50 protein-coding genes and 1 pseudogene (1 of these 51 cut by a window edge) are annotated in these 56,200 nt (G+C 73.4%); 16 read left to right on the top strand and 35 right to left on the bottom strand.

From position 1 onward, the window contains the following. The 12 genes from hypF to ACZ7MY_RS38565 form a co-directional block, all read right to left on the bottom strand. Positions 1-218, bottom strand: the 5' portion of a protein-coding gene (gene hypF / locus ACZ7MY_RS38620; protein ID WP_499609839.1) for a carbamoyltransferase HypF. It extends 2,158 nt beyond the left edge of the window; only the first 218 of its 2,376 coding nucleotides appear in the window; it begins with the start codon at positions 216-218; the stop codon falls past the left edge of the window. Beyond that, positions 218-1,027: a hydrogenase nickel incorporation protein HypB gene (hypB, locus tag ACZ7MY_RS38615; protein WP_499609836.1), complete on the bottom strand. Its 810-nt coding sequence runs from the start codon at positions 1,025-1,027 to the stop codon at positions 218-220. Before hypB ends, hypF begins: the two co-directional genes overlap by 1 nt. 5 nt (positions 1,028-1,032) lie before the next feature. Beyond that, positions 1,033-1,431, bottom strand: a complete 399-nt coding sequence (locus ACZ7MY_RS38610) for a hydrogenase maturation nickel metallochaperone HypA/HybF (protein ID WP_499609834.1) — start codon at positions 1,429-1,431, stop codon at positions 1,033-1,035. Positions 1,432-1,586: 155 nt separating this feature from the next. Beyond that, positions 1,587-1,691: a DUF6893 family small protein gene (locus ACZ7MY_RS38605; protein ID WP_499609831.1), complete on the bottom strand. Its 105-nt coding sequence runs from the start codon at positions 1,689-1,691 to the stop codon at positions 1,587-1,589. Positions 1,692-1,743: 52 nt separating this feature from the next. Further along, positions 1,744-2,262, bottom strand: a complete 519-nt coding sequence (locus ACZ7MY_RS38600; protein WP_499609828.1) for a hydrogenase maturation protease — start codon at positions 2,260-2,262, stop codon at positions 1,744-1,746. Beyond that, entirely contained in the window at positions 2,259-3,623 is a 1,365-nt protein-coding gene (locus ACZ7MY_RS38595; protein ID WP_499609825.1) for a hypothetical protein, read from the bottom strand. Before ACZ7MY_RS38595 ends, ACZ7MY_RS38600 begins: the two co-directional genes overlap by 4 nt. Next, the gene (locus tag ACZ7MY_RS38590; protein ID WP_499609822.1) at positions 3,620-4,270 is read right to left on the bottom strand and encodes a DUF6084 family protein; all 651 of its coding nucleotides are present in this window, start codon (positions 4,268-4,270) and stop codon (positions 3,620-3,622) included. Before ACZ7MY_RS38590 ends, ACZ7MY_RS38595 begins: the two co-directional genes overlap by 4 nt. Further along, positions 4,267-4,917, bottom strand: a complete 651-nt coding sequence (locus ACZ7MY_RS38585) for a DUF5947 family protein (RefSeq protein WP_499609820.1) — start codon at positions 4,915-4,917, stop codon at positions 4,267-4,269. The genes ACZ7MY_RS38590 and ACZ7MY_RS38585 overlap by 4 nt, the downstream gene beginning before the upstream one ends. Next, positions 4,914-5,435, bottom strand: a complete 522-nt coding sequence (locus ACZ7MY_RS38580; protein ID WP_499609817.1) for a NifU-related iron-sulfur-binding protein — start codon at positions 5,433-5,435, stop codon at positions 4,914-4,916. The genes ACZ7MY_RS38585 and ACZ7MY_RS38580 overlap by 4 nt, the downstream gene beginning before the upstream one ends. After that, positions 5,432-7,216 carry a nickel-dependent hydrogenase large subunit gene (locus tag ACZ7MY_RS38575; RefSeq protein WP_499609814.1) on the bottom strand — a complete coding sequence of 595 codons (1,785 nt, stop codon included), beginning with the start codon at positions 7,214-7,216 and terminating at the stop codon, positions 5,432-5,434. Before ACZ7MY_RS38575 ends, ACZ7MY_RS38580 begins: the two co-directional genes overlap by 4 nt. A gap of 66 nt (positions 7,217-7,282) precedes the next feature. After that, on the bottom strand, positions 7,283-8,368 hold the full coding sequence (locus ACZ7MY_RS38570) for an NADH-quinone oxidoreductase subunit B family protein (RefSeq protein ID WP_499609812.1): 1,086 nt from the start codon (positions 8,366-8,368) through the stop codon (positions 7,283-7,285). Positions 8,369-8,947: 579 nt separating this feature from the next. Then, positions 8,948-10,660: a hydrogenase maturation protein gene (locus tag ACZ7MY_RS38565; protein ID WP_499609809.1), complete on the bottom strand. Its 1,713-nt coding sequence runs from the start codon at positions 10,658-10,660 to the stop codon at positions 8,948-8,950. A 261-nt stretch (positions 10,661-10,921) separates the two neighbouring features. Here ACZ7MY_RS38565 and ACZ7MY_RS38560 point away from each other — a divergent pair, with 261 nt between their 5' ends. Continuing rightward, positions 10,922-12,490, top strand: coding sequence for a cellulose binding domain-containing protein (locus tag ACZ7MY_RS38560; RefSeq protein WP_499609806.1), 1,569 nt, complete (start codon positions 10,922-10,924; stop codon positions 12,488-12,490). 298 nt (positions 12,491-12,788) lie between these two features. Beyond that, complete coding sequence (locus tag ACZ7MY_RS38555; RefSeq protein WP_499609804.1) at positions 12,789-13,226, top strand: subtilase-type protease inhibitor; 438 nt, start codon at positions 12,789-12,791, stop codon at positions 13,224-13,226. Between the two features lie 114 nt (positions 13,227-13,340). On the opposite strand, the gene ACZ7MY_RS38550 is transcribed toward ACZ7MY_RS38555, so the two are convergent. Then, on the bottom strand, positions 13,341-14,135 hold the full coding sequence (locus tag ACZ7MY_RS38550) for an SDR family NAD(P)-dependent oxidoreductase (RefSeq protein WP_499609801.1): 795 nt from the start codon (positions 14,133-14,135) through the stop codon (positions 13,341-13,343). Positions 14,136-14,441: 306 nt separating this feature from the next. Between ACZ7MY_RS38550 and ACZ7MY_RS38545 the strand changes: the two genes are divergently transcribed. From ACZ7MY_RS38545 to ACZ7MY_RS38530, 4 genes are all read left to right on the top strand, one after another. Further along, positions 14,442-15,638, top strand: coding sequence for an alginate lyase family protein (locus ACZ7MY_RS38545; protein ID WP_499609798.1), 1,197 nt, complete (start codon positions 14,442-14,444; stop codon positions 15,636-15,638). A 36-nt stretch (positions 15,639-15,674) separates the two neighbouring features. After that, the gene (locus ACZ7MY_RS38540; protein WP_499609795.1) at positions 15,675-16,454 is read left to right on the top strand and encodes a crotonase/enoyl-CoA hydratase family protein; all 780 of its coding nucleotides are present in this window, start codon (positions 15,675-15,677) and stop codon (positions 16,452-16,454) included. A 273-nt stretch (positions 16,455-16,727) separates the two neighbouring features. Continuing rightward, positions 16,728-18,371: a M4 family metallopeptidase gene (locus ACZ7MY_RS38535; protein ID WP_499609793.1), complete on the top strand. Its 1,644-nt coding sequence runs from the start codon at positions 16,728-16,730 to the stop codon at positions 18,369-18,371. Between the two features lie 76 nt (positions 18,372-18,447). Continuing rightward, a complete protein-coding gene (locus ACZ7MY_RS38530) occupies positions 18,448-18,807 on the top strand; it encodes a nuclear transport factor 2 family protein (RefSeq protein WP_499609790.1) in 360 nt (119 codons plus the stop codon). A gap of 27 nt (positions 18,808-18,834) precedes the next feature. On the opposite strand, the gene sigJ is transcribed toward ACZ7MY_RS38530, so the two are convergent. Continuing rightward, complete coding sequence (gene sigJ, locus ACZ7MY_RS38525; protein WP_499609788.1) at positions 18,835-19,791, bottom strand: RNA polymerase sigma factor SigJ; 957 nt, start codon at positions 19,789-19,791, stop codon at positions 18,835-18,837. Between the two features lie 171 nt (positions 19,792-19,962). Between sigJ and ACZ7MY_RS38520 the strand changes: the two genes are divergently transcribed. Then, positions 19,963-20,346, top strand: coding sequence for a hypothetical protein (locus ACZ7MY_RS38520; protein ID WP_499609785.1), 384 nt, complete (start codon positions 19,963-19,965; stop codon positions 20,344-20,346). A gap of 11 nt (positions 20,347-20,357) precedes the next feature. On the opposite strand, the gene ACZ7MY_RS38515 is transcribed toward ACZ7MY_RS38520, so the two are convergent. The 4 genes from ACZ7MY_RS38515 to ACZ7MY_RS38500 all read right to left on the bottom strand — a co-directional run bounded on the left by ACZ7MY_RS38515 (position 20,358) and on the right by ACZ7MY_RS38500 (position 23,281). Next, the gene (locus ACZ7MY_RS38515) at positions 20,358-20,813 is read right to left on the bottom strand and encodes a hypothetical protein (protein WP_499609783.1); all 456 of its coding nucleotides are present in this window, start codon (positions 20,811-20,813) and stop codon (positions 20,358-20,360) included. A gap of 179 nt (positions 20,814-20,992) precedes the next feature. Then, the gene (locus ACZ7MY_RS38510; protein WP_499609780.1) at positions 20,993-21,745 is read right to left on the bottom strand and encodes a PhzF family phenazine biosynthesis protein; all 753 of its coding nucleotides are present in this window, start codon (positions 21,743-21,745) and stop codon (positions 20,993-20,995) included. Next, positions 21,742-22,338: a DUF4328 domain-containing protein gene (locus tag ACZ7MY_RS38505; RefSeq protein ID WP_499609777.1), complete on the bottom strand. Its 597-nt coding sequence runs from the start codon at positions 22,336-22,338 to the stop codon at positions 21,742-21,744. Before ACZ7MY_RS38505 ends, ACZ7MY_RS38510 begins: the two co-directional genes overlap by 4 nt. Positions 22,339-22,438: 100 nt before the next feature. Continuing rightward, positions 22,439-23,281, bottom strand: coding sequence for a GntR family transcriptional regulator (locus tag ACZ7MY_RS38500; protein WP_499609774.1), 843 nt, complete (start codon positions 23,279-23,281; stop codon positions 22,439-22,441). 238 nt (positions 23,282-23,519) lie between these two features. Between ACZ7MY_RS38500 and ACZ7MY_RS38495 the strand changes: the two genes are divergently transcribed. Next, on the top strand, positions 23,520-24,959 hold the full coding sequence (locus tag ACZ7MY_RS38495) for a cellulose binding domain-containing protein (protein WP_499609771.1): 1,440 nt from the start codon (positions 23,520-23,522) through the stop codon (positions 24,957-24,959). 55 nt (positions 24,960-25,014) lie between these two features. Here the strand turns inward: ACZ7MY_RS38495 and ACZ7MY_RS38490 are convergent, their stop codons facing one another. The 10 genes from ACZ7MY_RS38490 to ACZ7MY_RS38445 all read right to left on the bottom strand — a co-directional run bounded on the left by ACZ7MY_RS38490 (position 25,015) and on the right by ACZ7MY_RS38445 (position 41,437). Beyond that, the gene (locus tag ACZ7MY_RS38490) at positions 25,015-26,958 is read right to left on the bottom strand and encodes a glycoside hydrolase family 5 protein (protein ID WP_499609769.1); all 1,944 of its coding nucleotides are present in this window, start codon (positions 26,956-26,958) and stop codon (positions 25,015-25,017) included. 2 nt (positions 26,959-26,960) lie between these two features. Then, a complete protein-coding gene (locus tag ACZ7MY_RS38485; protein ID WP_499609766.1) occupies positions 26,961-28,355 on the bottom strand; it encodes a phosphoinositide-specific phospholipase C-related protein in 1,395 nt (464 codons plus the stop codon). A 417-nt stretch (positions 28,356-28,772) separates the two neighbouring features. Further along, positions 28,773-29,054, bottom strand: a complete 282-nt coding sequence (locus ACZ7MY_RS38480) for a hypothetical protein (RefSeq protein WP_499609763.1) — start codon at positions 29,052-29,054, stop codon at positions 28,773-28,775. 199 nt (positions 29,055-29,253) lie between these two features. Further along, entirely contained in the window at positions 29,254-30,345 is a 1,092-nt protein-coding gene (sbnA, locus tag ACZ7MY_RS38475) for a 2,3-diaminopropionate biosynthesis protein SbnA (RefSeq protein ID WP_499609761.1), read from the bottom strand. 226 nt (positions 30,346-30,571) lie between these two features. Further along, a complete protein-coding gene (sbnB, locus tag ACZ7MY_RS38470; protein ID WP_499609758.1) occupies positions 30,572-31,642 on the bottom strand; it encodes a 2,3-diaminopropionate biosynthesis protein SbnB in 1,071 nt (356 codons plus the stop codon). Continuing rightward, positions 31,639-32,673: a TauD/TfdA family dioxygenase gene (locus ACZ7MY_RS38465; protein WP_499609756.1), complete on the bottom strand. Its 1,035-nt coding sequence runs from the start codon at positions 32,671-32,673 to the stop codon at positions 31,639-31,641. The genes sbnB and ACZ7MY_RS38465 overlap by 4 nt, the downstream gene beginning before the upstream one ends. Continuing rightward, the gene (locus ACZ7MY_RS38460) at positions 32,670-35,924 is read right to left on the bottom strand and encodes a non-ribosomal peptide synthetase (RefSeq protein WP_499609754.1); all 3,255 of its coding nucleotides are present in this window, start codon (positions 35,922-35,924) and stop codon (positions 32,670-32,672) included. Before ACZ7MY_RS38460 ends, ACZ7MY_RS38465 begins: the two co-directional genes overlap by 4 nt. Before the next feature lie 31 nt (positions 35,925-35,955). After that, positions 35,956-38,565, bottom strand: a complete 2,610-nt coding sequence (locus tag ACZ7MY_RS38455) for a Pls/PosA family non-ribosomal peptide synthetase (RefSeq protein WP_499609926.1) — start codon at positions 38,563-38,565, stop codon at positions 35,956-35,958. A 437-nt stretch (positions 38,566-39,002) separates the two neighbouring features. Further along, the gene (locus ACZ7MY_RS38450; RefSeq protein WP_499609752.1) at positions 39,003-39,809 is read right to left on the bottom strand and encodes a hypothetical protein; all 807 of its coding nucleotides are present in this window, start codon (positions 39,807-39,809) and stop codon (positions 39,003-39,005) included. Beyond that, on the bottom strand, positions 39,806-41,437 hold the full coding sequence (locus ACZ7MY_RS38445) for a serine/threonine-protein kinase (RefSeq protein ID WP_499609750.1): 1,632 nt from the start codon (positions 41,435-41,437) through the stop codon (positions 39,806-39,808). Before ACZ7MY_RS38445 ends, ACZ7MY_RS38450 begins: the two co-directional genes overlap by 4 nt. A gap of 186 nt (positions 41,438-41,623) precedes the next feature. Here ACZ7MY_RS38445 and ACZ7MY_RS38440 point away from each other — a divergent pair, with 186 nt between their 5' ends. Beyond that, complete coding sequence (locus ACZ7MY_RS38440) at positions 41,624-42,586, top strand: lytic polysaccharide monooxygenase (protein WP_499609749.1); 963 nt, start codon at positions 41,624-41,626, stop codon at positions 42,584-42,586. A 22-nt stretch (positions 42,587-42,608) separates the two neighbouring features. Beyond that, positions 42,609-43,271 carry an HAD family hydrolase gene (locus tag ACZ7MY_RS38435; RefSeq protein ID WP_499609747.1) on the top strand — a complete coding sequence of 221 codons (663 nt, stop codon included), beginning with the start codon at positions 42,609-42,611 and terminating at the stop codon, positions 43,269-43,271. A 58-nt stretch (positions 43,272-43,329) separates the two neighbouring features. Here ACZ7MY_RS38435 and ACZ7MY_RS38430 read toward each other — a convergent pair whose 3' ends face one another. Then, positions 43,330-43,752 (bottom strand): nuclear transport factor 2 family protein, encoded by a 423-nt coding sequence (locus ACZ7MY_RS38430; protein WP_499609744.1) that lies wholly within the window; start codon positions 43,750-43,752, stop codon positions 43,330-43,332. Positions 43,753-43,897: 145 nt separating this feature from the next. On the opposite strand from ACZ7MY_RS38430, the gene ACZ7MY_RS38425 reads away from it, so the two are divergent. Next, positions 43,898-44,467 carry a PadR family transcriptional regulator gene (locus tag ACZ7MY_RS38425; protein ID WP_499609742.1) on the top strand — a complete coding sequence of 190 codons (570 nt, stop codon included), beginning with the start codon at positions 43,898-43,900 and terminating at the stop codon, positions 44,465-44,467. 60 nt (positions 44,468-44,527) lie between these two features. Here the strand turns inward: ACZ7MY_RS38425 and ACZ7MY_RS38420 are convergent, their stop codons facing one another. Next, positions 44,528-45,463, bottom strand: a complete 936-nt coding sequence (locus tag ACZ7MY_RS38420; RefSeq protein ID WP_499609740.1) for a MerR family transcriptional regulator — start codon at positions 45,461-45,463, stop codon at positions 44,528-44,530. A 92-nt stretch (positions 45,464-45,555) separates the two neighbouring features. Then, entirely contained in the window at positions 45,556-46,518 is a 963-nt protein-coding gene (locus ACZ7MY_RS38415) for a LysR family transcriptional regulator (RefSeq protein ID WP_499609738.1), read from the bottom strand. A gap of 106 nt (positions 46,519-46,624) precedes the next feature. Here ACZ7MY_RS38415 and ACZ7MY_RS38410 point away from each other — a divergent pair, with 106 nt between their 5' ends. Both ACZ7MY_RS38410 and ACZ7MY_RS38405 read left to right on the top strand, forming a co-directional pair. Continuing rightward, entirely contained in the window at positions 46,625-47,320 is a 696-nt protein-coding gene (locus ACZ7MY_RS38410; protein ID WP_499609737.1) for a type 1 glutamine amidotransferase domain-containing protein, read from the top strand. 41 nt (positions 47,321-47,361) lie between these two features. Then, positions 47,362-47,883, top strand: coding sequence for an HD domain-containing protein (locus ACZ7MY_RS38405; protein ID WP_499609734.1), 522 nt, complete (start codon positions 47,362-47,364; stop codon positions 47,881-47,883). Positions 47,884-48,190: 307 nt separating this feature from the next. Here the strand turns inward: ACZ7MY_RS38405 and ACZ7MY_RS38400 are convergent, their stop codons facing one another. From ACZ7MY_RS38400 to ACZ7MY_RS38390, 3 genes are all read right to left on the bottom strand, one after another. Further along, entirely contained in the window at positions 48,191-50,386 is a 2,196-nt protein-coding gene (locus ACZ7MY_RS38400) for an FUSC family protein (protein WP_499609732.1), read from the bottom strand. 108 nt (positions 50,387-50,494) lie between these two features. Next, a complete protein-coding gene (locus ACZ7MY_RS38395; RefSeq protein ID WP_499609731.1) occupies positions 50,495-51,781 on the bottom strand; it encodes a PP2C family protein-serine/threonine phosphatase in 1,287 nt (428 codons plus the stop codon). An 88-nt stretch (positions 51,782-51,869) separates the two neighbouring features. Continuing rightward, complete coding sequence (locus tag ACZ7MY_RS38390) at positions 51,870-52,523, bottom strand: peptidoglycan-binding domain-containing protein (protein WP_499609728.1); 654 nt, start codon at positions 52,521-52,523, stop codon at positions 51,870-51,872. A gap of 276 nt (positions 52,524-52,799) precedes the next feature. Here ACZ7MY_RS38390 and ACZ7MY_RS38385 point away from each other — a divergent pair, with 276 nt between their 5' ends. The 3 genes from ACZ7MY_RS38385 to ACZ7MY_RS38375 all read left to right on the top strand — a co-directional run bounded on the left by ACZ7MY_RS38385 (position 52,800) and on the right by ACZ7MY_RS38375 (position 56,104). Further along, complete coding sequence (locus ACZ7MY_RS38385) at positions 52,800-53,771, top strand: aldo/keto reductase (protein WP_499609725.1); 972 nt, start codon at positions 52,800-52,802, stop codon at positions 53,769-53,771. A 135-nt stretch (positions 53,772-53,906) separates the two neighbouring features. Beyond that, positions 53,907-55,436 (top strand): MFS transporter, encoded by a 1,530-nt coding sequence (locus ACZ7MY_RS38380; protein ID WP_499609723.1) that lies wholly within the window; start codon positions 53,907-53,909, stop codon positions 55,434-55,436. 68 nt (positions 55,437-55,504) lie between these two features. Then, positions 55,505-56,104 (top strand): dihydrofolate reductase family protein, encoded by a 600-nt coding sequence (locus ACZ7MY_RS38375; protein WP_499609720.1) that lies wholly within the window; start codon positions 55,505-55,507, stop codon positions 56,102-56,104. Here the strand turns inward: ACZ7MY_RS38375 and ACZ7MY_RS38370 are convergent. Further along, a pseudogene (locus ACZ7MY_RS38370) lies at positions 56,101-56,200 on the bottom strand (IS481 family transposase); the annotation flags it as partial. The gene ACZ7MY_RS38375 and the pseudogene ACZ7MY_RS38370 overlap by 4 nt on opposite strands.

The following is a 56,200-nucleotide window of genomic DNA, read 5'->3' as shown; positions in this document are numbered from 1 at the left end:
TCGGGGCCGATCCGGTCGCAGAAGGCCGCGACCGCGCCGGGGGCGCCCTCGACCTCGGCGACCACCCCGTCCCCGGTGTTGCCGACGTGCCCCGCGAGTCCCAGTTCACGGGCGAGGCCGAACACGAACGGCCGGAAGCCGACCCCCTGCACGACCCCCCGGACCAGCACCCGGCGGCGCTGCGCGGTCCGGGCCGCGGGCCCCGGCTGACCCGGCATCAGTGCGTGTGGCCCACGGAGCGGGTGTGCCCGGCGGCGTCCTCGTGCGGGTGCGCGTTCTCACCCGCGGGCACCTGACCGTGGTCGTGGTCGTGGTCGTGCGCGTGACCGTGCTGGACAGCGGTGCGCGCCATCACCGGACGGTGCACCGCGGCCCCCGCGTGCACGGCCAGCGCCCGCTCCAGCAGCACCCCGGCGCCCTCGCCGTCCCGCGAGGACGTCCGGAGCACCTCCACACCCGGGTTGACCTGGGCCACGGCCGCCAGGAAGGCCGCTTCGTCGAAACCGGCCGCCTCGGCGATGTCGGACTTCGTCACGACCACCAGATGCGCCAGCCCGAAGGCCGTCGGGTACTTCAGCGGCTTGTCCTCGCCCTCGGTCACCGAGGCCAGCACCACCCGCAGCGACTCGCCGAGGTCGTACGAGGCGGGGCACACCAGGTTGCCGACGTTCTCCACGAACAGCAGGTGCGTGCCCTCCGGCAGCCAGCTGTCGACGTGGCGCCGCACCATCGCCGACTCCAGGTGGCACAGCCCGTCGGTCAGCACCTGCCGCACCGGGGCACCGGAGCGGGCCAGCCGGGTCGCGTCGTTCTCGGTGGCGAGGTCGGCGGTGAGCGCCGCCACCGGCACCCCGCGAAGCCGGGCCAGCCCCAGTTCCGACTCCAGCAGCGCCGTCTTGCCGCTGCCCGGGCTGGACAGCAGGTTCACCATGACGGTCCCGCGTGCGGCGAGTTCCTCCCGCAGCTCCTGTGCGCCGCGGTCGTTCCTGGCGAGCACGGACTGCCGCAGATCGGTCACTTTGCACATGGCTCTCAGCGCTCCTCGGGGAGTGTGGCGGCCGGCCGCCGCTGCCCGGCCCACCGCACCTCGGTGATCCGCAGTTCACGGCCGGACAGCAGCTCCGTCGCCGCGCCGTCGCAGCCGGGACAGGTCAGCCGCGGGGGCATGCCGGTGGCCCAGTCCCGCGCGCAGCGCGCGCAGCGGGCCCGGCCGGGGACGGTCTCGGTGGTGAGGGCCGCGCCCTCCAGTACGGTGCCGGTGCAGGCGAGGTCGAAGCTGAAGGCGAGGGCGTCCGCCACGACACCGGCGAGTTCGCCGACCTCCAGGTGGACGGACTCCGCGCAGGGCGCCGCGCCCGTGCCGTCCGCGAGCCGGGCGGCGGCCTCCTCGACCTGCTCCACCACCGCCACTGCGATGGACATCTCGTGCATCGGCCTCTTCTCCGGTGTGCGGGTACCGGCCGGGCCCCGGCTGCCGGCGGGCCGGCGGGCGGTGCCGGCGGCTCACGCGGCTCCATTGAAGGCCCGGCTCCCGGGACACCCGGCCCGCCACGCCGCCGGGCCGGCACCGGCCTACCCGTTCGGCCTCACATGGACCGGATGTGCAGGTACCGCTTCACGTCCGGCAGGACGCGGGACATGGCGAGGGCGGCCACGGCCGCGCCCACCGCGCTCAGGGCGATCTTCCACATGGCGGGGTGCTCCTTTCTGCTCGTCGCTGAGTTCCGCGGCGCGGCGGGCCGGTCAGGCCACCGCGTGCGGGTCGGCGGGCCGGTCGCTCTCTTCGCCGACGACGCGCAGCACCAGGCGCACGGCCTCGTCCACGGCCGCGGCCACCGGAGCGCTCAGGCCGATGCCCTCTTCCAGGCAGGCCGGCTCGCAGCCCACCACCAGGACCCGGGAGGGCCTGGGGGCACCCGTCCCCGCGCTGAGGGTGTCGAGGAGCGCCAGCACCGTGTCCGGGGTCATCCGGTGCCCGTCGACGAGGGCCGCGCCGGGCCCCTCGCCGCCGGGCGGCGGCGCCTCGATCAGGTGCAGCGTGCCGGGGCAGCCGCCGCGCGCGACGGCGTCGACGAGGACCACGCTGCGGTAGCCGTCGAGGAGCTGGTACGCCAGGTGCACGCCCCGGACGCCGGTGTCGGTGACGTGGACGCCTTCGGGCAGCGGGTGCCCCGACAGCCGGCGCACCACCTCGACGCCGAAGCCGTCGTCCCCCAGGAAGACGTTGCCGATGCCCGCGACCAGCACGCCTCCCGTGCTCACGCGTCCTCCAGGGGAGCGAGTTCGTCGGGCTGGAAGTACAGGAAGCGGCCCTGCTCCCGGCGGATCTCCGCGCCGGGGTCGCCGTCCACGGTGACCGCGAGGTGCACGCCGCCGTCCACGTCGTGCAGCACCGCCTCCACCTGGGCGCTGCGCCCCTGCAGGAACAGGTCCTGCGCGTCGGTGCGCCGTCGTCCCGGGCGCAGCACGACGCGGCTGCCGGCGGCCACCCAGGTGTCGCCGACCATGACGCGGTCCCGGCCCGGGTCGACGGAGGCGTCGGCGCCCGGGTCCCACCAGGGGGTCTCGGGGACCGCGGCGGGCGGGTCCTGCGGACCGGTGACCTCGCGCAGCGCGCGCACGGCGCCGTGCAGACGCTCCATCACCTCCGGCGGCATGGAGTCCGCCAGGTCGATCACCGCCGCGGCCCGTTCGTCCGTGCCGCGCGCCTGCCGCTTCTCCTCGTCGGTGAGGGCGGCGGTGCGCAGCGCCAGGATCTCGTCGATCTCGGTGGCGTCGTAGAGCGCGCCGGGGCTCTCCGGGGCGATCCGCGGATGGTCCTCCAGGATGATGGGGGAGGACAGCACCACGTTCGCCGCGGCGTCGTCGCCCGCCAGCACCGGCCAGGTGTTCTCGTTGCGGCACTCGGCGACGGCGGCCCTCGCCCACTCCGGGGGGTCCGTCATCGACACGAAGTAGCCGGCGGTCAGCCGCAGCATCAGATGGGCCGAGACCAGCGCGTGCGGCAGCGCCTCCTCCCGGTTCGAGGCCAGGGCGCTCCCGGTGTTCTCCGCGACGGCGGTCAGCCGCAGCACCCGGTAGGGGCCGGGCAGTTCCTCCGCCGACAGCCGCAGGACGCCCTCGAGGCGTGCCCGGCGGCGCACGACGCGCCCGGCGGGGAGACCGTCCTCGCCGGTGACGATCTCGCTGTCCTCGCTCGCGGGGAAGGTGAACGGCAGGACCAGGTCCTCGGCGGTCAGCGCCGTGACGTCCACGGACAGCTCGACGCGCTCCTCCACGCCCTCGTCCCACGGGACCAGCACCCGGTCCGGCAGCGGGAGTTCGTCGACGGGCTCGAACTCGCCGTCGAGCAGGACCCGTTCCACGGTGCGCCGTTGCGCGTGCAGGAAGCGCAGCTCCGCGTGGAGCGCGGCGTCCGCGCGCGGCTCCATGAGGATCTCGGTGCGCTGCAGCACGGCTTCGCCGGACGCGGCCGCCCACACCGGGGGCACCAGCACACCGAACTGCCAGCGCATGCGGTTCTTCGCCGAGGACGCCCGGTACGGGTAGAGCACGTAGCCCTCGAACAGGACGGCGTCGGCGGCCTGGCGGGCGGTCGCGAAGTGTTCCGTCGCGGCCGTCACCGGGCACCCCCCGCCGGGGCGGCGGCGCCGGCGAGCAGGGCCTCGACGGTCGCCTCCCACGAGGGCAGGGCGTGGGCGCTGCGGAAGGACCGCAGCGACTCCAGCGCCGTGCGCGGCAGCCGGATCCAGCCGCATTCGGGGAAGTGGGCGTCGATCGCCTCGCGCCACACCGTCACCGGCATGCGGCACACGGCCTCCTTGTCCCAGGGCACCGGCCGCACCTGGAAACCGCCGGGCCCGACGAAGGCGGTGCCGGAGAAGAGCAGCAGCAGCGGCGCCTCGCCGTCCTCCAGGGCCTCGAAGTACTTCGCGGAGGCGACGTCCATGTCGTAGGTGCACGGCACCGGCAGGTCCACCTCGGTCTCGCCGGTGAAGCCCGGCACCATCAGCGGCACCTGCGCGAACTGCAGGGGCTGCAGGGTGCTGCCCCAGCGCGCCCGCTCGCCGAAGAGGTCGCCGAGGCCCCGGGCCTCCGCGGCGTCGCCGTAGGCCCGCTGTGCCGGTTCGATGCGCAACTGGCAGCGCAGCGCCAGGGCGTGCACCCGCTCCCCGCCGGAGGCGGTGATCCGCAGCCGGAAGACCAGCGTCGGTCCGGCGGCGTACGGATCGGCCCGAACACCCGTGCAGCCGAAGTCCAGCTCGGTCACGTCGGCAACCCCTCCCGCGGCGCCGCGGTCGCGGCCCGCTGTCGTACGTCGTCGAAGAAGGCGGCCAGTTCGGCGCGGGCGCCGGAACCGCCGTCGAAGCCCTGCCAGTTCAGCCGTAGCCGGCCCACCAGTTCGTAGGCGCGGTCGACCGGCAGCAGGAAGCACTCGCCGCCGTCCTGCGCGCCGTCGTCCCGGCGGACGAGCAGGGCCTCCACGTCCGGCCGTAGGGAGGCGGCCAGCGGCGAGCCGCCGAACACGGCCTGCCAGGTGGCCGGTTCGACCTCGCTCTCGGTGGCGCCGGCCGGGCTCGGGTAGAGCACCACGGGCCGGCCGAGCGCCGAGTTGTGGAAGAAGAAGGCGACCGAGACGGGGATGCGCAGCTGCTGCCAGGTGGCCGCGTCGGGCACCGACCCGGGGTCGCTCAGCACCCGGTCGGGCACGGCGGCGAAACGGCCGCCGCCCGCGCCGGGCCGTTCGAGGAGCAGCGCGCACGGCACGCAGGCGCAGGCCAGTGCCCGCTGTCCGGCGTCGACCAGATGCCGGTGCGGGCCCGTCAGCTCCACCCCGCACAGTTCGCAGCGTTCGGGAGTGGGTTGCCGGGGCGCCACGAAACGGCGCAGTCCGGCCCCGGTGGTACGGGGGCTCACGGCGCCCCCGGCGGACGGTTGCCGATCTGCAGCAGCGCGGGCTCGCCCGCCGCCGGGCCGGACGCCGGCATCTCGACCACCGACACCTCCGGGGCGAAGCAGGACAGGGCCGCCTCGATGCGCTGCCGGGTGGCGTCCATGGTGCTGGGGCAGCCGCAGCCGCCGTCCTCGCGGGCGCTCAGCCGCAGCGTGCCGGTGTCGGGGTCGAAGTGCTCGACGCCCACCGTCGCCCCGGCGCGGGCGGCTTCAACTGCACGGCCGACCCGGGTGAGGGTGTCCTCGGGGTGCAGGTCGTGGAGGGTCAGCAGGCCCGCGACCATCTCGTCGGCCATGAGCACGGCGAGCGGATCCGTCGAGCCGTTCTCGAGGAGGGTGACCGCACGGGCCAGGCCGGCGCCGTAGAACTCCATGAGGGTGCGCACCAGTTCCTCGGCGGCGCGTGCCGTCTCGCCGTCGCCGGAGGCCGCGAACGCGTCGAGGATCTCCTCGACGCGACGCGCCGTCTGCTCGGCGCTCATCCGGCCATACCGCTCAGGCCGGTGGGGACGTGGAGCTTCTCCACCGTGCGTCCGCCGCCGACGTACATGTGGACGCCGCACGGCAGGCACGGGTCGAAGCTGCGCACGGCCCGCATGATGTCGATGCCCTTGAAGTCCTCCGGGGAGTTCTCCTCGAAGATCGGGGTGTTCTGCACGGCGTCCTCGTACGGGCCGGGGGTGCCGTAGGTGTCGCGCACGCTGGCGTTCCACGGGGTCGGCGGGTACGGGTGGTAGTTGGCGATCTTGCCGTCGCGGATGACCATGTGGTGCGAGAGGACACCGCGCACCGCCTCGGTGAAGCCCACGCCGATGCTCTCGTCCGGGACCTCGAACTTCTCCCACGTCTGGGTGCGGCCCGCGCGGACCTCCTCCAGCCCCATCTCGGCGAAGTGGAGGGCGCAGGCGGCGGCGTAGGCCTGGAAGTAGGTGCGGGCCCGGTTCCGCTCCAGGGCGTTGCTCCACTGCGGGATCTTCCACTCGAGGGTGGTCTCCGGCTTGGTGAGCGTCCTGGGCAGGTTGATCACCACGCTGTGCCCGGTGGCCTTCACGTACCCCATGTCGACCAGGCCGTTGAGGGCGGTGGACCACAGACGGGCGAGCGGGCCACCGCCGGTGTCCAGCGCCAGGTGGTCCTTGCCGTCGAACCAGCGCGGGGACATCACCCAGCTGTACTTGTCGCCGAAGTCGCGCTTCTGGGGCGCGGGGATGGTGTGCTGGTTCCAGGGGTGGCGCGGGTCGACCGGGTTGCCGAGCGGGTCGTGGGTGACGAACTGCTGCTGGCCCTCCCAGTCCTGGTAGTAGGAGCTGCCCAGCAGGATGCGGATGCCCAGGTTGATCTGCGTGAGGTCGTTGGTGACCAGCTTCCCGTCCACCACGATGCCGGGGGAGACGAACATCTTCCGTCCCCAGTCCGTCATGTTGGCGTAGGTGAAGTCGCAGTGCTCGGGGTCGTTGAACGCGCCCCAGCAGCCCAGCATGACACGGCGCCGGCCGACCTCCTCGTAGCCGGGCATGGCCTCGTAGAAGAAGTCGAAGAGGTCGTCGTGGAGCGGTACGACGCGCTTCATGAACTCCACGTAGCGCATCAGCCGGGTGAGGTAGTCGGTGAACAGCTGCACCGACGCGATGGTGCCGACGCCGCCCGCGTAGAGGGTGGAGGGGTGGACGTGCCGGCCCTCCATCAGGCAGAACATCTCCCGTGTGTAGCGGCTCACCTGGAGCGCCTCGCGGTAGAACTCGCCCTCGAGCGGGTTGAGCGAGCGCATGATGTCGCCGATGGTGCGGTAGCCGTGGTCCGCGGCGTGCGGGGCCTCGGTGCGGTCGGCCTGCTCCATGACGCCCGGGTTGGTCTCGCGGACCATCTTCTCGCAGTAGTCGACCCCGACCAGGTTCTCCTGGAAGATGTTGTGGTCGAACATGAACTCGGCGGCCTCGCCGAGGTTGATGATCCACTCGCCGAGGTGCGGCGGCTTCACCCCGTACGCCATGTTCTGCGTGTAGACCGAGCAGGTGGCGTGGTTGTCGCCGCAGATCCCGCAGATCCGGCTGGTGATGAAGTGCGCGTCGCGGGGGTCCTTGCCCCGCATGAAGACGCTGTAGCCGCGGAAGACCGACGAGGTGCTGTAGCACTCCGCGACGCGCTTCTGCTTGAAGTCGATCTTCGTGTGGATGCCGAGGCTGCCCACGATCCGGGTGATCGGATCCCAGGACATCTCCATCAGGCCACTGCCGTCTCCGGCCGTCTTCGTCTTCGGAGCCATGGTGTGTGCGTGCCCTTCGTCAGGCGGGGGAGGGGGGTGGCCGGTGGCCGGGGCGGTGCCGTGGGGTCACCAGGGCGCCTTGTAGCCGGTGGTGAGCTTCCGGCCGGTGTGACGCCACTTGGGCTCCTTGTCCACGGTCCTGGCCGTGATGGAGCGCAGCCGCCGGATCGCGGCGCCGTACGCGCCGCTGGCGGTGCTCGACAGCCGCGCACCGGGCGGCTCGTCCATGAACGGCATGAACATGTCCGGGAAGCCGGGCATCGTGCAGGCGATGCAGATGCCGCCGACGTTGGGACAGCCGCCGATGCCGTCCATCCAGCCGCGCTTGGGGACGTTGCACTTGACGACCGGGCCCCAGCAGCCGATCTTCACCAGGCACTGCGGCGAGTCGTAGCGGTCGGCGAACTGGCCCTGCTCGTAGTAGCCGGCCCGGTCGCAGCCCTCGTGCACGGTCGCGCCGAACAGCCAGGCCGGGCGCAGCTTGTCGTCCAGCGGGATCATCGGCGCGGAGCCGGCCGCCTGGTAGAGCAGGTACGTCAGCGTCTCGGCGAAGTTGTCGGGCTGGATCGGGCAGCCGGGCACGCAGACGATCGGGATGCCCGCCTTCGACTTCCACTCCCAGCCCAGGTAGTCCGGCACGCCCATGGCGCCGGTGGGGTTGCCCTCCATGGCGTGGATGCCGCCGTAGGTGGCACACGTGCCGATGGCGACCACGGCCAGGGCCTTGGGCGCGAGACGGTCGATCCACTCGCTGGTGGTGATCGGCTGGCCGGTCTCGGGGTTGTCGCCGAAGCCGCACCAGTAGCCCTCCGCCTTGATCGCCTCGTTGGGGACGGACCCCTCGACGACCAGGACGAACGGCTCGATCTCGCCGCGCTCGGCCTTGAAGAACCACTCGATGAAGGTGTCGGCGCCCCCCACCGGACCGCACTCGAAGTCGATCAGCGGCCAGTGCACCTGGATCTTGGGGAGGCCCGGAAGGCCGCCCAGGACGATCTCCTCGATGCTGGGCAAGGTCGCGGCGGTCAGCGACACCGAGTCGCCGTCGCAACTCAGCCCCGCGTTGATCCAGAGAATGTGGATCGGGGCTTCCTCGTCCCCCGCTGCCGGGGTCCGCGCGGCGTCGTTCTGGGTCGAAGCAGTCGCATCCATCGGGATGCCTCCTCATCGAGCGACAAATGCCACATAAAGGCATCTATCCCCCTTGATAGCGAGTGGCTCGCCGGGAGGGGACGTCGAAGAGGGCCAATACGGTGACCGCCCCGCGATGCCTGGCGCAGGCCCTTGAGCCGTGGCCAAGGGTGCTCGGCGCGCGGCCGGGGCGCGCGGGGGAGCGGCCGGGCGCCGGTGGCCGGATCTCCTGGCGCTCTCGCTTCCGGCCGTTCGCTGTCGCGGGGTGCCGGGCCGTCCGAGCGCGCGGAGCCTCCCGCGCTGGGGGGTGGAGCGGCGTAGGGGGTCGCGATGTCGCGGAAGCCGTTCGGCGCGCGGGCTGCCGTCGGCGCGAGCGGCCGGCTCCCGGCGGGCGGACATCTGCGGGCTCTCGCTGCCGGCCGCCGCTGCCCGGCGTCCCGCGCTGCGGGGCTGCCGTCGCCGCGGCGGTGGCCACGACCGTGTCCCGAGTCGGGCGGCGTTCTCCGGGTTCCCGCGCGGCTCCGGCGTGGACTCCTGGGGCGCTCCCGGCCGGGCGTCGTCGCCGGCGCCGCCGGGCCTCCCGTTCCGGGAGTGGCGGTCTCAGGGGCAGGAGGGGGCCGGGGTCTCCCACAGGTGCGGCGGGGTCCCGGTGGGGGTGCGGCGGTGGACGAAGGCGGAGCGGAGGGAGTGGTAGGGGGCGTGGGGGTCGAAGAAGGCCTCGCGCATGCGGGACAGCTCCTCGGCGCGGTGGGACGCCAGGGGACGCTCCGCCTCCCGGCGTTCGGCCTCCGCCTTCTTGGCGGCGATCCGGGGCCCGGTCCCCGCCGTACGGGCCAGGCGGGCCGCGAGGCGGGCGACGTCGGCGCCGAACTCCTGCGGGCCGCACATCAGCAGCCGGTCCACCAGGCCGATCCGCAGGGCGGCGGCCGCGCCGACCGGGAGCGCCCGCTCGGTCAGGCGTGCGGCCATGGCGGGGCCGACCCGGCGGGGCAGGGTGTACGTCCAGTACTCGGAGCCGTACAGGCCCATGAGGCGGTAGTGCGGGTTGAGCACGGCGCCCTGGCGGCACCAGACCTCGTCGGCGGCGAGGGCGAGCATCACCCCGCCCGCGCCCGCGTTGCCGCCGAGCGCGGCGACCACCAGGCGGTCGGTGGTGGTGAGGACGGCCTCGACGAGGTCGTCGATGGCCGTGATGGCCGCCCAGGACTCGGCCCCCGGGTCCGCGGCGGCCTCGATGGCCTTCAGGTCGATGCCGTTGGAGAACACGTCCCGGGCCCCGCCCAGCACCAGTACCGAGGTGGGCCGCGTGCAGGCGTGGCGGTACGCCGTGAGGAGACGCCGGCAGGCGGCGGCGGACATGGCGCCGCCCGCGAAGGTGAACGACAGGACGCCCGCGGCGCCGTCCTCGCGGTAGCGGATGTCGGCCCAGCTGTCCCGGTCGCCGGCGCACTGCGGGGGCAGGGGGTCCTCCGGCAGCGGCGGCAGGAGCGCGCCGAGGGCGGTGACGGCCGGCAGCGCGAACGTGGGCGGGCCGCCCGGCGCGCGGCGGGGCCGCAGCCGAGGGATCCACACGGCGCCGTCCCGGGTGGCCCGGCACACCGCGCCCGCCCGGGTGGCCAGCAGCCGGCCCGGTTCGCCGCGCAACCGGTCCTCGGGGTGACCGCCGTGCAGGAACCAGCGGGTGCCGAGGAGCTCGTCCAGTACGCCGGGCCGCGAGTCGGCGGCACGCAGCTTGCGCAGCACGGTCGCGGTCGGGTCGGCGGCCCAGTCGATGCGGCGCTCGTCCTGCCGGAGCACCGGGCGGACCCGGACGACCGCCCCGAGGGCCGGGTCGCCCTGCCGCCGGGGGACGTAAGCGCCGGAGGCGAACCGGTCGACCGCCAGCAGGACGGCCTCCATCGCCGCGTCAGAGACCTCTCCCCGGTACCAGTCGCTCTTGCCGACCGGCGGCACCGCGCAGGCCACCGCGGCCCACACGGGGCCCGCGTCCATCTCCTCCTCGGCCTGCAGCACCGTCACGCCCCAGGTGGCGACGCCCTCCTGCACGGCGCGGTCCAGGGAGGACGGGCCGCGGTCGCCGGGCGGTCCCGGGTGCACGATCAGGCAGGTGCGGGCGGTCCTGACGTCCTCGGGGATCGCCGCCGTCAGCATGGGCGCGACGACGAGTTCCGGTTCGTGGCGGGCGACCGCCGCGCGCATCGCGTCGCCGTCCGGCGTGACCTCCACGGCGACGGTGTGTCCGAGCTCGCCGAGTTCCGTGTACGCGCGCTGCGTCAGGCTGTTGAACGCCGACGCCATGAGCAGGATGTGCATGACGACTCCCGGCCGCCCGGCACGATCGGGGAGGGGGAGCACCGGCCCCGGCCTCCAGCGATGATGCCCGCCCGGCGGGTGCCCGCGGGCGCGGCCCGGCCGCCGGGTCACCCGATCGCACCGGCCCGGCCGCCCCTGGGTGGTACGGCCGCCGGATCCCGGACCGCCCCACGTCTTGACGCGCACGCATCAACTCGATAGGTCTACACCAAATGCATTTGGTACAGACCAACTGCGTGTTCCCCCCCACGGGAGGCCCGGATGCGAAGAACTCTGGCCCTGGTCACCGCGCTCGTCGGAGCGCTCGTCCTGCTCCTCGCCCCGCCCGCCGCCGCGGCCGCCCCGAGCGCGGCCTTCGTCAAGACGGCCACCTGGGACACCGGATACCAGGGGCAGTACACGATCACCAACGGCGGCACCACCACCCTCAGCGGATGGACCGTCGAGTTCGACCTGCCGTCGGGGACGAGCGTCGGCTCGTACTGGGACACCCTGATGACCCAGAGCGGCAGCCACTACACCTTCAAGAACCGCGACTACAACGGCACGCTGGCGCCCGGCGCGACCGCCGCCTTCGGCTGGGTCTCCTCGGGCACGGGCGCGCCCGCGAACTGCAAGCTCAACGGCGGTTCCTGCACCGGCTCCGGCGGTGGCCCGGACACCACCGCGCCCAGCGTCCCCGGCGGGGTGAGCGTCGGCTCGGCCACCTCCTCCTCCCTCACCGTCCGCTGGACGGCCTCCACCGACAACTCCGGCAGCGTCGCCGGCTACGAGGTCTCCCGGGACGGGGGCACGCCCGTCGCCGTGACCGGCACCTCCTACACCGCCACCGGGCTGCAGGCGAGCACCGGCTACTCCTTCCGGGTCCGCGCCAAGGACGCGGCGGGCAACACCTCCGCGTACAGCGGCGCGGTCAGCGGGACGACCACCTCCGGCGGCACCAACCCGCCCCCGGGCGGCGTGCGCACCGCCCCCTACGTCGACATGGGCGCCTGGCCGACGCCCAGCCTCACCACGCTGTCCTCGGCGAGCGGCCTGAAGAGCTTCACCATGGCCTTCATCACCGCCTCGTCGTGCAAGGCGATGTGGTTCAACGCCTACGACCCGCGCGACGGCTGGAACAAGGACCAGATCGACGCGATCCGCGCGGCCGGAGGTGACGTCAAGATCTCCTTCGGCGGCGCCACCGGCATCGAACTCGCCCAGGCCTGCGGCTCCGTGGACGCGCTGTACGCCGAGTACAACGCGGTCGTCAACGCCTACGGCCTGACCTACGCCGACTTCGACATCGAGGGCGCCGCCACCGCCGACCCGGCGTCCGTCGCCCGCCGCTCCCAGGCGCTGGCCCGCCTCCAGCAGGCCCACCCCGGGCTGCGGATCTCGCTCACCCTGCCCGTCCTGCCGGAGGGGCTCACGGCGGACGGTCTGGGCGTCGTGCGCTCGGCCCGCGACGCCGGGGTGAACCTCGACGTCGTCAACATCATGGCGATGGACTACTACCGCAGCGCCGACTACGGAGACGCCGCGATCCAGGCGGCCAACAGCACCTTCGCCCAGCTCAAGTCCCTCTACCCCGGCAAGTCCGACGCCCAGGTGTGGGCGATGGTCGGCGTCACGCCGATGCTCGGGCAGAACGACGACGGCCGGATCTACGACCAGGCCGACGCCCGCCAGCTGGTGGGCTTCGCCCAGGGCAAGCACCTGGGGATGCTCGCCTTCTGGGAGACCACCCGGGACCGCAACGCCTGCACCGGCGCGCTGTACATGTGCACCAACATCCCCCAGTCGCCCTACGAGTTCTCGCGGATCTTCGCGGGCTACACAGGATAGCGCCTCCCGGAACCGTCCCCGCGGGCCGTCGTCGTGTGCTGAACACGGCGGCGGCCCGCTGCTTTCGGCCGATGTGGAGACGATGTGCCGATCCGTGAAGGCGCTTTCACGGAGGCCCGGGTTCCACTGAGTCCATTCACCCGGACGCCCAGCCCACCGCAAGTGCGACACAACGGATAGTACACACTGTGAACAACCGGTGACCGAAAGTCGCGGAGGCGATGTGACGGGCGGGCGCCCGATGCACAAGACTCCTCGACGTCCGATATCCGGATCGAGTGCCGAAGGAGTGTTCGCTATGCGGTTCAGTGCGGTGGGGACCTGCCTGGCCCTGGTGGCGGCGGTGTGTTCGGCGGGGGTCGTGGCCGGCTCGGCGGAGGCCCGGCCGGCCGGGGCGACGAGCCTGTACGCGCCGTCCGCGCTCGTCCTGTCCGTGGGGAAGGGAGAAGACCCCGCGACGGCGACGATACAGCGGGCGGTCGTGCTGCGCTGCCGGCCCACCCCGTACGGCGACCACCCCGACCCGGTCGCCGCCTGTACGGAACTCACCGCCGTCCACGGGGACTTCGCGGCGGTGACGGCGGGCTCGCAGGGGGTCGTCTGCACCCGGATCTGGGACCCGGTCGTGGTCACCGCGGACGGGGTCTGGGAGGGCCGGCGCGTCACCTTCGCGCAGACCTTCGGCAACCCGTGCGTGTTGCGCGGCAGCGACACGGCCGGCGTCTTCGCCTTCTGACGCCGATGCCGTGAACCAAGGCCACGGGGTTCACCGTGGGGGAGAGCCCTGTGAGGGGGCGGCCGACTCGTGGGACGGGGTCGGCCGCCCCTGTTTTCCCGTTCCGGCGCGGCGTCAGGTCGTCTTGACCTGGCCGCCGTCGATGGTGAACTCGGCCCCCGTGACGTTGCCGGCGACGGGGGAGGCGAGGAAGGCGATCAGGGCGGCCACCTCCTCGGGCTCGGTGATGCGCCCGGTGGAGATGCCCATGCTGCGGGGCACGACCAAGTCCAGCGCCTCCTGGGCGGTGGTCCCCGCCGCCGCGGCCGCCTGGTCGGCGAAGGCCCCCGGGGCCGTCCAGAAAGGCGTGCGGACGGGGCCGGGGGCGACCGCGTTGACGCGGACGCCGTGCGGGGCGAACTCCTCGGACAGGGACTTCGTCAGGTTCGCCAGCGCGGCCTTGGCGGCCGAGTAGTCCACGACCGTCGGGAAGGGCAGGCGCGCGTTGACGGAGGTGACGTTGACGATCGCGCCGCCGCCCGCCTCGAGCATGTGGGGGATCGCGGCGCGGGCCGTGCGGACGGCGCTGAAGAAGGAGATCTCGAAGACGCGCCGCCACTCCTCGTCGTCCACCTCGAGGAAGCCGCCGCGGGACGTCCCCGAGCCCACGTTGCCGACCAGGATGTCGACGGAGCCGTAACGCTCCGCGGCCTGCCGCACGAGCTCGGCGGGGCCCTCCGGGTCGGCGAGGTCCACGGCCACGGGGGTCACCTCGTAGGCCTCCACGAGGGCCTCCGCCTCGGGGGTGACGCTGCGGCTGCCCGCGACGACACGGACCCCCTCTCGCGCGAGCGTCCGTGTCACCGCCAGGCCGATGCCCCGGCCGGCTCCGGTGACGACCGCGACCTTGCCCACGAGGTGCAGTTCCATGGGGACCCCTTCGGGAGGACGGATGCGTATCGAGCCTGGGGGAGGGGGGACGGGGCCGCCATCGGAGCGCCGCCGGCCGAGGGCCGCCGGCAGTGCCGGGGGATGAGGGCGGGTCAGATACGTGTCCTTCCACCGCGGCGGTGTCGCACAGCCGTACGGGGCGCGGTGGCAGGTATCAGCCGTCCATGCCAGGGGACTTGACGGCGTATTGGTCTAGTCCTACCGTCATCCCTCAATCGCAGTGTTCACGGGTGCATTCGCAGTTCACCCACGTGAACACGCCGTCTCCTGGGAAGGCGTCCCCCCATGTCCCACAGGTCCCAAGGTCTCCTCACCAAGGGCATCTTCGCCCTCGTCGCGGCGCTGGTCGCCGCCCTCCTGGCCGCGCTGCCCGGCGGTGGCCGAGCCGAGGCCGCGCCGGCCGCGTTCAGCCATCCCGGCGTCCTGGTCAGCCGTGCCCAACTCGACTTCGTACGCGGAAAGGTGCAGGCCGGGGCGCAGCCCTGGAAGGGCGCGTACGACCAGATGATGGCGTCGGCCTACGCCTCGCAGTCGCGCACCCCCAAGCCGCGCGCGGTCGTCGAGTGCGGCTCGTACTCCAACCCCAACTACGGCTGCACCGACGAGCGCGAGGACGCCATCGCGGCCTACACCAACGCGCTGGCCTGGTACGTCACCCGTGACGCCAAGTACGCGCAGAAGGCGATCCAGCTGATGGACGCCTGGTCGGCCACCATCACCGACCACACCAACAGCAACGCCCCGCTGCAGACCGGCTGGGCGGGCTCGGTGTGGCCCCGCGCGGCGGAGATCATCCGCTACACCTACACCGGCTGGCCGAACGTGAACCGCTTCGCCACCATGCTGCGCAACGTCTACCTCCCCGAGGTCATCAACGGCTCCAAGAGCAACGGCAACTGGGAGCTGAGCATGATGGAGGCCGCCGTCGGCATCTCCGTCTTCCTCGACGACCGCACCTCGTACGACAAGGCCGTCACGCGCTACCTGAACCGCGTGGCCGCGTACGTGTACCTGGACACCGACGGCGCGCTGCCCAGGACCGTGCCCGGCAGCGGGCTCGACACCCGGGACGAGATCGTCGGCTACTGGCAGGGGCAGTCCACCTTCGTGACCGGTCTGACCCAGGAGACCTGCCGCGACTTCACGCACACCGGCTACGGCATCTCCTCGATCTCGCACGTCGCGGAGACCAGCCGCATCCAGGGCGAGGACCTCTACCCGCAGGTCGGCGAGCGGCTCCGGCAGGCGCTGGGCTTCCAGTCCAAGTACCAGCGGGGCGAGGCCGTGCCGTCCTGGCTGTGCGGCGGGCACCTCAACCTCGGGCTCGGACCGGTGACCGAGGTCGGCTACAACGCGCTGCACAACCGGCTCGGCATCGCGATGACCAACACCCAGGCGCTGACCCAGTCCCAGCGTCCGGCCGGCAGCAACAACCTCTTCGTCGCCTGGGAGACCCTGACCCACGGCGATAACCTCTCCTGACCCGGCAGGGGTGATCGGCGGCGGAGGGAACAGGCCATGCCCGTACGTGTCGAGCGCAGCGGACCCGTCACCACGGTGGTGCTCTCGCGCCCCGCGGCGCGCAACGCCGTCGACGGTCCGACGGCGCGTGAACTGGCCGACGCCTTCCGTGAGTTCGACGCCGACCCCGGCGCCTCGGTCGCCGTGCTGTGGGGCGAGGGCGGCACCTTCTGCGCGGGTGCCGACCTCAAGGCCATCGGCACCCCGCGCGGCAACGAGGTGACCGACGCGACCGAGGGGGGCGGCGGGGACGGGCCCATGGGGCCCACCCGCCTGCGGCTGGGCAAGCCGGTCATCGCGGCGATCTCGGGTCACGCGGTGGCCGGCGGCCTGGAACTGGCCCTCTGGTGCGACCTGCGGGTCGCCGAGGAGGACGCGGTGCTCGGGGTGTTCTGCCGGCGCTGGGGCGTGCCCCTGATCGACGGCGGGACGGTACGGCTGCCGCGGCTGATCGGCACCTCGCGGGCGATGGACCTGATCCTGACGGGACGTCCGGTGGACGCGGCCGAGGCGTACGCCATGGGCCTGGTCAACCGGGTCGTCCCGGCCGGCGGGGCGCGCGCCGCGGCCGAACGGCTCGCCGAGGAGATCGCGGCCTTCCCGCAGACCTGCGTACGGCACGACCGGCTCGCGGTGCTGGAGGCCGAGGGGCTGGGGGAAACGGCCGCGCTGGAGACCGAGTTGCGGCACGGCAGGGTGTCCCTCGCGGAAGCGGGGGAGGGCGCGGCACGCTTCTCCTCGGGAGCGGGGAGGCACGGCGCGTTCGACGGGAGCTGACCGGCGCGGACCGACCGACGGGGGCCGGTCCGCGCCGGTCAACGGGCTGAACCGTGCGGCCGCTCCGCGCCGGTCAACGGGCCGACCGCGCCCGACGCGTGACCACCGTGTGTGCTTCGGCCGATTCCCGTGTGTGGACCACGGACGCGCTCTGGACATCCGAATGTCATGGGCACTTAAATCTGGCACCGCCTCACCTCCGCACCCGGGCCCGCCCCACCGTGGCCGGACGCAGATGCGGGGACCGCGCACGCCCCCCACCAGAGGAGCACGATGCAGCCCAGCACCAGACGTGCCGCGACCGTCATATCCGCGGCGTTGGCCGCGACCGCCGTCACCGCCGCCCTGCTGACGCCGTCCGCGGCGACCGCGTCCGGCCGTGACCTCCCCTCCCGGGCCACCGGCGTCGCCCGCGCCGACGCCGCCGTCACCGCCCACGCGACCCGGCTCGCCGTCACCCCCGCGCAGGGCCGGACCGTCCGCGACGTCGTCACCGACGCGGACGGCGCCCAGCACATCCGCTACGACCGCACCTACCGCGGACTGCCCGTCCTCGGCGGCGACCTCGTCGTCCACCTCGCCCCCGGCGGCGCCTACGAGGGCGCCGAACGCGCCACCCGCTCCGACCTGGCCGTGCCCGGCACGACCCCGGCCGTCCCGGCCGCCACCGCCGCCGACAAGGGCGTGGCGGCCCTGCGCTCCGCCCACCGCGGGACCGCGTTCCGGCAGGCCAAGGCGAAGCCGCAACTCGTCGTCGACGCGTTGCACGGCACACCCCGGCTGGCCTGGCGCACCACCGCCGTCGGCCTCGACAGCCTCGGCAACCCCGCCGCACGCGTCCTCCTCACCGACGCCCGCTCGGGCGCCCGCATCGACGCCTGGGACGCCCTGGAGACCGCCACCGGCGACGGCGCGTCGCTGTACGGCGGCACCGTGTCCCTGGAGACCACCCTCAGCGGCAGCACCTACCAGCTGAAGGACCCCACCCGCGGCAACACCTACACCGGCGACGCGCAGAACAAGACCGACCTGTGCATCTTCGGCATCTGCTTCTCCCGGGCCCCCGCGGTCCTCTTCACCGACGCCGACAACCACTGGGGCACCGGCACCACCGCCGACCGCGCGACGGCCGCCGTCGACGCCCAGTACGGCACCGACGAGACCTGGGACTACTACAAGTCCGTCCACGGCCGCAGCGGCATCGCCGGCGACGGCAAGGGCTCGTACAACCGCGTCCACTACGGCAACAACTACAACAACGCCTTCTGGGACGACAGCTGCTTCTGCATGACCTATGGCGACGGCGACGGCACCACCTTCGGGCCGCTGGTCGCGCTCGACGTCGCCGGGCACGAGATGTCGCACGGCGTCACCTCGCGCACCGCGGCGCTCACCTACTCCGGGGAGTCCGGCGGCCTCAACGAGGCCACCTCGGACATCTTCGGCACCCTGGTCGAGTGGTACGCCGGCAACTCCTCCGACACCGGCGACTACCTCATCGGCGAGCGCATCGTGAAGCCCGGCTTCGGCAAGCCCGCGCTGCGCTTCATGGACAAGCCCTCCAAGGACGGCAGCTCCGCCGACTGCTGGAGCTCCGGGGTCGGCAACCTCGACGTCCACTACTCCTCCGGCGTCGCCAACCACTTCGCCTACCTGCTCGCCGAAGGCAGCGGCGCCAGGACCGTGGGCGGCGTCAGCTACGACAGCCCCACCTGCAACGGCTCCACGGTGTCCGGCATCGGCCGCGACAAGCTCGGCAAGATCTGGTACCGGGCCCTGACGGTCCACATGACCTCCGGCACCAACTACGCGGGCGCCCGCACCGCCACGCTCAAGGCCGCCACCGACCTCTACGGCGCCGCGAGCACCGAGTACGCGGCCGTCGCCGCAGCCTGGTCCGCCGTCAGCGTCAACTGACACCCGGCGGACCCGCGGACCCGTGGGACCGGCCACCGCCAGGCCGGTCCCACGGCTCCCTGCCACACTGGCCCCCGTGACGACAACCGACGCGGCGGCGGCGATACACGCGCACGTACGGGCCTTCAACGCCCGTGACCTGGAAGCGCTCCTGGCCGGTTTCACCGACGACGCCGTGTGGATCACCGGCACCGCCACGGTGCGCGGCCGCGCCGCGCTCACCGCACTCTTCGACGAGGCCATGCGTGGGCTGCTCCCCACCCTGGAGGTCCACGACCTCATCGCCGAGGGGGACCGCGCGGCCTGCCGGATGACCGAGACCCTCACCCACCGCGGCGAGCGCCGCAGTTGCCCCGTCGCGGCGTTCTACGGGCTCCGGGACGGCCGCATCGCCTGGGCGAAGGTCTACCGCGAGGGCAGCGCGGACGTCGCCTGAGCCCGGGCCCGAGCGGGAGCGCAGTCGTCAGGAGGGGCCGCTCCCGGCCCACGGGCGGAGCTTGTCCGGGTTGCGGACCGCCCAGATGCGGGAGACGCGGCCGCCGGTGACGTCGAACGCCGCCACCGTCACGGTGACCCCGGCGTGCCGGGCGACCAGGCCGGGCCGGCCGTTGACCGTCCGTTCCAGCAGCGTCAGCCCCGGGGTCCGGCCCGCCATGTGGACCAGGTAGCGGGCGATGCGCTCGCCGCCCTCGACCGGCCGGAGCACGGCGCCGGCCAGCCCGCCGCCGTCGGCGACCATCGTGGCGTCGGGATCCAGGAGGCCGACCAGGGCCTTGATGTCCCCGGCCTCCCACGCCTCCTTGAAGTCCCGCACCACCCCGGCCTGCCCGGCCGCCGGCGCCGCCGGACCCCGCGCGGCGCGGACCCGCCGCCGGGCCGAGTAGGCCAGTTGCCGGCAGGCCGCCGGCGTCCGCCCGACGATCCCGGCGACCTCGGGGAAGGGGAACCGGAAGACGTCGTGCAGGACGAACGCCACGCGCTCGGCCGGCGTCATCGACTCCAGCACGACGAGGAAGGCCATCGTCACGGACTCGTCCAGGGTGACCCGGTCGGCGGGGTCGGCCGACTCGGGCCCTCCGCCGCCACCGGCCGTCCCACCGGTCCACTCCGAGCGGTCCGGCAACGGCTCGGGTATCCACGAGCCGACGTAGCGCTCGCGCCGGACGCGCGCCGAACCGAGCAGGTCAAGGCACACGCGGCTAGCCACCGTCGTCAGCCAGGCCCCGGGCGAAGCGATCGCCTCCTGCTGCTCCCGTGACATCGCGTACCAGCGGGCGTACGTCTCCTGCACGGCGTCCTCGGCCTCGGCCAGCGAACCGAGCAACCGGTAGGCGAGGTTGATCAATTGACGCCGCTCGCCGACGACCGCGCGGAGGCCCGGCTCGGACCCGTCCCGCCCCGGCTGGAATGGGGTGCTCATCGCCCTGACCGCTCCCTCGTCCGTCCCGTCCGCTTCCGCTCCCCCCTACGACGAGACAACGCCGCCGTTCGTCAGGCGGGGCGCCTCCTGACAGTTCGCGGGCCTTGGTCGTCGGACTGACGGGGACCGTACCGGTCCGCCGCCGCGAGAGGGAAGACGAGGGACCGAGCCATGGCCACACCCACAACGGCAGAACACCGCAGCCTCACGTTCCTGCAGGTCGCCGTCGCCCTGCAGACAGCGGCGATCTTCTTCCAGGCGGCCACCGCCGGGCTGCTGCTGTCCTCCTCCCACGGCGAGGCGCTGCACAGCGCCGGGGCGCGGGTGATGTACGCGGCGTCGATGCTGTACGTGCTCGCCGCGGTCCTCGCCTGGCGGCCGGGCGGCGGATCGCCCCGCCCGATCCTGTACGCCTCGGGCTTCCTCGCCCTCGCCTCGGTCCAAGTGGTGCTGGGCATCGCCCACCGGCCCGCGCTCCACGTCCCCCTGGGCGTGCTGATGTTCGGCCTGAGCGTGCTGGCGCTGGGTCATGCGTGGTATGGCCGGCGCTCGTAGCCGGCGCAGGGTCACGGCCGGTCGGCGGCCGCCATCAGGGCGAGCGCCGCGGCGCGCAGTTCACGTTCCCAGCCGGGCAGGAGTGCAGGGAGCAGCCACTCGCTGTACTCGGCTGCGGTGCCCAGGAAGTGCGTCTCCTCCGGTGTGAGGGCCGCGGCTCCGGAGAGGCCGTTCGCCACTTCGACCGAGGTCAGGTCACCCTGGAGGAGCCCCTGCGCACGGTCGAGGAGCACACGCCGGCCGGCGGTCTCGTCGTCCGGTAGCGCGATGCCCAGTTCGTGCAGGGCCCGGTGGTACAGCTCGCGGATCCCGGCCGGATCGTCGCGGCGCGAGAGTCCGGCGAGTTCCCGCAGCGCGGTCGAGTCGTCTCCGTCGGCCAGCGCGTGCGCGGCGAGCATCGGCAGGTCCTCGAGGTGCAGGATCCCCCCGACGTACTGCCATGCGCTGTCCCGCAACCGTTCGGTCATGCGTGCATGATGCGGTGGGGCGGGATGCAGCGGCCAGGGAATATCGGTGTGTGGCCGATGATCTGCCCCATGGAGCCCGCCCCGGCTGACCGACCGCCGGTGATGCGTCCAGGGCGCCGGAACGGGGCGGCACAGGGCATGCGCCGCCCCGGCGGTGGACGAGGAGAGCAGTGCTCAGGTCAGAGGTCGAGCAGATGGATGCGGCGGCGGGACGAGCCGGGGGTGGCCAGGGTGATCGCGGGGCGGGTCCTGGTGGGGGTGCCGGGGACGGCGCGCTCCAGGTGGACGCGGCCGCCGAGTTCCACCAGGCCGTCCGGTGCGGGGGCGGTGAGGATCTGGGAGCCGCGGCCCTGGGCGATGTTGAGGGCGCGGTCGAGGCGGTCGGTGAGCAGGAGCGCCGCCGACCCGGTGGCCTCGACCTCGGCGACGCCGTCGCCGCGGCCCGGGAAGCCGCGGGCGCGGACGCGTCCGGCGGGCTCGTCCTCCCAGGCCCAGGCGTAGACCCACTCGCCGGGCGGCGGTACGGGCAGCGCGTCCACCTCCTCGGGCGAGTCGTACTGCCGCAGCGTGCGGGGTGGGGCCCAGGCGGGGCTGGCCTCCAGCCAGGTGAACTCGCCGTCCAGGCGCACACCCACGACGCCGGCGGGGGTGATGAGTTCGGGGGCGTCCAGCAGCCAGGCGGCGCCCATGCAGGGGGAGCCGGCGAAGGGCAGCCGCCCGTCGGCGGAGCGGATGTCGATGATGCCCCGCTCGGGGTCGTCGACGAACACGGTCTCGCCGGAACCCGACCGCCGGGCGAAGGCGAGGCGGTCCTGCTCGTCGGTGACGGCGCTCCCGTCGCGCACCACGGCGATCCGGTCGCCGTGTCCGCCGTCGGGTCCGCAGAAGACCCGCACGATGTCGTAGCCGGTCACGGCCGTGGCCTGCCTCATGACTGTGCGACGGGGGAGAGGGCGGCGCCCGGGGTGCCGATCGCGGCGTCCTGGAGTGTGGTGATGCGCTCGATGAGGATGGCCGCCAGTGCGGCCGCGGCGATCATGAACGCCTCCGCGAGCGCGACCAGGGGGATCGAGGCCGGATCGACGTAGCCCGCGATCCAGAGCGCCAGCCCGTGTCCGAGCCAGGCCGCCCACCAGAGGTTCACGACCGTCCGGTCGCGCGTCTCCTGCCACGAGACCGAACTCGCGCGCCCGATGTCCAGGAGCACCTGACGCGGGACGAAGAAGTTGACCAGCGGGACGAACCACACGCCGATGGTCCAGCCGCGGCTCGGGAGGGACGCCTGAGGCGTCAGCAGGTGCGCGTTGTGCCGTGCCCGTGCGAGCCAGACGAGGAAGAGCACGATCGCAAGGTTCATGGCGTAGACGAAGACCATGGAGACCATGCCCGAGCTGTACCGCGTGGGATGGAGGTAGTGGTCCCGGAGCGCCACCGCCCGGAACACGTCCAGGATCGCGGCCGCGGCTATCGCCGTCTGCGCGCAACGGGCAAGCAGAAAGGGGGATTTGGGGGACTTGCTGGACATCGTGGATGGCCTGTCTCGGGTCGTGCGCGGCTCCGGTGGACACGGGAGCGGAGTGATCATAGGGGCTGCGGGGCGCACGTGTGTACGGGGTTGCGGGTCCTCATCCGCGGGGCTGTACGTCCCCCACCACGTGGGCCAGCGTGCCGGCCGGGGCGGCGCGTTCGTCGGGGGGCATGCCCGGGTGGTGGCCCGCCGTCACCGGCAGGCCCGCGGACGCCGAGCCGGCGAGGGACAGGCGGGAGACGATGCGGTAGCGGTCGCCGCGGTAGAGGGAGTGCACGTACTCCACGGGGCGGCCGGCGGCGTCGCTCGTGAGGCGGTCGAAGAGCAGCGCGGGGGAGAGCACCGGCACCTGCAGCAGCCGGGCCTCCTCCTCGTTGGCGACGGTGGGCTCGATTGACTGGACGGCCTCGTGGACGTGGACGCCGTGCCGTTCCCGCAGGCAGGCGTAGAAGTCCCCGGCCTCCATGTCGGCCGCGCGCAGGCCCGGTACGAGGTCGGCCGGTACGTGCAGGTACTCGACGGCCATCGGCTCGCCGTCGACGAGGCGGAGCCGGGCGATGTAGACGATCTCGGCGGCGGGCGACACCCGGAGCTTGCGGCCGACGCGGGCGCCCGCCCGCACCGTGGCGAACTCCAGGACGCGGCTGAGCCAGTGGCCGGAGGCCTGCGGCAGGCTGAAGGCGTTCTCCCCCTGTGCGAGTTCCTGGGTGATCTTCGCAGGGGCGACGAACATGCCGCTCCCGTGGCGCCGGACGAGCAGACCGGTGGTGACCAGTTCGTCGACGGCCGAGCGCACGGTGGGCCGGGAGACGTCCAGTTGCTCGCACAGGGCGCGCTCCGACGGGATCGGGGTGCCCGGTGCCTGTGACTCGACGAGTTCCAGGAGGTGGTCGCGGACCCGTTCGCGCTTCAGCGGCGACCGCGGTGCCTCGCCCGTCATGTGCCCCGCCCCCTCTCCGTGGCCGTGCGGTGAATGCCGCGCCCACGAGGCTATCCAGTTGCTGACCACTTCTCCAGCGTTTCCGACACTCGCATGAGATGCCTGCGCCCCGAATTCCCTTCCTGTCAAGGGACTTGACCCCTCATCTGGTCTATGCCACCTTCCCTTACCAGTGGAAGACCAGTTGCCAAGTGGTAAGCCCTCCCCCACGCGCTCCACCCGACTGGAAGGGGTCCCCATGTCAGGACCGTTCCGCACCACCGCCCGGGTCCGCACCGCCATAGCCGCCTGTGCGACGGCGGGCCTCGCCTGTGCCGGGCTCGTCGCGCTGCCCGCGTCCGCCGCGACGACGACGCTCGCCGCCCAGTACCGGACGAGCGCGTCCGGGGCCACCGCGGACCAGGCCGAGCCCTGGCTCGAGATCACCAACCGGGGCACCTCCTCCGTCCCGCTGAGCGAGGTGACCCTGCGCTACTACTTCAAGGCCGACAGCCCCACCACCGCATACCGCTTCGCCTGCTCCTGGGCGGTCAAGGGGTGCGCCAACATCACCGGCACCTTCGGCAACCTCGCCAACCCCACCGCGACCGCCGACCGTTACCTGGAGATCGGCTTCACCTCCGGCGCGGGCTCGCTCGCCCCCGGGCAGAACACCGGCGACATGCAGTTGCGCTTCTACCGCGCGGACTGGCAGCGCCTGACCCAGTCGGACGACTACTCCTTCAACGGCTCCCGGACGTCGTACGCCGACTGGGACAAGGTCACCGTGCAGCGCGGCGGCTCGGTCGTCTGGGGCACCGCGCCCGCCGGCAACGACCCCACGGACCCGCCGACCGACCCGCCGACGGACCCGCCGACCGACCCCGACGCGCCGGCGCTCTTCGACGACTTCAGCTACACCTCCAGCAGCGACCCCGCGCTGCAGAACCACGGCTGGACCGTGAAGTCCGGCCAGGGCGGCCCCGGCGTGCCGGGCGCCACCTGGTCCCCGCAGGACGTCACCTTCGTGGCGGGCACCGGGAGCAACAAGGTCATGAACCTGCGCCTCACCACCGACGGCACCGCCGCCGGCACCAAGGAGAGCGAGGTCCAGACCACCGCCCGCAAGTTCCGCAACGGCACCTACGCCGCCCGCGTGCGCTTCAACGACACGCCGACCGGCGGCCCCGACGGCGACCACGTCGTCCAGACCTTCTTCGCCTTCACGCCGCTCAACGCGCCGATGGACCCGAACTACAGCGAGCAGGACTTCGAGTACCTGCCGAACGGCGGCTGGGGCGAGCCGAGCAACATCATGTACACGACGTCCTGGGAGACCTACAACCCGGACCCGTGGAACGCGGTCAACACCCACTCCGAGAACCGCCAGAGCTACGAGGGGTGGCACGACCTGCAGATCACCATCGACAACAGCGCCATCACCTACTACATCGACGGCCAGGTCTTCGGCACCCACGGCGAGCCCTACCTGCCGGAGACCAGCCAGTGGATCGACTTCAACCACTGGCTGATCGACCTCACGGGCCAGACGGGCAGCACCCCGCGCTCGTACAACCAGCAGGTGGACTACGTCTACTTCGTCAAGGACCAGAAACTGACCCCGGCCCAGGTCGCCGCGAGGGTCGCCGCCTACCGCACCGCGGGCACCGCCTTCACCGACACCGTCCCGGGCAGCTGACCGGCCCCCGTGCCGCCGCCCACCGCCACAGGGGCGCGGTGGGCGGCGGCACGGCCTACGGAAGCGAACGGCAGTAGAGCGCGTCCGGCGTACGGGAGGAGCCGAAGCGGCCGGTGAAGGCGATGCCCGCCGCGTACTCGCCGTCCGCGCACTGACCCTTGTAGCTGCCGTACGCGAAGTCCCCCCCGGCCCCCGACGCGGGACGGTCGTCGCCCCGGTCGAACCACACGCTGCGCCCGGCACCGCCCAGGGCCGTGCCCGCGGTGGCGCACAGCGCGCTGGAGACGGCGGCGCCGCGGACCGCGTAGCCGGCGAGGAACGACCCGGCCGGGCACTGGTACTTGGTGTAGCCCGAGGCCCAGTCGCCGCCGGAAGGCACGTACCGCTCGTCGGTGACGACCTGGTACGCCCCGGAGGAGGCCCACAGGTCCCCGGCGCCGGTGTCGGTGCACAGACCGCGGTTGCCGGTGTGGGCCAGCCCGATCAGCCGCTGCCCGTCCGGGCACGCGACCTTGCGCGCACCGACGTCCCAGTCGGGGCGGGCGCGCATGCGCAGGCTCTGCACGGCGTCGCCGTGGTCCGGCGCGAGCATCGACCAGCGGCCGACGGGAGCCACGTACCCGGTGCGGCCGGGGTTGCCGACCAGCCGGGACCATGCGTCGGCCCGCCAGTCGTCACCGTCGTACAGGCCCATGCGGTGACCGGCGGAGTCCCAGTGCAGCAGCGCCCAGCCGTTGCCCCGGCGGTTCTCGTGCCAACCGACGAGGGGCCAGTAGGCGAAGTCGGTGTCGTTCTGGATCAGGAAGTCCGTGAAGTCGGCGAACCAGGCGCGGGTCCTCTCGTTCGTCTCCTCCCGGCCGCCGACGCCGAACTCGCTGATCCACAGCGGCGCGGTGTAGTGCCGTCCGGTGTCCGAGGACACGTAGAAGGCCTGCCTGCGCAGCTCCGCGTACAGCTCGTCGCGGCCGAGGTCGCTGTAGCGCGGGTCGTGGGTCTCGCCGATCCCCGTCGCGCCGCTGTGCCGTGGGCCGGTGTAGCCGTAGAAGTGCGCGGAGTACACCAGCTTCCCGGACCGGACGAGGGTGTGGGAGAGGCGCTGGACGGGCTCCAGGGTGGGGCGGTCGTGGGGGAGGCCGTCGACGGGCAGGCCGGTCCAGTTGATGCCCTCGACGACGATCAGCAGATCGGGGTTGGCCTCCTGGAGGATGCGGTCGCCGAGGGTTTGCGAGGCGGCGAACCAGTCGTGGTCGTCGCCGAGGCCCCAGTTGGGGTCGTCCCATACGGAGCGGCGCACCTCGTTGTAGAGGTCGGCGCCGACGACGCGCTTGTTGTCGCGGTAGCGGCGGACCATGAACAGCCAGTCCTCCTCCCACGTCCCGGTGGACTGCGAGGCGTTCCATCGCTCGTTGCCGTCCACGCCGCAGCACCAGCGGGTGGTGTTGGTGTGGTTGTTGAGGACGACGGCGAAGCCCGCGTCCGTGAGGGCGGCGACCACGGCGTCGTAGACCTGGAGGGGGGTCTTCCCGCGCAGTCGGGGGTTGGCGGCGACGGACGCGTCGGTGACGGGGACCGTGTCGTGGATCATCTCGTCGGAGAACGGCAGCCGGACGCTGTTGAGCCCGAGCTCCGCGAAGCCGTCGAGGATCTCGGCGATCGGCGCCCGGTCCAGACCCAGCGGCATGCGGCCGGAGTCCTCGCCCGCGTGGTGGTTCGCGGGGTCGGCGGCATCGCCCGAGCCGTTCCAGGTGCCGCTGGCGCCGTGCCAGTTGCCGGACCTGAGCTTGAAGCGGTCGCCGTCGGCGTCGACGATGTAGCGCCCGCGGGTGCTGAGCGGCGGGGTCCAGGACGCGGCGAGTGCGGTGGCCGGCGCGGCGGGGGCGGACGGGGCCGAGGGCCCGGGTTCGCGCGCGAGGGCGGTCGTGGGGGTGAGCAGGCCGATGAGGGTGACGAGCACGGCGGCCACGGCCGTGAGGGGCCGGCGCGGTAACGTCGCGGCCACGGCTACGGCACCACGACGGAGGTGTTGAGCTGGTCGACCGCGGTCATCGGCGAGCCGAGGTCGTAGCGGTCGACGGCCACGTACGTCGGCTTCTTGCGGGCGGCCGGCTCGCAGAAGTTCCGGGTGCGGTTGAGCAGTTTGCCGTTGTCGGTGGCCGCGGTGCCGGCGAGGGTCGTGTCCCGGAAGTGGTTCATCACGAAGAGCGGCCGGAACCCGGGCTCCTCGCGGGTGAGCGGCACGTTGGCCCCGGCGCCGTACCAGCGGCTGTAGCAGGACCAGTCGGAGGTGCTCGCCCCGGAGCCCATCGACCAGTAGTTCTCCACGGTCCACTCCTGCTGGTACATCACGCCGAAGCTGTCGCGCTTCAGGCCGGTGTCGGAGCCACGGGTCCGGTCGGTGAAGATCATCAACTGCTCGCCGCGCGCGGCCAGGTCGCCCATGGCGGGCCAGCCGTGTTCGCGCACGCCGTCCTGGTCGGGGCGGTAGAGGACGTCGTAGAGGCCGTCGACCCGGGAGAGTTCGGAGCGCAGCACCTCGGGGGAGACGTAGTCCTCCAGGAAGACGGTGACGAACTGCCCCGGGTGCTGCCGGAGGAAGTCGACCATCCGCTGCAGGTCCACCCAGAGCGCGACGGGGCGGCTGACCAGCGTGCAGCTGTTGTGGCAGAGGATCGCGCCGTCCGGTGTCTGGTGGATGTCCATCATGAAGCCGCGGACCCCGTCGTCCAGTTGCTGCGAGATGCCGCGCGACTGGTTGGGGAAGAGGTTGACGAAGGGTGGCGCGAAGCCGCCGTCGACGCCGTTGGCGAAGGCGTTGTGCGCGGTCAGGAAGGTGACCTGGTCCAGGGTGCGCGCGTCGGCGGGCGGCATGGCGGCCCGGGGGAGCGGGCTGGGCGTGAGGTACCACCGGGACAGCGGGCCCGCGGCGCCCACGCGCGGCCGCTCCGGGTACACGCCCCCGGCCGGCGCCTCGGCCAGCGTCAGGCGGTCCGCGGTGCCCGGCACGCCCAGCGAGTAGGTCCCGTCGCCGGCCGCCGTGATCTCCCAGGCGGCGCTCGCGCCCCCGCACGCCACGATCGCCGCGTCGGCGCCCGAGCGGCCGAGGCAGCGGCCGGCGTCGTCGGTGCTGCGCAGTTCCTGCCCTCCGGGGACGGTGACGGCCGTCCACTGCTGGCGGTCCTCGTTACCCTTGGGCCGGTGCAGTGCCACGGTGCCGCCGCTGTCGGAGGCGTTCAGGCCGTTCACGGCGCTCTGCACGTAGAGGGTGCCGCCGGGCGCGGCGACGGCGGCGGCCCCCGCGGGAAGCCCGGGCAGGGCCACGGTCGCGGCCACGACCGCGGCCGCCACGGCGCCGGCGCGGGGGAGGGAGACGAAGCGATTGCTCCGAGAGGTAGTCATGCGCATGACATACCACCGGTAACGCTTGCCATGTAAGGGCGTCTTGGACGGGGTGCGTCTGGCCCCTCGGGTCACGGCCGGGCGGGTGTCGCGCGGTGGTCCGGGGGTCCGTGCAGGGGTTGGCGACGATGAGCTTCGGCTCGTGCACGGAGCCCGCGCGTGGTCGCGCCCGGCATCTGCGGGGTGTGTCGCTCGGGCCCCTGTTCCTGAGGTGTGTGGGCCGGCCCGTCGCGGGCCCGGGGTGCGCGCTGACGGGCTCATGCGTTGGTGATGCCGGGCCTGGGTCGTGCACGGGGTGTGCCGGGGCCAGGGCCCGCGCGTGGTCGCACACGGCATCTACGGGGTGTGTCGCTCAGGCCCCTGTTCCCGCGGGGTGCGGACCGGCTCGTCACCGGCCCGCGGTGCGCGCTGCCGGGCTCAGGCCTTGACGACGCCGGGTCCGACCCAGGCGTCGGTGGTGGCTCCGGGGCCGACCCACGCGCGGACCACGCCCGGGCCCACCCAGGCCTTGACCACGCCCGGCCCGACCCAGGCGTCGGTGGTGGCGCCCGGGCCCACCCATGCGCGGACGACGCCGGGGCCGACCCACGCCCGTGCCGGGGCCGCGGGGCCCCGGTCCGCGGTGGTGACCGCTCCCGCGGCGATCAGCAAGGTGGCGGCGGACAGTGCCAGAGCGGTGGCGGTGCGGCGGATCGTCATCGGTTCCCCCTTGGTCCCACGTGTCGTTCCCGACCGTGTGACGAGGCTACGGGCGGGCGCCCCGGGCGCGGATGAGTACCCGTACTCACCCCCGCCCGCCGGATCCGGCCATTGCGCTCCGGGCGCGGACGTGCTGCTGCGGCGGTCGGTGACCGCCGCAGCAGCATGTGGTCGACGGGGGCGGCGTCGCCGCCCGGCGTCAGTGCAGTTGACCGTCGGGGGAGACCGACGGCGTCGTCGCCGGTTCGACGGGGGGCGCCGGAGGGGCACTGGCCCAGGCGGCCTCGGCCGCCGCCGCCCACGCGGGGTCGGCCCAGGAGGTGTCGGCCCGTTCGTCCGGTTCGAGGACGTCCTCGCCGTACAGGTCCTGGAGCCAGTTGCTCTGGTAGATCGTGTCGAGGTAGCGCTCGCCGAGGTCCGGCGCGATCGCCACCGACGTGAGGCCGGGGGCGCCGTTCTTCTCGAGCCAGCTCGTCGCGCCGCTGACCACCGTGCCCGTCGAGCCGCCGAACAGGAACCCGCGACGGGCCAGCCGGTGGCAGGCGCGGATGGTGTCGGCCTCCTCGACCAGGACGACCTCGTCCACGAAGGACTCGTCGAGCAGCGGCGGATGGACGCTCATGCCCAGCCCGGGGATCATCCGGCGGCCGGGTGCCCCGCCGAACGTCACGGAGCCGACGCTGTCCACCGCGACGACCTTGACCGGCCGGGACCACTCGCGGAACCAGCGGGCGCAGCCCATCAGCGTCCCCGTGGTGCCGGCGCCGACGAACACGACGTCGACCTCGGGGAACTGCCGCGCGATCTCCGGAGCGGTCGTCCGGTAGTGCGCCCGCCAGTTGCCCGGGTTCGTGTACTGGCTGAGCCAGACGTACCGGTCGTCCGAGGCGCACAGCGCGCGGACGAAGTCCAGGCGCGCGCCCAGGTAGCCGCCGTGGGCGTCCGGCCCGGAGATGATGTGCACCTGGCTGCCCAGGGCCTTCATCAGCAGCCGGGTCGACAGGTTGCACCGCGCGTCGGTGACGCACAGGAACCGGTAGCCCTTGCTGGCGGCGATCATGCTCAGGGCCACGCCCAGGTTGCCGGACGAGGACTCGACCAGGATCGAATCGGGAGTCAGGATCCCCTCCCGCTCGGCGGTCTCCACCATCTCGGTCGCGGCTTTGAGCTTGATCGAACCGGCGAAGTTGAAGCCCTCGCACTTGAGGAAGAGCGACTGCCCGAAGATCGACTCGAGGTCGACGAAGAGCTGTTCCTCGTTGAAGGCCTGGGGAACGGATATGACTGTCACGATGGCCTCCTCATCTGCAGCGCCTGTCCCGTCCAGACGGGGGAGCAGCGCGTCAGCGGCCGCTGTGTCCTGCACTGGTGAGCTTGCGTGGCTGGACCGTTGGTCTGTCCCGGAGGTACTTCCGCATGCGGCTCCTTGTGGTCGGTCGCCGTGGTGCCCGCCCCGCCGTCGGGGGCCCGGGCCCAGGTCCTGGGGCCCGGTGTCGTGGGGGCGGGGTCGCGGCCGTTCATCCGTACCGGCGCAGTTCGTGGAAGAAGTCGTCGACGACGTGCAGCTCGCCGGAGCGCGCCACCTCGTCGTAGACGTACTTGCCGACCGCGAGGTCGAGGACCCCGAGGCCGAAGGGCGAGAACACCACGGGCCGGTCCTCGCGGAGCGCCACCCGGCCGGCGATCACGTCGTCCAGCGTGCCGGCCAGGAAGTCCCGGTTGCCCGTGCGCTGCTCCGCCAGGTGCGGCGACGTGTCCGCCTTGAGGCAGTGCTCGACGTCGTCGACCACGTTGGTCGAGCCGAGCACGATCTCCGGCGTGAGGTCGCGCAGCGACATGTGCAGCACGAGTGGCTTGTGCCCGAACCAGGTCATGTCCCGTACGTGGGGCTCGCCGGCGACGGTGGCGAAGACCACCAGGTCGCTCGCGCGGATGATCTGCTCGGGGTCGTCGTACAGCGTGACGCGTCCCGGGGCGCCCGACTGTTCCAGGTAGCCCTGGAAGCCCTTCGCGCTCTCGGCCGACAGGTCGTGCACGCCGATCTCGTCGAAGTGCCAGCCGGTGCCCACCAGGTAGGTGTGGATGTAGCGGGCGATCAGCCCCGTCCCGAAGAACCCCACGCGCCGCGGGCGGCGGTCGGGACGGCTCAGCCGGTCGGCGGCCAGGGCCGCCATCGCGGCCGTCCTGGTGGCGCTGATGATGGAGCTCTCCAGGCACGCGATGGGGTAGCCGGTGTCGTGGTCGTTGAGGATCAGCACCGCCGACGCCCGGGGGATGCCCGCCGCCACGTTCTCCGGGAAGCTGGAGATCCACTTCAGGCCGTCCACGCGCACCTCGCCGCCGATGGAGGCGGGCAGGGCGATGATCCGGGCGGTGGGACGGTCGGGGAACCGCAGGAAGTAGGACGGCGGGTTCACCGAGTCACCGGCGGAGTGCAGCCGGTACGTGGTCTCCACGAGCTCCGTGATCTGCTTCTCGCGCCCGTGCAGCGCGTGCTGGACCTGGACGCCGGGCACCACCGCGAACGGCGGTACGGCGAGCGGTCCGGCGGGCGCGGAACCCTTGGCGGCGGAGCGGTTGCTGGTCATGCGGTCGTCACCTCGACGGTCGGGGAGCAGTCGGCCAGGCGCACCGCGTCGGCCATGCCGACCAGCACTTCACGGGAGCCCTCGTAGGCCTCGCGGCTGTGGGCGGTGCGGATGTTGTCGACGAGCATCAGGTCGCCCGTCTGCCAGGGTTCGCGGGCGGTGTTCGCCTCGTACACGGTGTTGAGCAGCTGGACGACGTCCGCGCCGATCGGGTCGCCGTTGCCGAAGCGGGTGTTGAACGGCAGGCCCTCGGCGCCGTACATGTCCACGAGGTACTCGTGCACCTCGGGGTCCATCGTCCACTCGTTGAGGAACGCGATCTGGTTGAACCAGCAGCGCCGTCCCGTGACCGGGTGGCGGACGACGGCGCTGCGCCGCTGGCGGGTGCGCAGGGCCCCGTCCGGCTGCCACTCGAAGGCGATGGCGTTGGCGCGGCAGTAGTCCTCGACGGCGGACCGGTCGTCCGTGCCGAAGGCCTCGGCGACGGTCGCCCCGATCTCGTCGTTGTAGCTGCGGGTGAGCAGCCAGCCCTCCCGCTCGAAGCGCTGGACCAGTTCGGCCGGCAGCGCCTCGAGCACGGACGGCGCGTCGGCCACCGCCGTCGCCCCGCCCTTCTCCGGCGCGGTCAGGCAGGCGAACATCATCATGCCGGGGAACTCGAGCCGGTAGCTGAGCTCGTGGTGCATGCACATCGGCTGGTTGGGCGGCCAGTTGGAGGAGGAGTACAGGCCCTCGGCGTAGGTCCGCCGGGACGCGAAGGCCTCCTTCTCGGCGGTCAGCCGGCCGGCCAGCCGCCGTACGACGCCCGCGGCCTTGTCCGCGTCGGTCAGGCCGAGCCCGCGGATCAGGATCGCGCCGTGCTCGGCGACGACCGCGCGCAGCGCGTCGCGGTGCCCGTCGGCCCAGCCCGCCGGGTCCTCGACGGCCCCGGCACGCAGGATCGGGGGTGAGCCGGGCCGCAGCTCGAGGTCGAGCAGGGACTGTGGGGAAGCTGAGGTCGACAACTGCGTCTCCTCTCGGTTCGCGTTCATGGGGAGGCCAGGAGTTCGGCGGCGCGCAGGACCGCCTGCGCCACCTCGTCCGGGCAGGTGCGGGGGAAGTGGTGACCGCCGCGGCCGAGCTCGTACAGGTCGACGTGCTCGGCCAGCAGCAGCCACTCGTGGTACCGGCGGGAGTGGTCCGCCGTGTACGGGTCGTCGGCGGCGACGACCACGGTGACCGGCGCGGACAGCCGCACCGGCGGTGCGGAGTCCAGGGCGTCGGCGAAGTATCGGTGGGCCGCCACGCAGTCGTGGCGGTAGGCGGCGGCGACGTGCCCGGCACGTGCCGTGTCCGGCCCGGCGGGCCGGCCGTCACCGCCGTCGGCGCCGAGCTCGGCGGCGATCGCGGCGTCGTCGCGGCCGGCCAGCGCCTCGGCCGCGGCACGCCGCCCGGCGGAGTCGCCGAGCAACTGCGCGCCGAGGAAGACGCGCTGGACCTCCACGCCCTTCTCCTGCAGCCGACGGGCGGTCTCCACGGCGAGGGCGGTGCCCGACGAGTGGCCCCACAGCAGGATCCGGGACGGTCCGCGGCCGGCGATCTCCTCGGCCACCGAGGCGGCCACCTGCTCCAGCGGGGCGAAGGCCTCGCCGCGGGCGGCCGGGTCGTGGCCGGGCGGTTCGACGGCGTGGACCGCCCAGCCCGCGGGCCGCAGGGCCGCCGCCAGTGGCCGGAAGTCCACCGCGTCGCCCCCGGCGTGCGGGAAGCACACCAGGGCGCCGTGCGGTTCGCCGTCCGGCTCCGACAGGGTCCGCAGCAGCCCGGGACGGGATTCCGTGCGGCCGTCGACGACCTCGGCGAGGTCGGCGAGGACCGGGTGGGCGGTGACGTCCTTGAGGGAGATCGCGCGGTCCAGCAGGATCGCCAGCCGTACCGCCGACAGCGAGGTGCCGCCGCGGTCGAAGAAGTGGTCCCGGCGGCCGATCCGCTCCTGCGGGACGCCCAGCACCGTCGACCACGCCTTCGCCAGGCGCCGCTCGGCGGCGGTGCCGGGGACCTGCCCGTCCGGCCGCTCCGAGGCCCTTCCGGAGTCCTCCTGCGCGGCGAGCGTTGTCAGCGCCTTGCGGTCGATCTTGCTGTTGGCGGTCAGCGGCAGGCCCTCCTTCCAGTGGAAGGCCGCGGGCACCATGTAGGCGGGCAGGGACTGCGCCAGGTGCTCGCGCAGCGCGTCGGCCGCCACGGGCGCGGGGCCGGAGTAGAAGGCGACGAGCTGGTCGCCGTCCTCGCTGACGACCACCGCGCCGTCGCGCACGCCCGGCGCCCGGACCAGGGTGTTCTCGATCTCGCCGATCTCGATGCGGAAACCGCGGATCTTGACCTGGTGGTCCTTGCGGCCGAGGAACTCCAGCGTGCCGTCCGGGTGCCAGCGACCGTAGTCGCCGCCGCGGTACAGCCGCTCGCCGGTGTGGTGGGGGTCGGTCAGGTACGCCTGCCGGGTGCGCTCCGGGTCGTTGACGTAACCGCGGCCCACGCAGACCCCGGAGAAGACGACCAGGCCGGGCGCGCCCAGCGGCACCGGCGACAGGTGCTCGTCGACGACGTACACGCGCACGTTGTTGACGGGCCGGCCCAGCGGCACCCAGTCGGTGTCCGGGACGCGGTCCATCACCGCGTGGTTGGTGTCGTCGCTGGTCTCGGTCAGCCCGTAGGCGTTGACCAGCTTCACACCGGGCCGCGCGGCGAACCAGCGTCCGATGAGGTCCTTCTTCAGGGCCTCGCCGGTCACCGACACGCAGCGCAGGTCGGGCAGTTCGCGCGGCTCGCGCTCCAGGGCGGACAGGACGACGTCCAGGTAGGAGGGGACGAGCTGGACGACGTTCGCCCGTCCCTCGACGACCTTGTCGAGGAAGCGGTCGGCGTCCAGGATCGTCTCCTGCTCCACCAGCAGCGTGCGTCCGCCGACGAGCAGCGCCGAGACCAGCTGCCACAGCGAGATGTCGAAGCACTGCGGGGCGGTCTGCGCCACCACCTGCCCCTCGGAGATGCCGAGGTCGTCGATCTTGGCGTAGAGGTGGTTGAGGAAGCCCGCGTGCTCGCACATCGCGCCCTTGGGCTCCCCGGTCGAGCCGGAGGTGAAGTAGATGTACGCCAGCTGGTCCCGGGCGACGGCCACCTGCGGGTCCTCGCTGGGGTGGTCCTCGGCGTAGGCGTCCTCGACGGGCAGCCGCTGCACCTCGGGGAGCGCGGACAGGGCCTCGTCGAGGGTGGCGGTGCTGCCGCGCTCGGTCAGCACCAGGCGGCACTCGGCGCGGCTGAGGGTGTTCCTGATCCGGCCGGCCGGGAAGTGCGGCTCGATCGGCAGGTAGGCGCCGCCGGCCTTGAAGACGGCCAGCACGGCCGCCAGCCAGTCCAGGTTCCGCTCGGTGACCACCGCGACCACGCCCTCGCGCTCCAGACCGCGCACCAGGAGGGCGTGGGCCAGGCGGTTGGCGCGGGCGTTGAGGTCGCCGTACGTCCACTGGCGGTCCCCGTGGACGGCCGCGACCGCCTCCGGGTGCGCCCGGACCCGCTCCTCGAACAGCTCGTGCATCCGCCGGTCCGGCAGCTTCCTGCGCGGTCCGGCCATCCCGGTGAGCTGCAGCCGGCTCTCCTCCGCCGACAGCAGGCTCTTGCGGGTGTGCTCGGCGTCCAGGTCGGCGGCGATCCGGGCCAGCGCGGCCAGGTGGTAGCCGGCGACGCGGGCCGCGGCGTCCTCGTCCATGACGTCGGTGGCGTAGCGCAGCCGCAGCGAGAGCCGGCCGTCGCGGTCGGACGCGCCGACCCACAGCACCGTGCCCGGGGCGAGTTCGACGCCGCCGCCGGACAGGTCGAAGACCGTCTCGAACAGCGGCTCGGCCAGGTCGAGTTCCTTGCGGAGCGCGTCGACCGGGACGTCCTGGTGGGCCAGCAGCCGGGACTCCGCGCCGCGCGCGTCCAGCAGCAGGGAGCGCCACGAGCCGGGGCCCGCCGACAGCCGGCACGGCAGCACCGCGCCGCCCGCGGCCACGTAACCCGTCACGACCTCGGCCTCGCCGCAGAGCGCGGCCAGCACCTTGGCGTGCGCGGCCAGCAGCACCGAACCCAGCGGGACCCCGACCTCGTCCGCCACCCGGCGCACCGACGCCGTGAGGCCGTCGGGGACCGCCACCACGTGCTCGGCGGCGCCGCTGACCGGTTCGGAGGTCCAGCGGGGGATCGCGGTGAACCCGCCCTTGACGAGTTCTCCGCGCCAGAACTCCCGTCCGGCGTCCGCTGCCTTGTCCATCGACCTTCCTCCACTCGCGGTTTCCACGGGGCTACACACCGCTGGTCAGCGCGGTGGCGCGATCGCCGCCGCTGTCGGGGTTCTTCGGGTCCTTCGGGTTCTCGGGAATCTCCCGGGCGGGGTTGCCGCCCCACCGGGCGTGTGCGGGGAGTTCCTCGCCCTTCATCACGAAGGAGTCCGGGGCGATCACGGCACCGTCGCCGACGGTCACGCCGTAGTGGACGAGGGCGCCGACCCCGAGGGTGCAGCCGGCACCCAGCGAACTGTGGTCGGACTTGAAGGCGCCGTCCTCCTGGGAGTGGCTCTGGATGACGGTGCCCGCGTTGAGCGTGCAGTCGTCGCCGATGGCGGCCAGCGAGCGCTCGGGGAGGAAGAGGCCGTCGTCGAAGACCCGGCGCCCGATCCGCACCCCGAGCAGGCGCCAGACGACGTTCTTGTACGGGGTGCCGTTGAGGACGTTCAGGTACTCCGTCGCGGCCGTCACCTTCCAGTAGCGTTCGTGCCGCCAGAAGTCGAGGTCGTAGATCGAGCAGTACAGCGGCCGCAGACCGCGGAAGCGGGTCACGACGCGCTCGCCGAGCACGATGTAGGTGACCGTGACCACCAGGACCACGACGTTCGCGACGGCGACCGCGGCGGCCCCGTACGCGGGGTAGAAGTCGGCCGCGCAGGACGCCGCCAGCAGCACCAGGAAGAGCAGCAGCCACTGCAGCAGCAGGTGCAGCACCGCTGTGCCGGTGTTGTGCCTGTTCTTGTCCGACAGCAGGCGGCGGAAGGTGTCGCCGTCCTTCAGGTGGTCGAACTTGCTGTCGCGGTCCACCGTGCGCGGGATCTCGAAGCTGGGCGAGCCGAGCAGTCCGACGTTCTCCCGGACCGGCCCCTCGACGGGGACCATGACCTTCGTCGCCAGCAAGCAGTTGTCGCCCGTCCTGCCCTGGGGCGGATAGGCGATGTGGTTGCCCAGGAAGTTGTGCGGGCCGATCGCCGTCCGGGTGACGCGGAAAGAGGTGCTCGAGTAGTCGGCATTCATGATGGACAGTCCGTCGGCGACCATGGTGCCGCTGCCCACCTTGCTCAGGAACGGATTCTCGTGCTTCACCTCGGTGCCGAAGTTCGAGCCGGTCTGTTCCACCGGCGACAGGTCGTAGCCGATGGCGCGCAGGTAGTGCACGACGGCCGAACTGTCGCCGAACAGGACGCGGAAGAACTTCCGGTTGGTGAGGAGCCCGATGGTCCGGTGCACCCCGTAGCGGAACCCGTAGAGCGGGTGGACGGTGTCGGGCTTCACGAGCGGGTGCAGCAGCCGCGGCACGGTGGCCACGGACAGCAGGCCCAGCAGCAGCGCCCCGCAGAAGAGCACGAAGGAGGCGGCCATGGCGTCGGCGTAGAAGGCCCACGTCGTCAGGGCCACCGGGCCCGGCTCCAGCAGCGGGTCCAGGCGCGGGACCACCGCGAGCAGGATCGCCACCCCGCCGACCGCGAGGGGGACCCAGACGGCCAGCAGGATCAGCAGCTGCGACAGGCAGTAGCCGATGCGGCGGCCCCTGCCGCACTCCAGCGGCGCGACCGAGCGGTAGTCCGCCGCGCCCGGCTGGGCCGGGGAGCCGTGCCACCGCTCGCCGGCCGGGACCGACTGGCCGGTGTGGAGCGAGGAGGCGTGGCCGAGTTGGGCGCCGTCGCCCATGGAGGTGCCGATGTCGAGCACCGTCACCTCGCCGATCAGCACCTCCCTGCCGAGGGTGACCGGGCCGGTCTGGATCGCCGACGAGTGTCCCCGGTAGCAGGAGAAGTACGAGTCCTTGCGGATGACCGCGCCGTCGCCGATGGTCAGCAGGTCGGTGCAGACCGGGACGTGCTTGGAGAAGATGGCCACGCCGCGGCCTATTCGCGCGCCGAGCGCCCTCAGGTACAGCACGTACAGCGGTGAACCGACGAACAGGACCATGGGGTTCGCCCGGATGAGGGTCCGCACGCACCAGAACCGGAAGTACGCCAGGCTCCAGATGCGGATCTCCTGCGGCTTCCACCGTCCGACCAGGAGCCACTTGCCCACGACGGGCAGGACGCAGACGCCGGCGAAGGCCGCGCCGCCGAACTCCACGGACCGCAGGTAGATGTCGAAGGGACCCGTGGCGGCGGATATCCACTCCGCGCCGCTCGTGACGACGAGCGCGGCGAGGTAGGACCAGCCCAGGAAGAACAGGGCCTGCAGCACACCGCACAGCACGTAGCGCGGGGTGCCCCGCGCGGCCGCCGCCTCGATCGCCTCCGGGACCGGCACGTCGGCGAGGGCGGACGCGGCCGTGCCCTGCGCGGCGGGGGACGGGGCCTCCGCCAGGGCCGCCGCGAGGCTCCTGATCGTCGGGTTCCGGTAGATGTCCTTCATCGACACCGACGGCAGGTCCTGGTGCTTCCGCACCCGGGCACAGAAATGCGCCATCACCAGGGAGTCGGCACCCATTTCCGTGAAGAAATGGCTGTCGGCCGATACCCGGTCGGTGTGCACGATGCCCGCCAGGATGTCGGCGAGTGTCTTTTCCGTGCCGTCGGCCGGGGCGGCGTAAGGGCGCCCGGTGGTTGAAGATTCATCGGGATCCGAAGCGGGATCCGACGCCAGGACCTCTGCAGATTTTTCCACGATGTGAGCTCCTTGAGGAAAAGTCGACCACGGGCGGCCGGTAAGGCCGGTACCCGGTGTCCCTCGCGCCCCGGCTGGGCCGGAGCGAGTAATCCGGAAGCCATGCGGTCGTGAGCTCTTCTCTCGCCATACAACCATATGTCGCTCCTCGTAGTCTCCGCCGTCCTCGTTCGGACTGCCACTCGAAGATGATCGAAGTGGCATGTCGCGGCCCTGGACTGCGCAAATGCTCGATAAGTCGCGACGAATCGACGAGTACCGTTCCGGAAAGCCGGAAAAACCATCGATTCGCAAGGTTGCGGGAAAGTCGCGGAGATGCGATAAGCGCTACCGAGAGTGTTCGTCCCGGTCAAGAGAGTTAAAAGACGACGGGCATTCGCTGAAGCCTCGTCATATGGCGGAGCCCGCCCGCGCGCAGGCCGCGCGGGCGGGCTCGGCGGTCACGGGCAGTCGTACGTGAAACCCGTGGTGACCGAGCGGTGGCCGGGGGTGGTGATGCGCAGCTCGGCCCGCGCCCGGTACGTGCCGTGGCCGCGGAAGGTCCACAGCAGGTGCAGCCGGGCCTCGTGGCGGCCGCGCGGGACCTCCTCGTACAGCATGTCGGAGGAGGTGCCGTCGTTGCGTAGCCAGCGGTAACTGATCGTGCCCGGGCGGCCGTTGGTGGTGACCACCGCGACCAGGTCGACGGTGGTGTCGCAGGCGGGCGCCGACGGGGACGGGGTGACGGTCACCCGCTGCACCCGCAGGCCCGGTCCGAAGCGCTGCCAGGCGAGGAAGAGCAGCACCGCCACCAGCACCGACGCGGCCAGTGCGTACCGCCGCGGCCATCGCCGACGTCGCGGGGGAGGCTGCCGGGGCGGCGTGAGTGCGCCCCGCCACACCTCGGCGGCGACGTTCGCCCGGGCCGCCGCGACCGGTGTGACACCGGGCCCGAAGCGCATCACGTCGCCCTCGACCCGGTCCGGGAGGACGACGGTGGGCCCGGCCTTCACCGTCGGGGTCGCGCCCTCGGCGCTGACCTGCGGTTCCAGCCGTGCCGTCGGCAGTGTGGAAGGCGCCCAGTGCTCGGCGAGGACGGTGGCGCTGTAGTCGTGATCGGCCGCCGGCCGTACGGGTTCGGCGTCCTGCGGCGGAGCGTCCTGGGGGACGGCGTCCCGCGCACTCGCCTCGTCCGGCGGTGCGTCCGCCGGTCCGAGGCGGACGGTGCGCTCCGTCCCCTCCGGCGGGAGGTCGCGTGGCCCGTTCACGTGATCACGCACCCGCGGGTGAGGATCTGCTGGAACGACTGCCCGTTGGCCGCCGCCGGGTCGGTGGTGGCGAGCGCCCCGAACCAACAGCCGCTGCCCCGCGGGAACGTGTGCTCGGCGGTGAAGGAGTACGAGGTCGAGCCGCTGCGGGTGAAGGTCTGCGCGCCGTCGGCGGTGCCGCGCTCCCCCTTCGCGTCGCTCACGTACCAGGTCACCGTGACGGTCACGGGGCGTGCGTCCCCGGTCCGCAGCCGGATGGTGGCCGCGGCGCTGAATGCACCCGTCTGGCCGAGCGAGGTGACGGCGACCTCGCGCACGCTCACCGGGGGTTCCGGTGACGTGGAGGGCGACGCCGGCGGCGTGGCCGTCACGGACGCGGAAGCCGTGGCCGAGGCCGAGGCCGTCGTGGTCGGCGTCGGTGCCTGCGGCGTGGTCGGCGTGGTGACGGCGGTGGCCCCGGTGGAGGCCGGGGCGCTCTCCGGCTGCGAGGGCGACGCACTCGTCGTGCCGGGCGAGGGACTGCCCGGTGGAGACGTCGTCCCCGGTGTGGCGGAGCTGCCGCGCGGGGTCGCTCTCGTCGTTTCCCCTGTCCAGTTGGCGGTCGTCTGCCGTGGGCCCTCTCCCGAGGCCACCGCGGCGAAGGTCAGCAGTCCGGCGATGACCACCCCGCCCACCGCGGCGAGAATGCCCTGACGTGTCAGGCGGCGCGCGCCGGCACCGACGAGGGTGGTGGCCAGGTCGGCCGTTCCGGCCGCCGGTCCCGCCGAGGGGAAGAGCAGCGGCAGCAACGCCGCTAGGGCGGCGAGCCTGCGCTGACCTCGCTCCTCCCAGTCGCTTCCGTAGGCCGCTCCCGCGATCACCTCCAGTTCCGCGACGAACGCCTCCGCGTCCGCCGGGCGCTGTGCCGGGTCCTTCGCCATCCCGCGGAGGATCAGCTGCCGCACGGGCTCCGGCGCCTCCTCCACCGGCACGGGTGCTTCGGTGTGCTGCACGGCCAGCTCGGCGAAGTTCTCGCCGCGGAACGGCTTGCGGCCGGTGAGGCACTCGTAGAACGTGGCCGTCACCGCGTACACGTCCGCAGCCGGGGAGGCCGTCCGCCCGTTCCACTGTTCCGGGGCCATGTAGGCGGGCGTTCCCACCACGGCCCCCTCGGTCCCGCTGCGCAAGGCGATGCCGAAGTCGACCAGCTTGGACGATCCGTCCGCCGCGACCAGGACGTTCTCCGGTTTGTAGTCGCGGTGCACCACTCCGGTGCGGTGGGCGGCGGCGAGGCCGAGCAACGACCCCTTGAGCACCACCAGCGCTGCCTCGGGCCCGGTGGCTCCTTCCTGGCGGAGCAGCGCCCTCAACGCGATCCCGTCCACCAGTTCCATGACGATGGCGGCGCCGTGGGGACCCTCCACGTACTCGTAGAGACTGACGACATACGGTGTGTCGAGACCTCCCAGGAGCTGTGCTTCGGCGCGGAACTCCTGGAGGAACCCGGGGTCCGCCCGGAGCTCGTCGCTCAGGTACTTGATCGCGACGGGCGTTGACGTGGCGTCATGGAACGCCAGCAGCACTCTTCCGCCGCCACCCGAGCCCAGTTCCCGGGCCTCGGTGTAACCGGGCACCCTCCAGCCGCTCATTCACTTGTCCCCCCTGCATGTGGCGCGGTGCCGGCGACCGCGTCGACTTTTCCTCAACAGACACGATTCCTCCACGGCCGGTTCCCGGGGAACCCCCCACCCGGCTGAACACCCCCCGCCGACCGTCCGTAGTACGGGGGGACGTGCGTTCCGATCCACCGAACGGCAACAGGGAAGGCGGCCGGCATGGCCCCATCGCGCCACGTGCTCAGCTCCGTCGTCGCAGGCACGGCCGCCTTGCTGCCGCTGGCCCTGGCGGGACCGGCGGCCGCCCACGGCGCGCCGGTGTCCCCGGTCAGCCGCGCCGCGGCGTGCGCGGCCGGAAGCGGACAGTACGTGGGGACGGCCGCCTGCCGGGCCGCCGCGGCCGCCAACGGCGGGAGCCGGCCCTTCGCGGACTGGGACAACCTCCGGGTCGCCGGGGTCGCGGGTCGCGACCGTCAGGTGATCCCGGACGGGAAGCTGTGCAGCGGCGGCCTGGCCGCCTTCCGCGGCCTCGACCTGCCGCGCACCGACTGGCCGGCCACCCGGCTGACGCCGGGCGCGGCCCTCACGATGGCGTACGGCACGACCATCCCGCACCAGGGCACCTTCCGGCTGTACCTCACCAAGGAGGGCTACGACCCGACCCGGCCCCTGACCTGGTCGGCGCTGGCGAGCGACCCCTTCGCGAAGGTCACCGACCCGCCCGTGTCCGGCGGGGCCTACCGCATCGCCGGGCGGCTGCCGTCGGACCGCACCGGGCGGCACGTCCTCTTCACGATCTGGCAGAACTCCTCGACCCCCGACACGTACTACTCCTGCTCCGACGTCGTCTTCCCGGCCGCCGTGGCCAAGGCACCGGCCAGGACCGCGAAGCCGGCGAAGCCCGCCAGGCCGTCGGCGGCCGCGACCTCCGCGAGCCCCGAGGCCACGGCCTCCCGCGGCACGGAGTCCCCGGCCGCCGCGGCGAGCTCCGCATCCGCCGCGGCCGACCAGGCCTCCCCGCGGGACGCCGTCCGCACCCCGGCGACCCAGCCCGTGGCGGCCGAGAGCGCGGGACCGGGGCGGACCCTGCTCGCCCTCGGCGGCGCCACACTGCTCGGCGGCATGGCCGCGATCGCCCTGCTGTTCCGGCTGCGCCGCCGGCCCGGTGCCCGGCGCCGCTGATCGGCTGTGCCATCCGTGCCCGGTGTTCTCCACGGATCATGCGGGCGCCGTGTTCTTCGACGTCGACGGCACCCTCGCCCCGGGGACGAGTTCGTCCGTCCACCTGGCCGGCTTCCTCGGCCACCGCGACGAGCCGGCCCGGGCCGAGGACGGCTACGCCTCCGGTGACCTGGACAACCGCCAGGTCTCCGAACTGGACGCCGCGGGCTGGGCGGGGGTTCCCGTGGACCGGGTCGCCGGCCGGCTCGACGGACTCCCCCTGGTGCCGGGCATCGGGGAGACCGTGACCTGGTGCCGGCGGAACGGTCTGCTGCCCGTCCTGGCGACCCTCGCCTGGTCGCCGGTCGGCAGCCACCTGGCCGGCCGTTTCGGCTTCCACGCGTTCGGCGGGCCCCGGCTGGAGACCGCCGGCGGCCGGTTCACGGGCCGGGTGGCCCGGCACTTCGACGAGTACGACAAACGCGACGTCGCCCTCGCGCAGGCGCGGCGCTCGGGGCTGGCTCCGCGTTCGTGCGCGGCCGTCGGGGACAGCCGCTCGGACCTCCCGCTGTTCGCGTCCGTGGGCGTGAGCGTGGCGTTCAACGCCTCGGCCGGTGCGCGTGAGGCGGCCACCGTCGCGGTCGACGCGGGGGACCTGCGCGCCGTGCTGCCCGCCCTGGGCCGCCTGGTCCGCGCCGGCATCTGACGTCCCGCGGGCGGCCGCCTCGCGCGGGGGTTCGCTCGTCGCCCCCTCCGGGGCCGCCCTACGGCGCCGGGACGAGGCCGTCGGCGACGAGGCCGGCCAGGACGGCCTCCCCGAGCGCGTGCACCGCGGACTGCGGGCGCACCATCACCGTGAACTCCTTGATCAGGCCCGCCTCGTCGACCTGCAGCAGGTCGATGCCGTGAATGCTCCTGCCGCCCACGGTGGCGCGGAACACCAGCACGGTCGACGGCGCCCCGGTGCCGTCCGCGCCGCTCTCGACCGTGCCGTCGAGGGTCCCCACGTAGTGGAAGTCCTCGAAGGTGCGCAGCAGGACGCCGAAGAGCCCCATCACCATGGGCTTGCCCTCGAACGGGGTGAACTTCACGGGGCTGTGGAGGCGGATGTCGTCGTGGAACAGCTCCTCCAGCGCGCTGAGATCGCCGCGCTCGACGGCGGCCCTGAAGCGGTCGGCGGCTTCCATGGCTCCTCCTGTGGTCGTCCGGCTCCGGACGCTCGATACTCAGAAAATTGACTAGTCAGTTCCTTGAGTATCATGGGGGGCGTCCACGCGGAAGGGCCCGGCCCGGCACGGCACGCCGGAACGGGCGGACGGAAGGGGAGCCGGGATGGCCCTGCGGCACGCGGTCCTGGCCGCGCTCCTGGACGGCGAACTCAGCGGCTACGAGCTGACGAAGGCGTTCGACATCGGCGTGGCGAACTTCTGGCACGCCCTGCCCCAGCAGCTCTACGCCGAACTGGCCAGGCTCGAGAAGGAGGGGCTGATCGCGGGCCGGGAGGTGGTCCAGGACAGCCGGCCCAACAAGCGGCTCTTCCACGTGACCGAGGGCGGGTTCGCCGAGCTCGAACGCTTCGCCGCCGCGGTCGGCAAACCCTCCTTCATCCGCGACGACCTGCTGGTGGCGGTGCAGGCCGCCGACGTCGTCGACGCGGGGGAGCTGATCGCCCGGCTGGGGGAGAGGGCCGCCTTCGCCGACGCCAAGATCGAGCTGTTCGAACGGCTGCTCGCGCGGATGCGCGGCGGCCGCACCGAGGAGGAGTTCCTCGGCCGCGGCCGCCGTGTGGGCCCCTACCTCACCTGTCTGCGGGGCCTGGCCTTCGAGGAGGGCAACCGGGACTGGTGCCGGCGGGCTGCCGAGGTCCTGCGGCAGCGGGCCCGGGTCGCGGAGGAACGCTGAGGGCAGGCCGCGCGCGGCTCGTCCCGCCCGTCCCGTACGGCCCGTCTCATCCGGACTGCCTCATCCGGCCCGCAGGGCGGCCGTCAGCCAGGCGACGGCCGGCGCCAGGGCCGGGGGTGCCTCCTGGCCGCCCACCCGCGCCAGCAGGTGCCAGTAGCGCTCGTAACGGGAGTCGTGCGAGATCTCCAGCCGTTCGGCCAGCCACGCGCGGAACTCCGGACCATCCGTACGGCCCGACAGCTCGGCGTAGGCCGCGACGAGTTCGGCCACGACCGGCCGGGCCGACGGTGAGGCCGGGTCGATGCCCGCCGCCGCGGCGCCCCCGGCGCGCTCGCGCAGCAGGTCGGCCGTCCGGCGCGCCACCGCCGGGTCCGGCTGCCCGTCCTCGGCGAGCGAGCGGCTCTGGTCGGCGACGGCCCGGCGGACACCGGCCCTGAAGTCCTCGTCCTGGATCAGTTCGGCCAGCTCAACCCAGGCGTCGACCTGTTCCGCGGAGGCGTCCTCGGGCAGTTCGGGCATCGCGGCGCGCATCATGGCCGGGAAACCGGGGTCGACGTCGATGCCGCTCACGATGTGGTCGACGAACTCGTCGACGAGGCGGCGGCGTTCACGGTCCGAGAGGGTGGCGAGTCGGTGCATCAGTTCCGTCTCCTGTGGTGAGGCCCCGCGCCCCGCGACCGTCCGCAGCACCGCCTGGCGGATCCGCAGGGTGCGGATCTGCACCTCCAGCGCCTCGGCGTGGGCGGCGGCGACCTCGGCGACGGTGACCTCGCGGTCCAGGATGGAATGGACGGACGCGAGGTCGATGCCGAGGTCGCGCAGCGTGCGCACGAGGGCTAGGCGGTCCAGCGCGGCCCGGTCGTAGAGCCGGTAGCCGGCGGGTGTCCGGTCGGTCGGCGGCACCACTCCGGTGTCCGACCAGTACCGGATGGTCTTCACGGTCAGACCGGTCAGCCGGGCCAGGTCACCGATGGTGTGGAGGGTGTCGTCGTCCATGTCCGCCATCCTGGGGTCTCCCGCCGCGGGAGACTCAAGCACGCGCTCCGCCCGCCCGCACCCGGGTGCCTCGCGGAGGCGCTCGTCCCGTGTCACCAGGCGCGGGCCTCGCGCAGCAGGAGGTCGCGGACGAGGCCGAGGTGCGGGTGGTGGTCGGCCCCCGGGCGCTGCACGAGGTAGGCCGTGTTGATGGGCGGGTCGTCGGGTTCCAGCAGCGGCACGAGTGTCCCCTCGGCGAGGGGGGCGGCGCACAGGTAGCGGGGGAGGACGGTGAAGCCCGCGCCCGCCGCCACCAGGGCCAGCACGCCGCGCAGGTCGGGAACGGTCACGGCGGCCTGGCCGGTGAGCCGCCGGTCGAAGACGTGGCGCCAGTAGCGGCGGGCGATCGGCAGGTCCTCGGCGTACGAGACGAGCGGCACGCCGCTCAGCGCGCCGGGCCCGTCGGACGCCACGTCCAGCCGGGCGGCCCGCGAGGGGGCGGCCACCAGCACGAACTCCTCGTCCATCAGGGGTACGGCACTGAGCAGACGGCCGCGCGGCCGGTGGGTGGAGATCACCAGGTCGTGCTGTCCGGCGCGCAGCGAGGCCAGCAGGTCGTCGGTGAGCCCGGTGCCTAGGCGCAGCCGCACGCCGCGCTCGACGAGCGGTGCGAGCGCCGGCAGCACGCGCTCGCACAGCACCTCCGCGGGGCCCCCGAGCCGGACCGGCTCGGCAAGGACGTCCGGGTCGCCGTGCCCGCGGTCGGCGACGGCCGCGAGCGCGTCGAGCGGCTCGGCCACCCGTCCGGCGAGCTCGTCGGCGAAGGGCGTGGCGGCGACCCCGCGCGGCAGCCGTTCGAAGAGCTCCCGGCCCAGTTGCCCTTCGAGCGTACGGATCTGGGTGGTCACCGTCGGCTGGGACAGCCCCAGCAGCCGCGCGGCCGCGGTGAAGGAACCCGCGCGGTGCACCGCCAGGAAGGTGCGCAGCAGCGTCAGGTCCAGCGGCCCCCCTGACGGGCCGCCGCCCCCGCGCGCCGTGCGCAGTCCCGGCGACCCATTGGAATCCGTATGGCTCATGGTGGCGATCCTATTGGAAGTCGATGGCTCTCCCGTCCTACCGTCGGGGTCCGCGGCCCGTTCCGAAGACGGGCGGCGGCAACCGAGCACCCCAAGGAGACCTGACATGGCGAAGATCCTGTTCGTCCTGACCGGCGCGTCGTCCTGGACGCTGTCCGACGGCACCGGGCACCCCACCGGCTTCTGGGCCGAGGAGGCCGTGACCCCGCACCGCGTCCTGACCGCCGCGGGGCACGAGGTCGTGGTGGCCACCCCGGGCGGAGTCCTCCCGGCAGTGGACCGGGCCAGTCTGGCCCCCGAGTACAACGGCGGGGAGGAGGGCGCGAAGGCGGTCGCCGAGGAACTGGAGGCGATGACGGCGCTGCGGCACCCGGTCAAGCTGGAGGACGCGGACCTCGACGACTACGCCGCCGTGTTCTACCCCGGCGGGCACGGCCCGATGGAGGATCTCGCCGTCGACCCGGTCTCCGGACGCCTGCTGACCGCCGCCCTGGACTCGGGCAAGCCGCTCGGCATCGTCTGCCACGGCCCCGCGGCCCTGCTCGCGGCCGAACGCCCGGAGGGCGGCTGGCCGTTCGCGGGATACCGGCTGACCGCCTTCACCGACATCGAGGAGACCCAGGGCGGGCTCGCCGCCCACGCCCCCTGGCTCCTGCAGGAGCGACTGGTCGCCCTCGGGGCGGACTTCCAGGAGGGCGAACCCTGGGCGCCCCACGTGGTGACCGACCGCAACCTGATCACCGGCCAGAACCCGGCCTCCTCCGGCCCGCTGGCCGAGCGCCTGCTCGCCGCGCTGGGCTGAGGCTGGACCGGCCCGGGCGGCGCCCCCGAGGATGGGGTGCCATGAAGGTGAACAGCGTGGCCGACGCCGACGCCCTGGCCGGCCTGGCGCACGAGGGCCAGACCGACCGCATCGGCGTGCCGTACGTCGAGCACGTACGCGCGGTCGCGGCGGGCCTCGCCGCGTTCGGGCCGGAACTGCAGATGGCGGGGCTCCTGCACGACGTGATCGAGGACACCCCGTGGACCGCCGGCGCGCTGCGCGCCGCCGGCGTCCCGGACCGGGTCGTCGCCGTCGTCGAGCGGGTCACCAACCAGCCGGGCGTGGCCTACGAGGACAAGCTGCGGCGGATCGCCGCCGACCGGGACGCGGCCCTGGTGAAGATCGCCGACAACGCCCACAACAGCCACCCGGACCGGGCCGCCCGTCTCGACGAGGCACAGCGGCTGCGGCTGGCCGCCAAGTACCGTCGCGCCCGCGACATCCTGTGGCCCGCGGTGCCCCGCGAGGACGTCGCGGTCATCCTGGCGGTCGTCAACCCGGCGCTGCTGGCGGTTCTTCCGCCGGCCGGGGGACCGCGGTGACCGCGCGTCGCGGGCCGGCCGGCGCGATGTTCGGGTGGCGCGGCGCCGGCGGTCGGCGGGCATGCCGCGGTGCGTGAGGGCGTGGTCGTCAACTCGGCGCTGCTGCACGGTGTTCCGTGGGCCTCGGGACCGCGGTGACCGTACGTCGTGGGCCGGCCGGCGCGGTGGTGCGGCAGCGGGTTCGGTGCGTGACGGTGTCGCGGTCGTCCCGGCGTTGCTGCGGGGTCTTCCGCGAGCCGGGCGTCCGGTCGGCCGAGGCCGCGCGCCCTGTGGGCGCGCTCCGGTCCGTCGGTGGGCGGCGGGGGCGTCAACTCGGCGCCACCGCATGGTCGTTCGCGGGACGGCGGACCGCGGTGACCACGCGTTGCAGGCTCGCGAGCCAGATCGCCGCGTCGACGGCGTAGTACAGCAGCGGGTCGGGCGCGCGGCCGCCCGAGGCCGCGCAGACGTCGGCGATGACCGTGCGGTCCGTGGGCACGCTCCGGTCCGGGGACTCGGCGGGCGCCGGACGCATCGTCCCCGAGCGCAGGTCGTACGTCAGCGGCAGTGTGGTCAGCCGCAGATGGTGCGCCGCGTCCCGCAGGTGCGCGGCGCTCAGCGGCCACGCCGCCAGCGCGCCCGGCGGGCAGTGGTCCACCAGGGTCTGCCCCATGGTCAGGACCCGGTTCCCGGCCAGCATGATCGCCTGGAAGTCCGTCGGCAGCACGGGCCCCGCGCCGGGGGTGTCGCGCTCGGTCGCGAACTGCGCGTAACTCGCCTCCGCGATCAGCTGGGCGAGCCGGGCCCTGGACAGCGCGTCGCCCATCGCGCCGGTCCCGGTGATGCAGTCGGTGATCTGGGTGACCGCCCGGGTGCCCTGGTCGAGCAGGCGCGAACAGGCCCGCCCCAGCTCGCCCGTGCCGCCCCGCGGCCAGGCCAGCAGCCCGACGAGGGTGCCGGTCAGGGCGCCGGTGACCACGTCCGCGATCCGGAAGGCGGCGAGTTCCGGACCCGCGGGGGCGATCTGCGTGAAGGCGGTGGCCACCGCGATCGTGAAGAACGCCTGGCCCCAGCCGAGTCCGAGCAGCGGTACCGCGGTGAACGCCAGGAAGAACACCGGCGGCATCGCGAGCGCGTACACCAGCGTGTGGTCGGCCACGAACAGCAGCAGCACCGCCGCCAGCCCGGCTCCCACCAGGGTGCCCCGCACCGCGGGGACCACGGTCGTACGCGTGCCGGCGGCGCTGGTGCGCATCACCGTCAGCGTGGTCAGCAGCGCCCAGAAGCCGTGCGACAGGTCGAGCCCGCCGGCGATCAGCCGCGCCGCCGCCAGGGCCAGCGCGATGCGCACGGCGTTCTGGAAGTACACCGAGCGCGGTGTGAGATGGGCCCGCAGCCGGTGCCCGTACAGCGCGAGGGGCGACTGCCCCGCGTACCAGAACGGCCCCGGCCCCTCCGCGGGCCGCGTCGCGTCGGGCGGCACCGGGGCGCCGAGCGCGATCCGCACGGAGGTCACCAGGAACGCCGTGGTGTACGCGATGTCGAGCGCGATCGCCCCGTCCCGCACCGTCGTGGCGGAGGCCACCCCGGACACCGGCCGGCGGGCCCGGTGCTCCTCGAAGGCCGTCGCGGCGGCCGCGCACGGAGCAACCGGGGGCGCCGAGGTCTCGCCGCGCAGAGCCAGGGCGGCACCGTGGCAGGCGGTGGCCGAGGCGAGCAGCATCCGTGACCGCGCCACGTCCGACGCCGGCGCGCGCTCCGCCGCGTCGTCCGCCAACTGCCCGGTCTGCGCCAGCAGGTGCCGCAGGTAGGCGGCACTCTGGCACAGCGCCCGGTCGCGCGCCCCCGCCGACACCGGGCGTTCGTCCTTGGGCACATGGCTCATGCGCAGTTGCTGCGCCGTCTCCAGCAGGGCCGCCGACCGATCGCGCACCACGGGCGGCTCCAGCGCCAGCCCCCGCAGGGTCTCCGCCGCGGTCCCGCACGCGTGGGCGAGCCGGTCCTGGTAGCGGCCCGGCGAGGGATCCGGCCACACCCACAGCTCGGCCGCCGCCATCAGCAGGACGCCGACCACCAGTCCGCACAGCCGCAGTCCCAGCGTCTCCGGCTGGTACGGCGGGAAGCACGGCAGGATGTAGAACAACTGCAGGCCGTTCGCGAGCCCCAGCAGCTTCGGTCCGCCCACCCCCGCGTACGTCACGGCGAAGCCGACCCCGAGCATCCCCAGCGCCGCCGTCCAGTCGCTCACGGCCAGCGCCGTGCCCAGGGCCACCAGCAGGGCGGCCACCGGCAGCGCGGCCAGCAGAGTGCGGGCCCGCTCGCGCGGCGTACCGGGCACGTACGACAGGGCGCCGGAGGCGACTGCGCCGAAGAGGGCGTAGATCGCGACGACGGGGTCGCCGAAGCCGTAGCGCGCCACGTAGAAGCTCAGGCACGCCACCAGCGTCACCCGCGCAGAACGGCGCACCGCCCGAAGACCCGGATCACGGGCCCGCACCCACTCCAGCCCACCGCGACCGGGCACCCGCGGCCTCCTCGCTGCTCGGGTCCGCGACACGCCGGACCCCCTCAGATCACCGTAGGACGGGCCGCACCGCCCGGCCACCGCGCGGCCGGGCCCCGCCCGCGTGCCTCACAGGCGGACGGTGACCAGCGCGATGTCGTCCGCCGAGCCGCCGGTGACCCCGAGCCGGTTCAGCAGGGTGTCCGCGAGCGGCTCCGCGCCGAGCCCGGGCTTCTCGGCGAGCACGGAGGTCAGCCGGGCCAGGCCCGTGTAGATGTCCTCCTTGCGGCGTTCGATCAGCCCGTCGGTGTAGAGCACCAGTGTGTCCCCCGGGCGGTACGCCACGGCCGCCTGGGGCCGCGCCACATGGGCCGGACGGGCCCCCAGGGGCGGGTCGGTGGCCTGGTCGAGCAGTTCGCAGCGGCCGTCGCCGTGGAGCAGCACGGGCGGCGGATGCCCGGCGCTGCTGTAGCTGATGGAGTGCCGCTCCTTGTCGATCAGTGCGCTGACGGCGGTCGTGGCGAGCGCGCCCTCGACGCAGCGGGCGTACTGCCCGACGACCTCCAGCGCCTTGGCGGGCCCCTCCACGGTCCGCATCGCCGCGCTCAGCGCGCTGCGCAGCATCCCCATGACGCTGGCAGCCTCCAGGCCGTGGCCCACGACGTCACCGACCGCCACCGCGTAGCAGCCCGTGGAGAGGTTGACCACGTCGTACCAGTCGCCGCACACGTTCAGCGAGCCCGCGGCCGGCAGGTAGCGCACCGCGATGTCCTCGTGCTGGGCCAGGTCCGGCGAGTGGAGCATGGCCTCCTGCAGCGTCAGGGCGACCTGCCGTTCCCGGGCGTGGGCCTCGCGCAACTGGTCGTTGAGGCGCTGCAGCTCGCGGGCCCGCGCGTACAGCTCGGCCTCCATCGCCTGCTCCCGCTCGCTGAGGTCGGCGCCCTGCAGCCCGTGCCGGTGCCGGCGGGCCTGGACGAACGCCGTCACGTCCTCCACCCGGTGGATGATCCATGCCACGGTGCCGTCCGCGCCGAGCACGGGGGTGTTGATCGGGCTCCACCAGCGCTCCTCGAACGTTCCGGGCTCGGCCACCAGCTCGATGTCGTACCTCTGCGGTGCCATCGTGTCGGGCTCGTGGGAGGCCAGGACCCGGTGCAGGGAGGCGCTGAGGTTGCGCACCCCGTCCGCCAGCGGGTCGGCGGGGTTGTCGGGGAACGCGTCGAAGATGTACCGGCCGATCAGGTCGTCCCGGGTGCGCCGGGTCGCCCTCAGGTACGCCCGGTTGACGCCCACGATGACCAGTGCCTCGTCCAGTACCAGGTACGGGCTGGGCGTCGCCGCGAACAGTGCCGCGTAGTCGATCCGCGGTGCCGCCACGGCGTGCTGCTGGTCGTCCCCCCTGTCGGGCAGGCCCATCCCACCAATCTATAAGGCCTCCGGTGTCCTCACCTGTCGCGAACGGGGGGCCCCCGGCGGTGCCCGGGGACCCGCCGTCGCCGCGGGCTCAGCCCGAGGCGAGCGGGGTACGGGACTCCAGGTCGCGGCGCGTGGCGTCGCCGTACTCGCCGCTCTCGTCGCCGCGGACTCCGTACCAGACCTGGAAGCGGGCGACGGCCGCGGTGAGGCGCCCGTCGAAGCGGCCGTCGACGGCACCGCCCGCGTACACGTCCGGGATCCGCAGGAGCCGGGTCTGCAGTTCGCTGACGGCCGGTCCGGTGTCCCCCTCGCGGAGCACCCCGCGGTGGGCGCCCGCGCCGGGGGAGCCCGGAGCGGCGGACGTGGGCGCGCCGGGGGCGGTGGGGGCGGCGTCCCGCGGCGCGCCGGGGTGGAGGACCCCGGGGGAGAACAGGGCGAGCGCGAGGGCGAATCCGGCGGCACCTCCCGTGCCGGTCAGCACGGCGACGCGCAGGGCGCGCGTGGTGCGCGTGGCGCGGGGGGAGGGCCGTGCCGTCCGGGTCCCGGCCCGGGGGGCCGTGGGCGGCGGTGCGGGCCGCCGTGCGGGCGGTACGGTGCGGGGCATCGGCTGGGTGTCGGGGCCGTCCTCCGGGGGCGGGACGGAGCCGCCGGACGGGCGGAACAGGTCGAGGGATTCCTCCCACGGCTCGTCCGGTCCTCCGGGCGTTTCCCGCGCGGGGATGACGCGCGTCGGCTCGATCATGCGGCGCCGTGACGGTCCTCCGCCGGACGGGTTCGGCACAGCGGTCCCCCTGTTCTCCCCCAGGTCATCCGTTACGGGCCGACCACGCTAGGACCCGCCCGCCCTGCCACGGCCCGGATTCGCCGAATGCGGCGCGGCCCGGGACCCGTTGGGGTATGCGGCAACCGCCTCCGCCGGCGCCGGGGCGGAGGCCCGGTGACCCCGGGCGGGCCGGTCGCCTATCGTCGTGGCTGCGGAGAGCGCTCCGCGGACGACGGCACCGAGTGGAGGACGGGCATGCGCTACCGGGAACTGGGACGCAGCGGGCTGCGCGTGTCGGAGATCGGCTACGGCGCCTGGGGGATCGGCGAGTCGGCGTGGGTGGGCGCGACGGAGGACGAGTCCGTACGCGCCCTGAACCGGGCCGTCGACCTCGGGGTGAACCTCGTCGACACCGCCCGGGGCTACGGCGAGAGCGAGCGGATCGTGGGCCGGGTCGTCCGCGAGCGGGCCCGGGCCGGCGAGGAGGTCCTCGTGGCCACCAAGGTGCCGCCGAGGAACCGGCTGTGGCCCGCCCCCGACGGGGTCGACCCCGCGGACGCCTTCCCCGGCGACCACATCCGCGAGAGCCTCGACACCAGCCTGCGGGCGAGCGGCCTCGACCGCGTCGACGTGCTGCAGTTCCACGTCTGGAGCGATGAGTGGGTCGGCCGCGGGGACTGGGCGGAGACCGTCGCCGACCTCAAGAAGCAGGGCAAGATCCGGCTCTTCGGGGTGTCGGTCAACGACCACGAACCGGACAACGCCCTCGCCCTGGTCCGCAGCGGGCTGGTGGACACGGTGCAGGTGATCTACAACGTCTTCGACCAGGCGCCCGCCGACGCGCTGCTGCCCGCCTGCCAGGAGCACGGCGTCGGCGTCATCGTCCGCGTGGCGCTGGACGAGGGCGGCCTCACCGGCCGGATCACCGCCGGGGCCACCTTCCCCGAAGGCGACTTCCGCAACCGCTACTTCCGCGACGACCGCCCCGCGCAGGTGGAGCGGCACGTGGACGCCATCGTCGCCGACCTGGGCATCGACCGGGACGACATGGCCGAGACCGCCCTGCGGTTCGTGCTGAGCGCGCCCGCGGTCTCCACCGTCATCCCCGGCATGCGGTCGGTGCGCAACGTCGAGCGGAACACCGCGCTGAGCGACGGGCGCCCGCTGACGCCGGAGCAGCTCGCCGTCCTGGCCCGGCACCGCTGGGAGCGCAACTTCTACGGCTGACCGGCCGGGGCCGCCCGGCGCCGGCCGGTGCGCGAGCGGCCCGGCCGGCCCGCGCGACCGGCCGGCCGCAGCATGAACGCCGTGGCCGGGGGAAGGCGCGCCTCCGGACCGAACGGATCGTTCACGGAGGTAGCCATGTCAGCATCCACGGCGCACGCCGACCCGCCGGGAGTCCTGCGGACCGATGTGCCGGCCCGCCTGGACCGGCTGCCGTGGACCCGCTGGCACTGGCGCATCGTGATCGGCCTGGGCACCGTGTGGATCCTCGACGGCCTCGAGGTCACCATCGTCGGCAACATCGCGGGCCGGCTGGCCGAGCGGGGCAGCGGCATCGACATCAGCACCGCCCAGGTCACCACGCTGGCGGCCGCGGTCTACGTCGCAGGGGCCTGCCTTGGCGCGCTGTTCTTCGGCAGGCTGGCCGACCGGCTCGGCCGCAAGAAGCTGTTCATGGTGACCCTCGCCGTCTACCTCGCGGCCACGGCCGTCACCGCGGTGTCGTGGACCGCCTGGTTCTTCATCCTGTGCCGCTTCTTCACCGGGTTCGGCATCGGCGGTGAGTACGCCGCCATCAACTCGGCGATCGACGAACTGATCCCGGCCCGGGTGCGCGGCCGGATCGACCTGATCATCAACGGCAGCTTCTGGATCGGCGCCGCCTTCGGCGCGTTCGCGTCCATCGCCCTGCTGGACACCTCGCTGTTCGCCACCGACGTCGGCTGGCGGCTCGCCTTCGGCATCGGCGTCGTGCTGGGCCTGGTCATCCTGCTGGTCCGCCGCCATGTGCCGGAGAGCCCGCGGTGGTTGTTCACCCACGGTCGCGCCGACGAGGCCGAACGCCTGGTCGCGGAGGTCGAGCGCACGGTCACCGAGGAGAGCGGCAAGCCCCTGCCGGAGCCGGAGGGGAGCATCCTCATCCGCCCCCGCGGCGAGCTGGGCTTCCTCACCATCGCCCGCACCGTCACCCGCGCCTACCCGCGCCGCACCGTGCTCGGGCTCGCGCTCTTCTCCGGCCAGGCCTTCCTCTACAACGCCGTCACCTTCGGCTACGCGGTCATCCTCACCACCTTCTTCGACGTGCCGAACGGCGAAACCGGCTACTACTTCGCCGTGATCGCGGCCGGCAACTTCCTCGGGCCGCTGCTGCTCGGCCACCTCTTCGACTCCGTGGGCCGCAAGCCGATGATCACCGGCAGCTACGTCGGCTCCGGCCTGCTCCTGTTCGGCACCGCCTACCTGTTCCAGCAGGGCGTCCTCAGTGCGGTGACGATGACGGCCTGCTGGACGGCGGTGCTGTTCTTCGCCTCCGCGGGTGCCAGCGCGGCCTACCTGACGGTGAGTGAGATCTTCCCGCTGGAGACGCGGGCGCTGTGCATCGCCTTCTTCTACGCCGTCGGCACCGCCCTCGGCGGCATCACCGGCCCCCTGCTCTTCAACGGCCTGGTCAGCAGCGGCGAGCCGGCCGACACCACCCTCGCCTTCTGCCTCGGCGCCGCCGTGATGACCCTCGCGGGGCTGGTCGAGGCGGCCATCGGGGTCCGCGCCGAGCGGCGCAGCCTGGAGTCGCTCGCCACCCCGCTCAGCGCCGTCGAGGAACCGGCGGGAGCCCCCGGTGCGGGCGGCGGGAAGGGCGGTACGAGCGGTACGACCGGCGCGCGGCCCTGAAGCGCCTCGCCGGCGGCCCGGGGGGCGTATCGTCCGACGGGTCGTGGCCGACCGGAGTGAGGACGTCCGTGCGAAAGATCATCATGCAGATGTCGGTGTCCCTCGACGGCTACTTCGAGGGTCCCGACCGCGAGATCGACTGGCACCTCGTGGACGAGGAACTGCACCTCCACATGAACGAGCGGCTGAAGGTGATGGGCGGCTTCCTCAGCGGCCGCGTCACCCATGAACTCATGGCCGCCTACTGGCCGACCGCCGACGCCGACCCGCGCAGCAGTCCCGCCGAGGCGGAGTTCGCCGCGATCTGGCGCGACATGCCGAAGGTCGTGTACTCGCGGACGCTGGAGCGGGCCGACTGGGGCACCACGATCGTGCGCGACGTCGTCGCCGAGGAGGTCATGGAGCTCAAGGCGCGGCCCGGCGGCGACCTGGCGCTCGGCGGGGCCGACCTCGCCGCGTCCTTCCTGCGGCTGGGCCTGGTCGACGAGTTCCGGATCTACGTCCACCCCGTCCTGCTGGGCCGGGGCAGGTCACCCTTCCCGGACGCCGGCGCCCTCACCGCCCTCCGGCTCACCGGGACCGAGACCTTCGGCAACGGGGTCGTGCTGCTCCGGTACGAGCGGGCCGACGCGGACGCCGACGCCGTCGACGCGGGGCCCGGCCGCTAGATGTATTGACCCGCAGCGTTGTTGACGCGGCTGATCGGGGGCTTGCCTCCGAGTGCGGTGTGGCAGCGGTGGTGGTTGTAGGTGTGGAGGAAGTCT

This window comes from Streptomyces sp. NPDC111520, from assembly GCF_055635295.1.
The sequence above is the reverse complement of the archived record's forward strand: the minus strand, read 5'-3'. Positions and strand labels throughout refer to the sequence as shown.

Bases quoted from the DNA above. Each gene is read 5' to 3' on its own strand.
- hypB (WP_499609836.1), bottom strand. From the start codon at position 1,027: ATGTGCAAAGTGACCGATCTGCGGCAGTCCGTGCTCGCCAGGAACGAC.
- ACZ7MY_RS38610 (WP_499609834.1), bottom strand. From the start codon at position 1,431: ATGCACGAGATGTCCATCGCAGTGGCGGTGGTGGAGCAGGTCGAGGAG.
- ACZ7MY_RS38605 (WP_499609831.1), bottom strand. From the start codon at position 1,691: ATGTGGAAGATCGCCCTGAGCGCGGTGGGCGCGGCCGTGGCCGCCCTC.
- ACZ7MY_RS38580 (WP_499609817.1), bottom strand. From the start codon at position 5,435: ATGAGCGCCGAGCAGACGGCGCGTCGCGTCGAGGAGATCCTCGACGCG.
- ACZ7MY_RS38575 (WP_499609814.1), bottom strand. From the start codon at position 7,216: ATGGCTCCGAAGACGAAGACGGCCGGAGACGGCAGTGGCCTGATGGAG.
- ACZ7MY_RS38570 (WP_499609812.1), bottom strand. From the start codon at position 8,368: ATGGATGCGACTGCTTCGACCCAGAACGACGCCGCGCGGACCCCGGCA.
- ACZ7MY_RS38565 (WP_499609809.1), bottom strand. From the start codon at position 10,660: ATGCACATCCTGCTCATGGCGTCGGCGTTCAACAGCCTGACGCAGCGC.
- ACZ7MY_RS38560 (WP_499609806.1), top strand. From the start codon at position 10,922: ATGCGAAGAACTCTGGCCCTGGTCACCGCGCTCGTCGGAGCGCTCGTC.
- ACZ7MY_RS38555 (WP_499609804.1), top strand. From the start codon at position 12,789: ATGCGGTTCAGTGCGGTGGGGACCTGCCTGGCCCTGGTGGCGGCGGTG.
- ACZ7MY_RS38550 (WP_499609801.1), bottom strand. From the start codon at position 14,135: ATGGAACTGCACCTCGTGGGCAAGGTCGCGGTCGTCACCGGAGCCGGC.
- ACZ7MY_RS38545 (WP_499609798.1), top strand. From the start codon at position 14,442: ATGTCCCACAGGTCCCAAGGTCTCCTCACCAAGGGCATCTTCGCCCTC.
- ACZ7MY_RS38540 (WP_499609795.1), top strand. From the start codon at position 15,675: ATGCCCGTACGTGTCGAGCGCAGCGGACCCGTCACCACGGTGGTGCTC.
- ACZ7MY_RS38535 (WP_499609793.1), top strand. From the start codon at position 16,728: ATGCAGCCCAGCACCAGACGTGCCGCGACCGTCATATCCGCGGCGTTG.
- sigJ (WP_499609788.1), bottom strand. From the start codon at position 19,791: ATGAGCACCCCATTCCAGCCGGGGCGGGACGGGTCCGAGCCGGGCCTC.
- ACZ7MY_RS38520 (WP_499609785.1), top strand. From the start codon at position 19,963: ATGGCCACACCCACAACGGCAGAACACCGCAGCCTCACGTTCCTGCAG.
- ACZ7MY_RS38515 (WP_499609783.1), bottom strand. From the start codon at position 20,813: ATGACCGAACGGTTGCGGGACAGCGCATGGCAGTACGTCGGGGGGATC.
- ACZ7MY_RS38510 (WP_499609780.1), bottom strand. From the start codon at position 21,745: ATGAGGCAGGCCACGGCCGTGACCGGCTACGACATCGTGCGGGTCTTC.
- ACZ7MY_RS38505 (WP_499609777.1), bottom strand. From the start codon at position 22,338: ATGTCCAGCAAGTCCCCCAAATCCCCCTTTCTGCTTGCCCGTTGCGCG.
- ACZ7MY_RS38500 (WP_499609774.1), bottom strand. From the start codon at position 23,281: ATGACGGGCGAGGCACCGCGGTCGCCGCTGAAGCGCGAACGGGTCCGC.
- ACZ7MY_RS38495 (WP_499609771.1), top strand. From the start codon at position 23,520: ATGTCAGGACCGTTCCGCACCACCGCCCGGGTCCGCACCGCCATAGCC.
- ACZ7MY_RS38485 (WP_499609766.1), bottom strand. From the start codon at position 28,355: ATGACTACCTCTCGGAGCAATCGCTTCGTCTCCCTCCCCCGCGCCGGC.
- ACZ7MY_RS38480 (WP_499609763.1), bottom strand. From the start codon at position 29,054: ATGACGATCCGCCGCACCGCCACCGCTCTGGCACTGTCCGCCGCCACC.
- sbnB (WP_499609758.1), bottom strand. From the start codon at position 31,642: ATGACCAGCAACCGCTCCGCCGCCAAGGGTTCCGCGCCCGCCGGACCG.
- ACZ7MY_RS38465 (WP_499609756.1), bottom strand. From the start codon at position 32,673: ATGAACGCGAACCGAGAGGAGACGCAGTTGTCGACCTCAGCTTCCCCA.
- ACZ7MY_RS38460 (WP_499609754.1), bottom strand. From the start codon at position 35,924: ATGGACAAGGCAGCGGACGCCGGACGGGAGTTCTGGCGCGGAGAACTC.
- ACZ7MY_RS38445 (WP_499609750.1), bottom strand. From the start codon at position 41,437: ATGAGCGGCTGGAGGGTGCCCGGTTACACCGAGGCCCGGGAACTGGGC.
- ACZ7MY_RS38440 (WP_499609749.1), top strand. From the start codon at position 41,624: ATGGCCCCATCGCGCCACGTGCTCAGCTCCGTCGTCGCAGGCACGGCC.
- ACZ7MY_RS38430 (WP_499609744.1), bottom strand. From the start codon at position 43,752: ATGGAAGCCGCCGACCGCTTCAGGGCCGCCGTCGAGCGCGGCGATCTC.
- ACZ7MY_RS38425 (WP_499609742.1), top strand. From the start codon at position 43,898: ATGGCCCTGCGGCACGCGGTCCTGGCCGCGCTCCTGGACGGCGAACTC.
- ACZ7MY_RS38420 (WP_499609740.1), bottom strand. From the start codon at position 45,463: ATGGACGACGACACCCTCCACACCATCGGTGACCTGGCCCGGCTGACC.
- ACZ7MY_RS38415 (WP_499609738.1), bottom strand. From the start codon at position 46,518: ATGAGCCATACGGATTCCAATGGGTCGCCGGGACTGCGCACGGCGCGC.
- ACZ7MY_RS38410 (WP_499609737.1), top strand. From the start codon at position 46,625: ATGGCGAAGATCCTGTTCGTCCTGACCGGCGCGTCGTCCTGGACGCTG.
- ACZ7MY_RS38405 (WP_499609734.1), top strand. From the start codon at position 47,362: ATGAAGGTGAACAGCGTGGCCGACGCCGACGCCCTGGCCGGCCTGGCG.
- ACZ7MY_RS38395 (WP_499609731.1), bottom strand. From the start codon at position 51,781: ATGGGCCTGCCCGACAGGGGGGACGACCAGCAGCACGCCGTGGCGGCA.
- ACZ7MY_RS38390 (WP_499609728.1), bottom strand. From the start codon at position 52,523: ATGATCGAGCCGACGCGCGTCATCCCCGCGCGGGAAACGCCCGGAGGA.
- ACZ7MY_RS38385 (WP_499609725.1), top strand. From the start codon at position 52,800: ATGCGCTACCGGGAACTGGGACGCAGCGGGCTGCGCGTGTCGGAGATC.
- ACZ7MY_RS38380 (WP_499609723.1), top strand. From the start codon at position 53,907: ATGTCAGCATCCACGGCGCACGCCGACCCGCCGGGAGTCCTGCGGACC.